The organism is Pseudoalteromonas sp. S3260 (assembly GCF_005886925.1).
Lineage (GTDB): Bacteria > Pseudomonadota > Gammaproteobacteria > Enterobacterales > Alteromonadaceae > Pseudoalteromonas > Pseudoalteromonas tetraodonis.
In genome coordinates, this window is sequence record NZ_PNCV01000038.1 from 1 (window position 1) to 57,671 (window position 57,671).

At 41.2% G+C, this 57,671-nt stretch carries 56 protein-coding genes, 1 pseudogene and 1 riboswitch (1 of these 58 running past the window's edge); of the genes and pseudogenes, 26 read left to right on the plus strand and 31 right to left on the minus strand.

Features of this window, described 5'->3' with window-relative positions:
- Positions 1-128 precede the first annotated feature (128 nt).
- The 6 genes from CWC14_RS07345 to CWC14_RS07370 form a co-directional block, all read right to left on the minus strand.
- Positions 129-1,361: a cysteine desulfurase-like protein gene (locus CWC14_RS07345; RefSeq protein ID WP_138562127.1), complete on the minus strand. Its 1,233-nt coding sequence runs from the start codon at positions 1,359-1,361 to the stop codon at positions 129-131.
- A gap of 10 nt (positions 1,362-1,371) precedes the next feature.
- Entirely contained in the window at positions 1,372-2,004 is a 633-nt protein-coding gene (locus CWC14_RS07350) for a 2OG-Fe dioxygenase family protein (RefSeq protein ID WP_036980968.1), read from the minus strand.
- A 202-nt stretch (positions 2,005-2,206) separates the two neighbouring features.
- Positions 2,207-4,804, minus strand: a complete 2,598-nt coding sequence (acnB, locus tag CWC14_RS07355; protein ID WP_069440233.1) for a bifunctional aconitate hydratase 2/2-methylisocitrate dehydratase — start codon at positions 4,802-4,804, stop codon at positions 2,207-2,209.
- 255 nt (positions 4,805-5,059) lie between these two features.
- The gene (locus tag CWC14_RS07360) at positions 5,060-6,118 is read right to left on the minus strand and encodes an OmpA family protein (RefSeq protein WP_069440232.1); all 1,059 of its coding nucleotides are present in this window, start codon (positions 6,116-6,118) and stop codon (positions 5,060-5,062) included.
- Between the two features lie 354 nt (positions 6,119-6,472).
- Positions 6,473-7,882: a protein adenylyltransferase SelO gene (locus tag CWC14_RS07365; protein WP_069440231.1), complete on the minus strand. Its 1,410-nt coding sequence runs from the start codon at positions 7,880-7,882 to the stop codon at positions 6,473-6,475.
- A gap of 8 nt (positions 7,883-7,890) precedes the next feature.
- Positions 7,891-8,589 carry a DNA-3-methyladenine glycosylase I gene (locus tag CWC14_RS07370; RefSeq protein WP_069440230.1) on the minus strand — a complete coding sequence of 233 codons (699 nt, stop codon included), beginning with the start codon at positions 8,587-8,589 and terminating at the stop codon, positions 7,891-7,893.
- A gap of 187 nt (positions 8,590-8,776) precedes the next feature.
- Positions 8,777-8,956, plus strand: a riboswitch (Lysine riboswitch).
- Between the two features lie 127 nt (positions 8,957-9,083).
- On the opposite strand from CWC14_RS07370, the gene dapA reads away from it, so the two are divergent.
- The 5 genes from dapA (at position 9,084) to CWC14_RS07395 (ending at position 14,384) form a co-directional block, all read left to right on the plus strand.
- Positions 9,084-9,968, plus strand: coding sequence for a 4-hydroxy-tetrahydrodipicolinate synthase (gene dapA, locus CWC14_RS07375; protein ID WP_138562129.1), 885 nt, complete (start codon positions 9,084-9,086; stop codon positions 9,966-9,968).
- A gap of 15 nt (positions 9,969-9,983) precedes the next feature.
- Positions 9,984-10,724 carry a 2,3,4,5-tetrahydropyridine-2,6-dicarboxylate N-succinyltransferase gene (locus CWC14_RS07380; RefSeq protein WP_109875684.1) on the plus strand — a complete coding sequence of 247 codons (741 nt, stop codon included), beginning with the start codon at positions 9,984-9,986 and terminating at the stop codon, positions 10,722-10,724.
- Positions 10,724-11,929, plus strand: a complete 1,206-nt coding sequence (locus CWC14_RS07385; RefSeq protein WP_138562131.1) for a PLP-dependent decarboxylase — start codon at positions 10,724-10,726, stop codon at positions 11,927-11,929. Before CWC14_RS07380 ends, CWC14_RS07385 begins: the two co-directional genes overlap by 1 nt.
- 5 nt (positions 11,930-11,934) lie before the next feature.
- Positions 11,935-13,056: a succinylglutamate desuccinylase/aspartoacylase family protein gene (locus CWC14_RS07390; protein ID WP_138562133.1), complete on the plus strand. Its 1,122-nt coding sequence runs from the start codon at positions 11,935-11,937 to the stop codon at positions 13,054-13,056.
- A 287-nt stretch (positions 13,057-13,343) separates the two neighbouring features.
- On the plus strand, positions 13,344-14,384 hold the full coding sequence (locus CWC14_RS07395; protein ID WP_138562135.1) for a phospholipase A: 1,041 nt from the start codon (positions 13,344-13,346) through the stop codon (positions 14,382-14,384).
- Positions 14,385-14,423: 39 nt separating this feature from the next.
- On the opposite strand, the gene CWC14_RS07400 is transcribed toward CWC14_RS07395, so the two are convergent.
- Positions 14,424-15,320, minus strand: a complete 897-nt coding sequence (locus CWC14_RS07400) for a bifunctional GNAT family N-acetyltransferase/hotdog fold thioesterase (protein ID WP_138562137.1) — start codon at positions 15,318-15,320, stop codon at positions 14,424-14,426.
- Positions 15,321-15,442: 122 nt separating this feature from the next.
- Here CWC14_RS07400 and CWC14_RS07405 point away from each other — a divergent pair, with 122 nt between their 5' ends.
- Positions 15,443-16,189, plus strand: a complete 747-nt coding sequence (locus tag CWC14_RS07405; protein WP_138562139.1) for a spermidine synthase — start codon at positions 15,443-15,445, stop codon at positions 16,187-16,189.
- Here CWC14_RS07405 and dtd read toward each other — a convergent pair.
- Positions 16,186-16,623 carry a D-aminoacyl-tRNA deacylase gene (dtd, locus tag CWC14_RS07410; RefSeq protein ID WP_138562141.1) on the minus strand — a complete coding sequence of 146 codons (438 nt, stop codon included), beginning with the start codon at positions 16,621-16,623 and terminating at the stop codon, positions 16,186-16,188. The genes CWC14_RS07405 and dtd overlap by 4 nt on opposite strands.
- Positions 16,624-17,505 (minus strand): virulence factor BrkB family protein, encoded by an 882-nt coding sequence (locus CWC14_RS07415; protein WP_138562143.1) that lies wholly within the window; start codon positions 17,503-17,505, stop codon positions 16,624-16,626. It lies immediately after the preceding gene.
- Positions 17,506-17,591: 86 nt separating this feature from the next.
- Here CWC14_RS07415 and CWC14_RS07420 point away from each other — a divergent pair, with 86 nt between their 5' ends.
- The 4 genes from CWC14_RS07420 to CWC14_RS07435 all read left to right on the plus strand — a co-directional run bounded on the left by CWC14_RS07420 (position 17,592) and on the right by CWC14_RS07435 (position 20,779).
- Positions 17,592-18,248 carry a DUF2959 domain-containing protein gene (locus tag CWC14_RS07420; RefSeq protein ID WP_109875678.1) on the plus strand — a complete coding sequence of 219 codons (657 nt, stop codon included), beginning with the start codon at positions 17,592-17,594 and terminating at the stop codon, positions 18,246-18,248.
- Between the two features lie 133 nt (positions 18,249-18,381).
- The gene (locus CWC14_RS07425) at positions 18,382-19,473 is read left to right on the plus strand and encodes an MBL fold metallo-hydrolase (protein ID WP_069440223.1); all 1,092 of its coding nucleotides are present in this window, start codon (positions 18,382-18,384) and stop codon (positions 19,471-19,473) included.
- 191 nt (positions 19,474-19,664) lie between these two features.
- Positions 19,665-19,973: a BLUF domain-containing protein gene (locus tag CWC14_RS07430; RefSeq protein WP_249928720.1), complete on the plus strand. Its 309-nt coding sequence runs from the start codon at positions 19,665-19,667 to the stop codon at positions 19,971-19,973.
- A gap of 77 nt (positions 19,974-20,050) precedes the next feature.
- On the plus strand, positions 20,051-20,779 hold the full coding sequence (locus tag CWC14_RS07435) for a CBM9 family sugar-binding protein (protein ID WP_076922686.1): 729 nt from the start codon (positions 20,051-20,053) through the stop codon (positions 20,777-20,779).
- Between the two features lie 389 nt (positions 20,780-21,168).
- Here the strand turns inward: CWC14_RS07435 and typA are convergent, their stop codons facing one another.
- Positions 21,169-22,992, minus strand: coding sequence for a translational GTPase TypA (gene typA / locus CWC14_RS07440; protein WP_076922687.1), 1,824 nt, complete (start codon positions 22,990-22,992; stop codon positions 21,169-21,171).
- A 507-nt stretch (positions 22,993-23,499) separates the two neighbouring features.
- On the opposite strand from typA, the gene glnA reads away from it, so the two are divergent.
- From glnA to CWC14_RS07465, 5 genes are all read left to right on the plus strand, one after another.
- Positions 23,500-24,906 carry a glutamate--ammonia ligase gene (gene glnA, locus CWC14_RS07445; protein WP_138562145.1) on the plus strand — a complete coding sequence of 469 codons (1,407 nt, stop codon included), beginning with the start codon at positions 23,500-23,502 and terminating at the stop codon, positions 24,904-24,906.
- A 114-nt stretch (positions 24,907-25,020) separates the two neighbouring features.
- Positions 25,021-25,542 (plus strand): DUF4124 domain-containing protein, encoded by a 522-nt coding sequence (locus CWC14_RS07450; protein ID WP_138562147.1) that lies wholly within the window; start codon positions 25,021-25,023, stop codon positions 25,540-25,542.
- 81 nt (positions 25,543-25,623) lie between these two features.
- Positions 25,624-26,694 carry a nitrogen regulation protein NR(II) gene (glnL, locus tag CWC14_RS07455; RefSeq protein WP_138562149.1) on the plus strand — a complete coding sequence of 357 codons (1,071 nt, stop codon included), beginning with the start codon at positions 25,624-25,626 and terminating at the stop codon, positions 26,692-26,694.
- A 15-nt stretch (positions 26,695-26,709) separates the two neighbouring features.
- On the plus strand, positions 26,710-28,095 hold the full coding sequence (gene ntrC, locus CWC14_RS07460) for a nitrogen regulation protein NR(I) (protein WP_010391999.1): 1,386 nt from the start codon (positions 26,710-26,712) through the stop codon (positions 28,093-28,095).
- A 31-nt stretch (positions 28,096-28,126) separates the two neighbouring features.
- Entirely contained in the window at positions 28,127-28,585 is a 459-nt protein-coding gene (locus CWC14_RS07465) for a Crp/Fnr family transcriptional regulator (protein WP_013463792.1), read from the plus strand.
- Between the two features lies 1 nt (position 28,586).
- Here the strand turns inward: CWC14_RS07465 and CWC14_RS07470 are convergent, their stop codons facing one another.
- Both CWC14_RS07470 and CWC14_RS07475 read right to left on the minus strand, forming a co-directional pair.
- On the minus strand, positions 28,587-29,252 hold the full coding sequence (locus CWC14_RS07470) for a hypothetical protein (RefSeq protein ID WP_138562151.1): 666 nt from the start codon (positions 29,250-29,252) through the stop codon (positions 28,587-28,589).
- Positions 29,253-29,309: 57 nt separating this feature from the next.
- On the minus strand, positions 29,310-29,588 hold the full coding sequence (locus CWC14_RS07475) for a hypothetical protein (protein ID WP_013463790.1): 279 nt from the start codon (positions 29,586-29,588) through the stop codon (positions 29,310-29,312).
- A 243-nt stretch (positions 29,589-29,831) separates the two neighbouring features.
- On the opposite strand from CWC14_RS07475, the gene CWC14_RS07480 reads away from it, so the two are divergent.
- From CWC14_RS07480 to CWC14_RS07495, 4 genes are all read left to right on the plus strand, one after another.
- Positions 29,832-30,215: an RNA-binding S4 domain-containing protein gene (locus CWC14_RS07480; RefSeq protein WP_138562177.1), complete on the plus strand. Its 384-nt coding sequence runs from the start codon at positions 29,832-29,834 to the stop codon at positions 30,213-30,215.
- A gap of 96 nt (positions 30,216-30,311) precedes the next feature.
- On the plus strand, positions 30,312-30,740 hold the full coding sequence (locus CWC14_RS07485) for a hypothetical protein (RefSeq protein ID WP_138562153.1): 429 nt from the start codon (positions 30,312-30,314) through the stop codon (positions 30,738-30,740).
- 200 nt (positions 30,741-30,940) lie between these two features.
- Complete coding sequence (gene acnA, locus CWC14_RS07490) at positions 30,941-33,685, plus strand: aconitate hydratase AcnA (protein ID WP_033102717.1); 2,745 nt, start codon at positions 30,941-30,943, stop codon at positions 33,683-33,685.
- Positions 33,686-33,844: 159 nt separating this feature from the next.
- Positions 33,845-34,081: a hypothetical protein gene (locus CWC14_RS07495; protein WP_076922863.1), complete on the plus strand. Its 237-nt coding sequence runs from the start codon at positions 33,845-33,847 to the stop codon at positions 34,079-34,081.
- A gap of 10 nt (positions 34,082-34,091) precedes the next feature.
- Here the strand turns inward: CWC14_RS07495 and CWC14_RS07500 are convergent, their stop codons facing one another.
- The 4 genes from CWC14_RS07500 to CWC14_RS07515 form a co-directional block, all read right to left on the minus strand.
- Positions 34,092-34,622 (minus strand): DUF4124 domain-containing protein, encoded by a 531-nt coding sequence (locus CWC14_RS07500; protein ID WP_138562155.1) that lies wholly within the window; start codon positions 34,620-34,622, stop codon positions 34,092-34,094.
- 136 nt (positions 34,623-34,758) lie between these two features.
- Positions 34,759-35,499, minus strand: coding sequence for a phosphoadenylyl-sulfate reductase (locus CWC14_RS07505; protein ID WP_138562157.1), 741 nt, complete (start codon positions 35,497-35,499; stop codon positions 34,759-34,761).
- 42 nt (positions 35,500-35,541) lie between these two features.
- The gene (gene cysI, locus CWC14_RS07510) at positions 35,542-37,239 is read right to left on the minus strand and encodes an assimilatory sulfite reductase (NADPH) hemoprotein subunit (protein WP_138562159.1); all 1,698 of its coding nucleotides are present in this window, start codon (positions 37,237-37,239) and stop codon (positions 35,542-35,544) included.
- Between the two features lie 62 nt (positions 37,240-37,301).
- Positions 37,302-39,116: an assimilatory sulfite reductase (NADPH) flavoprotein subunit gene (locus CWC14_RS07515; protein ID WP_076922860.1), complete on the minus strand. Its 1,815-nt coding sequence runs from the start codon at positions 39,114-39,116 to the stop codon at positions 37,302-37,304.
- 298 nt (positions 39,117-39,414) lie between these two features.
- Here CWC14_RS07515 and CWC14_RS07520 point away from each other — a divergent pair.
- Positions 39,415-41,029 (plus strand): annotated as a pseudogene (locus tag CWC14_RS07520) (endonuclease).
- Positions 41,030-41,269: 240 nt separating this feature from the next.
- Here the strand turns inward: CWC14_RS07520 and rpsQ are convergent.
- The 11 genes from rpsQ to rpsJ are packed head-to-tail and all read right to left on the minus strand — an operon-like array spanning position 41,270 to position 46,236.
- A complete protein-coding gene (gene rpsQ / locus CWC14_RS07525; protein WP_008108356.1) occupies positions 41,270-41,527 on the minus strand; it encodes a 30S ribosomal protein S17 in 258 nt (85 codons plus the stop codon).
- Positions 41,527-41,718 carry a 50S ribosomal protein L29 gene (gene rpmC / locus CWC14_RS07530; RefSeq protein WP_008108355.1) on the minus strand — a complete coding sequence of 64 codons (192 nt, stop codon included), beginning with the start codon at positions 41,716-41,718 and terminating at the stop codon, positions 41,527-41,529. The genes rpsQ and rpmC overlap by 1 nt, the downstream gene beginning before the upstream one ends.
- The gene (gene rplP / locus CWC14_RS07535) at positions 41,718-42,131 is read right to left on the minus strand and encodes a 50S ribosomal protein L16 (RefSeq protein ID WP_008108352.1); all 414 of its coding nucleotides are present in this window, start codon (positions 42,129-42,131) and stop codon (positions 41,718-41,720) included. Before rplP ends, rpmC begins: the two co-directional genes overlap by 1 nt.
- Positions 42,132-42,143: 12 nt before the next feature.
- Positions 42,144-42,845, minus strand: coding sequence for a 30S ribosomal protein S3 (gene rpsC / locus CWC14_RS07540; RefSeq protein ID WP_008108350.1), 702 nt, complete (start codon positions 42,843-42,845; stop codon positions 42,144-42,146).
- A gap of 12 nt (positions 42,846-42,857) precedes the next feature.
- Complete coding sequence (rplV, locus tag CWC14_RS07545) at positions 42,858-43,190, minus strand: 50S ribosomal protein L22 (RefSeq protein ID WP_004588690.1); 333 nt, start codon at positions 43,188-43,190, stop codon at positions 42,858-42,860.
- 13 nt (positions 43,191-43,203) lie between these two features.
- A complete protein-coding gene (rpsS, locus tag CWC14_RS07550; protein ID WP_004588689.1) occupies positions 43,204-43,482 on the minus strand; it encodes a 30S ribosomal protein S19 in 279 nt (92 codons plus the stop codon).
- A gap of 15 nt (positions 43,483-43,497) precedes the next feature.
- Positions 43,498-44,322, minus strand: a complete 825-nt coding sequence (gene rplB / locus CWC14_RS07555) for a 50S ribosomal protein L2 (RefSeq protein ID WP_007376192.1) — start codon at positions 44,320-44,322, stop codon at positions 43,498-43,500.
- Positions 44,323-44,339: 17 nt separating this feature from the next.
- On the minus strand, positions 44,340-44,642 hold the full coding sequence (rplW, locus tag CWC14_RS07560) for a 50S ribosomal protein L23 (RefSeq protein WP_006791359.1): 303 nt from the start codon (positions 44,640-44,642) through the stop codon (positions 44,340-44,342).
- Positions 44,639-45,244: a 50S ribosomal protein L4 gene (gene rplD, locus CWC14_RS07565; protein ID WP_008108340.1), complete on the minus strand. Its 606-nt coding sequence runs from the start codon at positions 45,242-45,244 to the stop codon at positions 44,639-44,641. Before rplD ends, rplW begins: the two co-directional genes overlap by 4 nt.
- A 17-nt stretch (positions 45,245-45,261) precedes the next feature.
- On the minus strand, positions 45,262-45,897 hold the full coding sequence (gene rplC / locus CWC14_RS07570; protein ID WP_008108338.1) for a 50S ribosomal protein L3: 636 nt from the start codon (positions 45,895-45,897) through the stop codon (positions 45,262-45,264).
- A 27-nt stretch (positions 45,898-45,924) separates the two neighbouring features.
- Entirely contained in the window at positions 45,925-46,236 is a 312-nt protein-coding gene (gene rpsJ / locus CWC14_RS07575; protein ID WP_002957900.1) for a 30S ribosomal protein S10, read from the minus strand.
- Positions 46,237-46,663: 427 nt separating this feature from the next.
- Between rpsJ and plsB the strand changes: the two genes are divergently transcribed.
- The gene (plsB, locus tag CWC14_RS07580; RefSeq protein WP_138562161.1) at positions 46,664-49,102 is read left to right on the plus strand and encodes a glycerol-3-phosphate 1-O-acyltransferase PlsB; all 2,439 of its coding nucleotides are present in this window, start codon (positions 46,664-46,666) and stop codon (positions 49,100-49,102) included.
- A gap of 52 nt (positions 49,103-49,154) precedes the next feature.
- Here the strand turns inward: plsB and tesB are convergent, their stop codons facing one another.
- Complete coding sequence (tesB, locus tag CWC14_RS07585; RefSeq protein ID WP_013463778.1) at positions 49,155-50,012, minus strand: acyl-CoA thioesterase II; 858 nt, start codon at positions 50,010-50,012, stop codon at positions 49,155-49,157.
- 83 nt (positions 50,013-50,095) lie between these two features.
- Between tesB and CWC14_RS07590 the strand changes: the two genes are divergently transcribed.
- Positions 50,096-50,551 carry an EVE domain-containing protein gene (locus tag CWC14_RS07590; protein ID WP_138562163.1) on the plus strand — a complete coding sequence of 152 codons (456 nt, stop codon included), beginning with the start codon at positions 50,096-50,098 and terminating at the stop codon, positions 50,549-50,551.
- A gap of 126 nt (positions 50,552-50,677) precedes the next feature.
- Positions 50,678-51,709, plus strand: coding sequence for a cytosolic protein (locus CWC14_RS07595; RefSeq protein WP_076922857.1), 1,032 nt, complete (start codon positions 50,678-50,680; stop codon positions 51,707-51,709).
- Between the two features lie 21 nt (positions 51,710-51,730).
- Here CWC14_RS07595 and CWC14_RS07600 read toward each other — a convergent pair whose 3' ends face one another.
- Both CWC14_RS07600 and CWC14_RS07605 read right to left on the minus strand, forming a co-directional pair.
- Positions 51,731-51,922: a hypothetical protein gene (locus CWC14_RS07600; protein WP_013463775.1), complete on the minus strand. Its 192-nt coding sequence runs from the start codon at positions 51,920-51,922 to the stop codon at positions 51,731-51,733.
- On the minus strand, positions 51,922-52,989 hold the full coding sequence (locus CWC14_RS07605) for a potassium channel family protein (RefSeq protein ID WP_013463774.1): 1,068 nt from the start codon (positions 52,987-52,989) through the stop codon (positions 51,922-51,924). The genes CWC14_RS07600 and CWC14_RS07605 overlap by 1 nt, the downstream gene beginning before the upstream one ends.
- Before the next feature lie 165 nt (positions 52,990-53,154).
- On the opposite strand from CWC14_RS07605, the gene CWC14_RS07610 reads away from it, so the two are divergent.
- Both CWC14_RS07610 and CWC14_RS07615 read left to right on the plus strand, forming a co-directional pair.
- On the plus strand, positions 53,155-54,102 hold the full coding sequence (locus tag CWC14_RS07610) for a chemotaxis protein CheV (RefSeq protein ID WP_138562165.1): 948 nt from the start codon (positions 53,155-53,157) through the stop codon (positions 54,100-54,102).
- A gap of 169 nt (positions 54,103-54,271) precedes the next feature.
- Positions 54,272-55,582, plus strand: coding sequence for a short-chain fatty acid transporter (locus CWC14_RS07615; RefSeq protein ID WP_138562167.1), 1,311 nt, complete (start codon positions 54,272-54,274; stop codon positions 55,580-55,582).
- 39 nt (positions 55,583-55,621) lie between these two features.
- On the opposite strand, the gene CWC14_RS07620 is transcribed toward CWC14_RS07615, so the two are convergent.
- Positions 55,622-56,638 carry a metalloprotease gene (locus CWC14_RS07620; protein WP_138562169.1) on the minus strand — a complete coding sequence of 339 codons (1,017 nt, stop codon included), beginning with the start codon at positions 56,636-56,638 and terminating at the stop codon, positions 55,622-55,624.
- A 183-nt stretch (positions 56,639-56,821) separates the two neighbouring features.
- Between CWC14_RS07620 and CWC14_RS07625 the strand changes: the two genes are divergently transcribed.
- Positions 56,822-57,671: the 5' portion of an EAL domain-containing response regulator gene (locus CWC14_RS07625; protein WP_138562171.1), read on the plus strand. The gene runs 365 nt beyond the window's last position; 850 of the gene's 1,215 nt are visible here — the first part of the coding sequence; the start codon lies at positions 56,822-56,824; its stop codon lies off the right edge, out of view.

Consider the following 57,671-nt stretch of genomic DNA (forward strand, 5'->3'; position numbering starts at 1 on the left):
GCGGTCAGCGGTCAGCGGTCAAAAATTAACTAACTGCTGACTACTGTCAAGTATTTGCACTTTAATAAACAATAATTAAAGTGCAGATTTGCATTAAACTGAAAGCTGACGGCCTATAGCTGACAGCTTCAAATCAGCTCATCAAACAAATTAAAGAGCGTGTCCATCTCTTCGATGGTGTTGTAGTGCATACAACCAATGCGAACTACGCCGCCCTTATCAAGCACACCCAGTTGTTTGCATAAACCTTGGGCGTAAAAATTACCATCCCATACACATACATGGTGTTTACCCAAAAATTCAGACACTTGGCGAGGCTCTAACCCTTCAAAGGTCAGTGCGAACGTAGGGGTACGCTCACTCAAACGCTCTAAATCGTCTATACCAAACAACTTAATTTTTGGGTAGTTAACTAAACGCGTTAAAAAGTATTCACTCAATGCCATTTCATGTTGTTTTGTTTTAGCAAACGCAACACGTAATTTTTCTCGGCGTGAGTGACTGTCATCAAGTTTGCTAATCGCCGCTATGTAATCAACCGCCGCAATAAAGCCTGCAAGTGCCTCAAAACTTTGCGTGCCGGTTTCCCAACGACCTGGTGCAACATCTTTTGCTGGCTCTACTTTATAAGGTGTAAACCCTTCTAAGTGCTCAGTTTTACCATAAACCATGCCTAAGTGCGGGCCAAAAAACTTATATGCAGAACAAGCTAAAAAGTCGCAACCTAACGCTTGTACATCAATCAGTTCATGTGGCGCATAATGCACCGCATCAACATACACCAACGCATCCACATTATGAGCAAGCTCTATAATACGTTTAATGTCGTTAATAGATCCCGTGGTGTTTGAGGCATACGTAACGGCAACTAATTTAGTATTACTGTTTAATAGGCTTTCAAAATGCGCCATATCTAAGCTGCAATCAGCCTCGTTAATTAAAGCGGTTTGAACCTTAGCGCCTTTATCTTCTGCGGCTTGCTGCCATGACGACACATTTGAAAAATGATCAGCATTGGTCACAATAATCTCATCACCGGCTTGCCAATCGCGTGAAATAGCACGGCTAAAGCTAAAGGTCAGGCTAGTCATGTTAGGGCCAAACACAATATTTTGTGCACTGGGCGCATTTAACAAATCAGCCGCGGCTTGACGCGCATTCGCCATCAGCTCAACCGTTTTATCACTTGAAAAAAACGCACCGCCTAAGTTTGAGTTGTAGTACCCTAAATAAGCAGTCATTGCATTTAATACAGACTGCGGCACTTGAGAGCCGCCTGGGCCATCTAAAAATATTGGTGACTTACCATCAACGGTTTGCATTAAAGCAGGAAATTGCGCGCGCAATTGCATTAAATTCATTTTATTTCTCTTAAGCAGTTAGTACAAAGCAATCCAGGTAACCTGGTTTGTTAGCATCAATTTTGTTCATTGGCGTGGCGTTATGCCATACCTGACGGTCATTAATTAGTGCAAACATACCGTCTTTAATTTCCATTTTAAAACACGGTTCAGCTTGCTTGTTTTCGTATACTAGCAGTTCGCCGCCCTCAAGGTTTTCGTGTGAAACACCACATACACAAACATGCTCAAACCCATCTTGATGCACACCTTCTGGGGCTGCAGGCGTATCGCTATCAATGGCAAGCATTCTAAATTGATGTATTTCAATATCACGGTCTTCATCAATGCCGGTAAGCTCACAAAACTCACTTACAATGCTTTTCATACCTTGAGACTCAAGTAAGCTCTGCTCTAAGTTTTCATAAGTACGCTCAACATTACCCTGAAAGGTATTAATAGAATCGTCTTGAACAAACGCTTTGGCAGCTTGAAGTTTTAGCTCACCATTTTGAAATTTAATTACCGAGTAACGACGCTTACGAAATTCACCATCTGCATACGGATTTGCAGGTAGGTTATCAAAAGAAGGCTTAACCAAATCAATATTTGCTTGGTTAATAAAACGAAGTTGCAGAAGGTTCTGGTTGTTTAATGTAGTCATAAAATCCTGCTTATAATAATGATAATATTGCCGAGGATTTTAATGCATGTAGAGAGGATTTTTTGCTTTATTAACCATATCAATGACGACCTTTAACGAAAATTAATACAATCATGCAGCAAATGAAGCATTAACTATCTAATATTTTATTTGGACAATAAAAAACCCGCCAAAGCGGGTTTTTTTAAACACACTCTATAAATTATACAGCTTGCTGAATAATTACGTTGTCTGCCTTTTTAGTGTACTGAGGCATACGGTGAAAGTTCAAGTAACGGTAGGTATCTGCTGCCGTTGCATTGATCTTCGCTGCGTATTCTTGGTACTCAGTAGGTGTAGGTAATTTGCCTAAAATTGCTGCTACTGCTGCCAGCTCTGCTGATGCTAAGAATACGTTTGCCCCTGTACCTAAACGGTTAGGGAAGTTACGTGTAGAAGTAGACACAACCGTTGCTTTGTCCGCAACACGTGCTTGGTTACCCATACACAGAGAACACCCTGGCGTTTCAATACGTGCACCAACACGACCAAAAATACCGTAGTAACCTTCGTCTGTAAGTTGGTCTTTATCCATTTTCGTTGGTGGAGCAACCCAAAGCTGTGTTGGGATACGCCCTTTAAAGCCATCGAGTAATTTACCTGCAGCACGGAAGTGACCAATATTAGTCATACAAGAACCGATAAATACTTCATCTATTTTTTCGCCTGTCACATCAGAAAGTAGGCGTGCATCATCAGGATCATTTGGCGCACACAGTACTGGCTCTTTAATCTCAGCAAGGTCGATTTCAAGTACGTGTTTGTACTCTGCGTCTTTATCCGCTTCCATTAGTTCTGGGTTTGCTAACCAGTCTTGCATTGCAGTAACACGACGTTCAATCGTACGTACATCGCCGTAACCTTCAGAAATCATCCACTTAAGCATAACAATATTAGACTCAAGGTATTCGCTGATAGACTCTTTAGAAAGCTTAACAGTACAGCCAGCAGCTGAACGCTCTGCAGATGCATCGGATAGCTCAAACGCTTGCTCAACCGTTAAGTGCTCAACCCCTTCAATTTCTAGTATGCGACCAGAGAATTCGTTGATTTTACCTTTCTTCTCAACCGTTAATAGGCCTTCTTTAATACCGAAGTAAGGGATAGCATGTACAAGGTCACGTAAAGTGATACCCGGTTGCATTTCACCTTTAAAACGAACCAAAATTGATTCAGGCATATCTAGTGGCATTACACCCGTTGCAGCTGCGAACGCTACCGCCCCCGAACCTGCTGGGAATGAAATACCTAATGGGAAACGTGTATGTGAATCACCACCCGTACCTACGGTATCTGGTAATAACATACGGTTTAACCATGAGTGAATTACACCGTCACCAGGGCGAAGCGATACACCGCCACGATTCATAATAAAATCAGGAAGCGTATGGTGCGTGTTTACATCGATTGGCTTAGGGTAAGCGGATGTATGACAAAAAGACTGCATTGTTAAATCTGCAGAGAAACCTAAACAGGCTAAGTCTTTAAGCTCATCACGCGTCATAGGACCTGTTGTATCTTGCGAGCCAACCGTGGTCATTTTAGGTTCACAGTATTGGCCTGGGCGAATACCGGCAACGTTACATGCTTTACCAACCATTTTTTGCGCAAGCGTAAAGCCTTTGTCTGATACTTCAGTCACTGCTGGTACTTTAAATACGTCAGTTGCGCCTAAACCTAATGATGTACGTGCTTTGTCTGTAAGACCACGACCAATGATCAATGGAATACGACCACCAGCACGAACTTCGTCTAAAATTACCTCTGATTTAAGTTCAAATGTAGAGATCACATCATCAGTACCATGACGTTTCACAACACCTTCATAAGGGTAGATGTCGATTTGGTCACCCATGTTGAATTCATCAACATTTAATTCGATTGGTAACGCACCCGAGTCTTCCATTGTATTGAAAAAAATAGGCGCAATCTTGTTACCTAAACATACACCACCCACGCGCTTGTTTGGTACGAATGGGATATCATCCCCCATAAACCAAAGCACAGAGTTTGTTGCAGACTTACGCGAAGAGCCTGTACCAACAACGTCACCTACGTAAGCAAGTGGTAAGCCTTTAGTTTTTAATTCTTCAAGCTGAGTGATTGGACCTACTTCACCGTCTTTGTCAGGGTTAATACCATCACGCTCATTTTTAAGCATGGCTAATGCATGAAGCGGAATATCAGGACGTGACCATGCATCTGGTGCTGGTGATAAATCATCGGTGTTTGTCTCGCCAGTGACTTTAAATACCGTAACAGAGATTTTTTCAGCAACGGCTGGCTTATTGATAAACCATTCTGCCGCAGCCCAAGACTCTATAATTTGCTTGGCGTATGCATTACCTGCTTTTGCTTTTTCTTCTACATCGTAGAACGCATCAAACATTAATAATGTGTTCGAAAGGCCTTTTACTACAATTGGCGCTAACGCTTCGTCATCAAGTAGTTCAACCATTGGCGCAATATTGTAGCCACCGAGCATAGTACCTAGTAACTCAGCTGCTTTTTCTTTAGAAATCAACGGAGAAACAGCTTCACCTTTAGCAACAGCCGCTAAAAATCCTGCTTTAATGTAGGCTGCATCATCAACACCTGGTGGTACGCGGTTGATCAGTAGTTCTAGGATGAACTCTTCTTCACCTGCCGGTGGCGTTTTAATTAGCTCAATAAGATCAGCCGTCTGCTGAGCATCTAATGGCGCTGGTACGATACCTAACGCGGCACGTTCTTCTACGTGTTTTCGATATTCTTGTAGCACAGTATTGCCCTCTTGGTGACGTTAAAGTATTCGGTGGTGTTTACTAAACACACCATAACCCAATACTTATAGTATTCTATCTGCCGATTATAAAGCTTTTATGCATAGATTAAAATCCATCCACTTAGGCAGCTAGTTATACCGATTATTAATAATATGAATAGTGAACAAAGTAAAACCAACTCCCATGAATACCTATTAAGCAGCCATAAAAAAACCCAGCCTAAGCTGGGTTTTTACTCAATAATAAGACTATTAACGTAATACTTTTACACGTTTAATAGATTTTACGTGTGCTTCAACGCGGCGGTTTTCAGCATGCGCTTTTGCCGTATTCGCTTCATTTTTAAGGCGTTCTTCACCTAAACCTACCGTTGTAATGCGATCTTCTGCAATACCATCAGCAATTAGCTTTTTAGCTACTGCATCAGCACGTTTTTTAGATAACCATTTATTGTAAGACGCTTTACCTACTGCAGACGTATGACCTTCAAGAAGCACTGTTGTATCTGGGTACTCTTTTAAGAAAGTCGCTACTTCGTCAATATCATTTAAGTACTGCTGCGAAACTGAAGAATCATTGTTAGGGAATGTTACTAACAAGCTTACTGTTACTTCAGTATCTTCATAAAGTGTACAACCATCGCTACCAACAGCATCTGTCATAGGTGTATTGGCACATTTATCATCTACATCAGGGATGCTGTCTTTGTCTGTATCAGCAAGTGCTACCGGCACAGGAACAATTTCTGGCTCTGGTGCAGGCTCAACCGGTGTTACTGGCGCCGATTTTTGACCAAAGAAGTAGTTTATACCTAATTTAGCGCCAACATCTGTGTAGCCTTTATCTAAACCTTGGTAAACACTGGTTTCAGCATTAACAAAAAAGTTGTCTGTAACAAAGTGTCGGTAACCTACACCTGCGTTTAAAAACGTGTTGTCATCAACAACATCAATATCTTTCAGACCAAATAAACCGTAGAAAGGACCGCCACCAAAGTGGTAAAGTGCATCGATACCATAACGTTCGCCGTCAATATCGTTGCGGTTGTTCAATACTTTGTCGTGAGCATTAAAGTCTAGGTCTGCGTACTCTAAACGCGCACTCCAGTAATCATTAAAGCGGTAGCCTAATTCAGCACCCCAGCCTGTTGACTCATTAACGTCAAGGCCAGCTTGCTCACGCATGTTTTTCCACGAAGCATCGTAATAATCGCCGAATGCACCGATGTAAAAGCCTTCTTGCTCGGCTGCGAAAGTAGATGCGCTAGTTGCAGCTAACGCAATAGCCATTGTAAGTGATTTTAATTTCATTGTTTTCTTCCCATTTTAACAACTAAAAATATAGCTAAGCATTGCTAGCTCTTCTAATAAAAATATAGCTAAGCATTGCTAGCTCTTCTAACTTACTTATATAGTAACTGAGTCTTTGTTAATCAATGCTTAACGCAAATATATTTTTTCAATATCTAGGATAATAAAACTAGCTCATAAAAAATGTCGATGAACACAGGCTAGCTCAAAAAGCAAACAATCGCTTTAAACCCCACACGATCACTGGCCTTTATGGAGTTATGGTATCACTCGTTCATAGTTTACTCTATGAATGAACATTGCAGGAGTAAAAAATGACCTTTTATATTCATTTTAAGATGCAACAAACAATACTTAAGTACCACAAAAAGTACGATAATTCTTATCATCTTCAGGCGGCTGTTGAAACTCTGTAGCTTGCATATTGCTTGTGTAAGGGCTCGACATCACTTTGCTAAAACGACTGAGTAGCTCACTATCCCCATGCATAGTGTACTGAGTAATAATATCTTCAATAATATGATTACGGGGAATCACACTTGGATTTGCCTGTCGCATTATATTATAACTATGCTCGTTAGTGCGTGTTTGCCATTGCTGTGCCCACGATACGAGTGCTGATGGTATTTGCGCTTGTCCAGTTAACGATTCAGTTAACGCATTAAAAGTATTGGTATAATCAAGCTGGTGTTGTTTTAATAACCCTAGTAACTCTCCCACCAACTTATTATCTTTATCATCCGCGACTGTTAACCCTAACTTTTGCGCCCACATAGCGCTAAATTGTTGGTTAAATTGCGTTGAAAAGCCCTCAATTAAAGGCGTCATCATTGCCACCGCTTGCTCGTCATCGTCACTGATCAGCGCTATTAGACTCTCTGCTAAGCGGGCACAGTTCCAACTTGCCATGTTTGGCTGATTACCAAACGCATAACGCCCTTGTTTATCAATAGAACTAAACACGGTATCAAAATCAAACTGGTTCATCATGGCACATGGGCCGTAATCTATGGTTTCACCACTAATTAAGGTGTTATCGGTGTTCATAACACCATGAATAAACCCCACCCTCATCCAACTTACGACTAATTTGACTTGGTTGGCGATCACTGCAGCTAAAAAATCTAAATAACGCTGAGCGCCAGTGCTGTTAATCTCGGGATAGTGTCTTTGAATGGCTAAGTCGGCTAAGTTTTTTAGGCTAGTAACGTCACCTTGAGTGGCTAAATATTGAAACGAGCCCACCCGAATATGACTACTCGCGAGTCGCGTTACAATAGCGCCAGGTTGAGGCGGGTTACGATAAACAGTTTCACCACTACCAACCACGGCTAAACAACGCGTAGTAGGAATGCCAAGCGCATGCATTGCTTCGCTCATTACATACTCACGAATAGCAGGACCTAATGCACAGCGCCCATCTCCACCACGCGAGAATGGCGTAGCGCCAGCGCCTTTTAATTGCAAATCCCAAAGCTGGTTTTTATCATCACTGATCGCGCCAAGTAAATGCGCTCGGCCGTCTCCTAAGCGTGGAGAAAAATGACCAAACTGATGACCCGAATACCCTAATGCAACTGCAGAAACTGCTTGAGGTTCATTTCCACTGAATATATTTGCTCGAGAATCAGCATTTACTTGTATATTAAATTGTTCGGCTAAGGGCTCATTCCATAACAATAACTGTGGTGCTGTCACCTTGGCTGGATGATCGCTAATAGCAAACCCCTCACCAATATCGGTATACCTTGGCACTAATTTCATGTTTAATCCTATTGTTTTTGGCTGATACCTACGCGATTGTCGCCTACACCATAAGCGACAATTAAGCTTAGCTCTTGCATGCTTAAGCCGCTTTGCTGCTGCAGTTCATTAAAGAATGCCTGCGCCGCACTTAGTGACTTTTTAGTTTGTAATCCGCCATCTATAATTCTATGGGCACGCAAATAGCTTTCTACATCTCTTGAAAGTAAAAAAGTATCTTTCCCCAAGGCACGCAGTGCATAAGGACCAGTATTACCACCCAGCCTTGCACCATGTTTTTTTAAATACGCCCACAAACCAATAATATCTTCACTTGGCCAGTTAGCAATAAACTGACTAAAACTGCCGTGCTGCTCTGCAACTTCATGGATCATATACGCATTATCAGTAATGGTTTTTACTTTTTTATAATTGCGCACAATTCGTTCGTCACTGGCTTTTTGTTCTAACATGTCTGGTGGCATCATCAATAGCTTTTCAACACTAAAGTCCCAAAAAACCTCTCTAAATCCGGCCCACTTACTGTTGATCACCGACCAATAAAAGCCACTTTGAAAAACCTTCCGAGTAAATTCTTCTAGCCAATCATCATCACTTAATGTGACGAGTTGCTTTGTTGATAAAGGTTTTGCGAGTAACAATTTAAGCATTTTTTCAGAGCCCTTTCGCTCCACTGCACGCTTATAAATATCGCTAAATTTTTCCATCTACTTAATACCTTACTTCGACCATGAAACTAGTTTACGAGAAAAGCAGCCAATACGTAACCGTTGCTATTATCGATGAACTATTCTGTATTTAGTCACTTGACACCTAGACGGCTAAAGTGGTTTAATCGCCACACTTACCCTATTACATTGTATTTGCTGATTGATTTTTCAATAGCAAGTGCAAAGGGCTGGAAGAGGTGCGTTATTCAGGTAGCGTATGTTAGGAGCGCAAACTCCATTGAGCATACGTGAGGGGAATTAACGCCGAGAGGTAACACTTTTTTGTGAAAGATTACTTCGGGCGACTAGGTTGAATCCTAGCGACTGTCACCAATAACATATTTGGTGGAGAGCTTCTGGTCTTAGTATAATAAGGCCGTGCGCCCTATTATTTAAGCCCATTCGCTCTTCGAATTATAAATACATTCAAAGAGTCAGGCACCCTAAATACCCGCCAATAACTCGACGAATGCCCTATAAGTTCGTGAGAGATGATCAACAACTTCAATATTAACAATTTCCATTTATGGACTGCGCTGATCACCCCATTTGATCAAAATGGCCTAGTTGATTACGCAACCTTAGACACCTTGGTGGCCGAACAAGAAGCCGCTAACAACGGCATTTTATTACTTGGTAGCACTGGCGAAGGGTTAGCCCTGACCCTAAAAGAGCAGCAAGCCATCGTAGAGCATGTCTGCCAATTAAAACCGAGTGTCCCCCTTATGGTTGCGGTAGGCGGTAGTAACTTAAAGCAACAGCTTGAATGGGTTAATTACTGCAACCAGCTGCCTATCCATGGTTTTTTACTCGGCTCGCCTTTGTATGCCAAACCCGGTGCAGTGGGGCAAACGCATTGGTTTGAAAGCCTGCTCAATGCCAGTTCTCATCCTTGTATGCTTTATAACGTACCAGGACGTAGTGCGGTTAGCATTCCCATTACAACCATTGAAAACCTCAAACAACATAAAAATTTATGGGCACTCAAAGAAGCCAGTGGCTGTATTTCTCAATTTGAAGCCTATCGACAAGCAGCACCTGAACTAGCCATTTTTAGTGGTGACGATGCCCTCATGCCTTATTTTGCCCAAGCAGGTGCAAAAGGTTTAGTGTCGGTTGCAGCCAATGCATGGCCAGTGCAAACCCATGAGTTTGTAAAGCGCAGTTTAAGCGGCCAACACCCTAATCTTTTTGTCCAGTGGTCTAGCGCCATCAATAGCTTATTTTCAGTAGCAAACCCTATCCCAGTCAAAGTGTTAATGCATTTACAAGGGCGTATTAGCAGTCCGCATTTACGTCCACCTTTAACACACCTTGAGCTGACACACACAGATGACATTTCATCGGCAAACAACACCATTTTATCTTGGCATTAAATACAGGTTTTTATAATGAGCTGGTTAGAACTATTAAATAATTTAGAAACGGGCGCAGTTCGCGCAGCAACACAAGACGAAAACGGCCAATGGCACGCTAACGTAGAAGTAAAGCAAGGCATTTTAGAGGCATTTAAAAACGGCACTAACATGGAGTTTCCTGGTGGCTTTGTAGATAAACATAATCTAGCGCCGCAATGCTTTGAAGCCACAGCAGGCGTTCGCATGGTGCCAGGTGGTTCAAGTGTGCGCCGTGGTGCACATGTTGCCAAAGGCACTATTATTATGCCACCTGCGTACGTAAATATTGGCGCCTTTATTGACGAGGGGACTATGGTAGATAGCCACGCATTGGTTGGCTCATGTGCGCAAGTGGGTAAAAATGTTCATTTGAGCGCCGCGGTACAATTAGGCGGGGTACTTGAGCCCATTGGCGCAAGCCCTGTGGTCATAGAAGACGATGCATTCATTGGTGCAGGCTGTGTGATTGTTGAAGGCGTGGTAGTTAAAAAAGGCGCGGTACTTGCTCCAGGTGTTCGCTTATCTGCAACCATCCCTGTTTATGACTGCGTTAATGAGCGTCAGCTTGATAAAGGCGAAGCAATCCCTGAATACGCGATTGTGATCCCGGGTTCTCGCCCTGCGTCAAACGACTGGGCCCGTGCTCAAGGCTTGAGTATGTCGTGTGCCTTAATTGTTAAATACCGGGACGAGCAAAGTGACGCGTCATTATTGCTTGAAGAGGTTTTACGTTAATGACCTTTTTGAGCACGCCCGTTAAAAGCGCTATTGATAAGCTAGCAAGCCAACTTGATACGCCCTTTTTTGTTTATGATCTTGATTCATTGAACACACATTTAACGCGTTTAGTAGCACAAACCGAGGTAAAACTTTGGTATGCGGTTAAAGCGAACCCGTTATCTAGCGTGATCCAACGCTTAGATAGCGCTGGTTTTAACTTTGATGTCGCCAGTAAAGGCGAGCTTGAGCAAGTACTTGCCCAAGGAATTAACAGCGAGCGCGTGCTCAACACGGGCCCTGCTAAAAGCCCAAAACAAATTAAACATTTTATTGCACGTGGCGTACGCACCTTTGTGGCAGAAAGTCTTAATCAGGTGCGTTGGTTAAACGAACAAGCGACTGCCCAGCAGTGTCAGTTACAGGTTTTGCTGCGTGTTCAATTACGCTGGCCCGAGGGTGATAAAAACCCACTAGGTGGCGACAGCCTTACCCCATTTGGGCTTGGCTACGATGAATGGCAATCGCTAAATACTAAAGACTACACAGCATTGAGCTTTGATGGCCTACATATTTTTCAGTGGGGTAACATGCTCAGCAGCGACAAACTTGCAGATCTGTGGTCGCAAATGATTGCACCACTTACAGTCCTTGCTAATAACTTAAATATAAACCTGAATATTTTAGATTTAGGTGGTGGTTTAGGTATTCCTTACACCCTTAATGACCCGACTTTAAGCTGGGATGCATTAATAGCAGCCCTTGCAAAGATTAAACGCGATGCGGATGTTAAAGAGCTGTGGATGGAACTAGGTCGCTATGCTGTAGGCGAATGCGGCCACTACGCCACACCGGTGGTTGAGCGCAAATTAAACTACGGCCAACAGCAGGTAATTATGAGCGGCGGTATTAATCACTTATTGCGCCCTGCGGTTACTAATCAAGACTTTCCTGCGCGTTTATTACGTGATTCAAACGCAGCAAACCAAGCAATGAGCCTATACGGACCTTTATGTACAGCGCTGGATTGCTTAGGGGAGCACCAATTACCGAGCGATTTAAATGAACATGACTGGCTGGTGTTTAGTCAATGCGGTGCTTATGGTTTTACCGAAAGTATGCCGTACTTTTTGTGCCATGAACTGGCCGGTGAATATGTTATACACCATGGCGAAATCAACTGTATTCGCCAAGCAGAAGATGCAAGCCACTACTTGAGGTAATAAAAATGAATAACACCACAGCTATAAGCCAGGAAAATATTGTAGTTGGTGAAGTGGCAAATGGCCTACCACTGACCATTCCTGTCTATCGTTTAAAGGGCGATGGCACAGGCCCAGGTGTGTATATACAAGCTAATATGCATGGCGCCGAAGTACAAGGTAACGCGGTTATTTATCAGCTACTTGAACAGCTAAAAAACCTTAATTTAAAAGGTGATATTACCTTAGTTCCCTACGCTAACCCCATTGGCTGTAATCAAAAATCGGGCGAATTTACGCTTGGCCGATTCGACCCTATTACGGGGACTAATTGGAATCGTATGTATCACTGTAATAATCAACTTGCATCACAGTTTGCAAAGCAATACTACGACGCTGACGATACCGCTCTAAGAACAGCGTTTAAAACCGCGTTAATTAATGATGTTGAGCAGCAACTTAATGGCCCAGACTATCGTTTAACAACGGGTAAACGCATAGCGCTAAACTTACAAAGACTAGCGCATCAAGCTGATATTGTTTTAGATTTACACACTGGCCCTATTTCTAGTCAGCACTTATATTGTCCTGAATATGCCACAGAAAGTGCCCGTTACTTTAATATTCCCCATGTGCTAGTGATCCCTAATGACTTTGATGGCGCAATGGATGAAGCGAGCTTTTGTCCATGGTGGCAACTTAGCGAGCAACTTGCTCAGCAAGGCCGAAATTTTAACGTACAAGTTGAAGCCTTTACGGTAGAGCTGGGAAGCCAAGAAAAAATAGATTTAAGCGCAGCCCTGGATGACGCAAACAGCATTTTGAGTTACCTAAATCATAAGCAAGTGTTTATCGATGCACCGTATCAGCCAAAAGTAATGAAGCGCTACGGCTGTAATTTAAATGATTACCTTGCTTACTATGCACCTATGGGTGGCATGGTTGAATATATTGCGCCACTGGGCGGCCATATTAAAGCCGGTGAACCCATTGCTAAAGTACTGCGAATGGAGCGCTATTTAAGTGAACAACCTTTGCAAACACTAACGCTTGATTGCGATGCAATTGCTATTTTGCATTTTGCCTCAGCAAGTGTGAACCAAGGTACCGAGCTCTACAAATTCTTTACCAACGTATTTGAGCTCTAAGCTCATCCCTTCTCATTGCGTGAGAGCAATATCAGCTAAATGAGGTGATATTGCATTGAACAAGCGGCCTAGGCCGCTTTTTCTTTGTATTTATGATCAAAAAGCGCCACAATCACGTAAGTTCAGTAACAATTCACTACTATTGAGTTACAATCAGCGTTGAGTACATATACTACATAATTTTTTTCAACTATTTTATAGTTTAGAAAATAACTACATTACCGATTTAATAAACGAATTAAAAAACATGAAGCAATTCTTTATTCGGTTTTATCAAAGGAATAATAATGACTTGGCACTATGGGATTCTATTAACTGCTTTATTATCAAGCACCGCATTCGCGCAACCTGAGGCAACCAAAAAAACCAATGAGCAAGACAATGATCTTGAGCTGGTAAAACAATGTATTTTGAATGAGGCGATTGGCGGTTCAGGCGAGATGACTCTAGCGAAATTGCGCAATAAATGCTCAGCACTCGAAGAGAGCAAGCAAATTACCGCGCTTGATAAACGTAAAGCCCGTGAGGAAGTCAGTAAAAAAAACCGCAATGTGATCACCCCGCATAAACGCAATTACATTTTGCCACTGTCTTATGTATCTAATCCAAACGCCCGTCCATCTAACAACTTTGATGAAATTAGCGACAAACCTGAAAGTGAGCGATTAGATAACACTGAAGCAAAATTTCAACTGTCAATCAAAGTACCGCTTTATGATAATTTTTCTGATGACGATCAAGCCGTGTATTTTGGCTTTACCATGACGTCATTTTGGCAGCTTTATAACCGCGACATCTCATCTCCATTTCGTGAGACAAACTATGAGCCGGAAATATTTTGGGTAAACTATTTAGACCCTGAAAATGTACCTTGGGGCGATGAAATGGCTATTACGATTGGTGCATCACATCAGTCAAATGGTCGCAGTCAACCAAACTCACGTTCATGGAATCGCATTTATGCTAATTTTATTTGGGAAAATGATGGTTTCGTCTTCAGCTTTAAGCCTTGGTATCGTATTCCTGAAAGTGAAAAAGACGATATATTAGATGCAAAAGGTGATGATAACCCTGACATTTACAAATATATGGGCTACTTCGAATTTTCTGGCGCATACAGGTATAAAGATAATGAATTTAGTTTTATGAGTCGTAATAATCTAAATTCAGATAATCGCGGCGCAATTCAACTTGACTGGTCCTTCCCTCTTTGGGGCCGACTTCGTGGCTATGCACAATACTTTAATGGCTACGGCGAGAGTTTGATTGACTATAATAATCACGTAGAGCGTATTGGTGTGGGTATATTGTTAACCGACTTACTCTAATCAAATTAAGGCCAAGCAATATGCTTGGCCTACTACTTTTTACGATTTAATAATTTTAAACGCACCTTCAAATTCAGCGACAAGTGTTTCGCCATCATAAATCTCTACAGGCACTAAATAACCAGCTTTGCCTTCACTCTCAAGCTCGCTCAACTTACCTTTACAACCACTTAAATCAACACTGCCACGCGGATCATTATTAAGCGGCTTTAAATACCTAATGCTGGCATCAGCGAGTACGATATTACCTTCAAGCCCAACCTCTTTAAGCGCTAAATAGGTTGCGCCCCAGCCTGTTAATGTTGCCAAGCTATAAATTGAGCCCGCAAACATTGTGTTATGTAAGTTTAAGTTAGCATCTAAATCAGCACGAGTAGTAAATTGCCAATCGGTATAGCTTTCAACTTTAATTCCCATTGCATCGCTAATGGGAATAGATTCACGCCACGTGTTTTGCAGTACTTGAGTCCAATTAGGATGACGGAACCAGCCAGGCTCAGACGGTTTTTGTTTAATCATTTTAAAGTGCTGTACATCATCGTAAGCTAAATGTGCTTTTTCTTTTAGCTCATAGCCATGGCGCTTATAAAACTCTAATGCGCGCTCACGGGCAAATAACACTAGCTCATCAGCATCTTGCGTCCAGGCTATTTTTTCTAGCTCGTGCAATAAACGACTACCAATATGTTGATTACGGTTACCCTCTGCAACCGCCATATAACGTACTTGAGCTTGTTGCTGATTATTAAAGTGCAAACGAGCCACACCCAATACTTCACCCGCTTTATTTTTAATGAAGCGATGCTCAGCCTCTTGCTCTAAATCGTCTTGCTCAGAGCCCCGAGGTTCGCCCCATGGGGCACGTAAAACCTGCCAGCGTAATTGGTAATAGGCTTGCCAGTCTTCACTACTTTGTGGGGTGCTCACTTGAAACATACATACTCCATAAATTAAAAATGTAAAATATTACGCTGTGCATTTTGTGAAAAACACCATACTCGATCTGGATAAAACTGCAAATAAGACTTTGGTGCTGAGAAAACAGCTGTAAAAAATTAATGACAAAAGCCGTTGCGATTTACCTCTGCTGGTTTATGCTCAATAGCATGAATAAATATATCCATTGCAGTAGTGGCCTGATCAGCCAACATTTTATTGAGCATAGTTCATCGCTAGGCCAGTTACTTTATTGGCATAATCAGCATGGTGAGCACATACAAGTAAGAGAGTATCAACAACTTCGCTGGCTACTCATTAATAACACGTTGCAGTCTGTTATTTTAAAAGCAAAACCACATGCATTACTGTTTCCACACCTTGCTTATTTAGCAACGGCTTGGCAACAGCTACCTGCGCCTAAAAAAGTACTCGAACTGGGGTTAGGTGGCGGTGCCATTCGTAATTACTTATTAGAACAGTATCCTCAAGTGCAGGTTACTTCAGTAGAGAAAAGCCCCCATATTATTGACTGTTATCAACAATTTTTTGCCCCCAGTGAACAACAACAGATTCATTGCGAGGATGCGCAAACAATTTTAAAATCAGCAGAGCATATGGACTGGGTCATTTTAGATTTATTTAGTGAATTAGACGCCCCTAGATTCTTATTTGATTTATGTTTTTATCAAACAATTTATGATGCGCTTGCTCAGCGGGGCATCTTATTTATTAACTTTTTATCGCAACATAGCTCCCAACTTACACAGCTACAACTTGTGCTTAAGCGCGTGTTTGGGGAAGCAGTTAGTATTAAAAAGATCACCGGATTTGTGAATCATATTGTGATTGTAAAAAAAGCACGTTAAGCGGTTAAATTAAAGGTAACCGGCCCATCGTTACATAAACTCACCTGCATATCGGCTGCAAATTCACCGGTCGCGACCTTAATACCGAGTAATTTAGCCTGCTCTACAAAGTAATTATATAGCGCTTGCGCTTGGTCTGGTGTAGCTGCCGATGAAAAGCTAGGCCGCATGCCTTTTTTTGTATTGGCTGCGAGCGTAAATTGCGATACGACTAACAGTTCGCCTTGTATGTCTTTAAGGCTGAGATTCATTTTATCGTTTTCGTCATTAAAAATACGGTAATTGGTGACTTTGTGTAATAGTTTATCAGCGCTGCTTTCATCATCTTCTTTTTCCACCCCCAGCAATAATACAATGCCTTGTTTAATTTCACCAACAATCTGTTTTTCTATTGCTACGTTGGCGTGTGTTACCCGTTGAATTAGTCCTTGCATTTATTCACTATCCTCTGCTCGTTGCTCTTTTTTATTGTAATGTTGCATGTTAATACACACAGTAAATTCAGCACCTAGTAGCACTACTACCCACGACAAGTATACCCATACAAACAAAATAGGAATGGTTGCTACCGCACCATAAATCACTTCGTATGATGGAAAATGGCTAATGTACAAAGCAAAGCCTTTTTTGGTTAACTCAAATAACATTGCAGCAAACAGTGCACCTGGAATAGCAGCCCTAAATGAAACCCGCGTATTCGGCACTAAGGTATACAGCATGATAAAACCAGCCATAGAAATAGCATAAGGGAGTAGTTTTAATAAAAAACCACTAAACCCAGGGATCCCCTGATCAGCAAACGACACTAACGACACAATATAAGAGGTGACACCAATACTCGCACCCAGTAGTACAGGTCCCAAGCTCAGTACCATCCAATACACAGCAAAGGATATCATCATTGGGCGTTTTTTCTTTACTCGCCAAATACGGTTTAGCGTGGCATCTACATTACGAATAAGTAGCAAAGCAATGGCTGCCAAAAAGCCAATACCTACCGCCGTCATTTGATTAGCATTACCAGCAAACGAGCTAATATGTTCTTTAATAACATCGGAAGAAGTCGGCACAAAGTTAGTAAATAAAAAACTTTCAATGGCTAAACGGGTCGATTCAAACCCAGGAAAAGCAGAGAAGATTGCCACACCCACCGCTATCAGCGGAACCAATGACAACAAGGTAACGTATGCTAAATACCCTGCATTAATGGTTATTTGATCGTCTATACAGCGATTGAAATATTGCATCCACCAGCCTGGTTGCTGTTTTAGAAACATCTTAACTTGCTGTTTATAATGGGAGAGCTTATCATTCATACAATTAACTTTGTTAGTGGGCTTTTGATTATAATAACAATCAAGGCCATAATTTACAGCATTAACACTCGTAAATAGGAATTCAGATGAAAAAACAAACATTATTAGGGACAGCCATACTCTCGTTAATGCTGATGCTTTCAGGTTGTCAGTCGGCTTATTATTCGGCAATGGAAAAAGTAGGTGTTCATAAACGTGACATTCTTATTGATCGCGTTGAAGAAACGAAAGACTCACAACAAGAGTCGCAAGAAGAATTTCAATCAGCACTCGAGCGCCTAACTACCTTAATTAATTTCGATGGCGGTGAGTTGCAAGATGCTTACAATCAACTTAATGACGATTACGAGTCGAGCTTAGCGGCGGCAAACGAAGTATCAAATAACATAAATAAAGTAGAAGATGTTGCCGATGCGTTGTTTGATGAGTGGAGCGATGAGCTAGAGCAATACAAAAGCGCCTCACTTAAGCGTCAAAGCAGTAAAAAACTAGCTGCAACTCAGCGCCAGTTTAGCCAATTACTTCGCTCAATGCGCAGCGCTGAGAGCAAAATGGAGCCAGTATTATCGTCTTTACAAGATAACGTGCTTTACTTAAAACATAACTTAAACGCACAAGCGGTAGCCGCTATAAAAGGCGAGTTTACTAACTTAAAGCGTGATATTCAGTTACTCATGAATGACATGAATAAGTCGATTGAAGACTCAAATAAATTTATTGAGCAAATGAATACCACAGGCTAATTACTATAAACTCGTTTACTAAGCCTACTAAATTGTAGGCTTTTTTATTGTTACTTTTTGTTACCTTTAAGCTCTTCGATAATCCGCTATTGTTGTTATACTTTTACAAAATAATAATAATTAGAACAGTAAAATGAAGTTCAAAGCCATTACCCTAATACTTGCATGCACAATGCTAAGCGCCTGCCAAACAGCTAACCATGTTGAAGTTATTGCAGGGGAGCAAACCATTACCCCGCTACATCAAAATGGCGAGCGAGAAGGACGGTTTCATAATCTCTACCCGGGTAAAAAAACTTACCCGACTACCTGTAAAAGCAACTGCTACCCAACTAGCCCTAAATTACAATGCGAAAAAGACAGCGAAAACTGCCAATTTATTGGTGAGCAACAGCCTATGAATTTAAATACAGGCTTTAGCTTACGCTGGCTGGGGCATGCTGGGTTTATGATCCGCACGCCTAACGGACAGCAAGTGTTACTTGATCCTGTAAAAGAGCAGTTTGACTCACCTGTAGATTTAGCATTTAGACTAGCCTCTGGGTTTTACCGACAGCCCGGCGATTGGCTCACAGATAGTGAACTGAAAAACTTAGACGCTGTGATGTACTCGCATATTCATTACGATCACTTTAATAAAGCAGATATAGAAGAGATCGGTAATAAACCCCGCTACTTAACACCACTAGGCATGGCCGACAACTTCCCTACAGGCGGGTTTAATATTAGTGAAATGGCGTGGTATGCAAAAACAAATATTGGCGATTTAGCTATCCATGCCTTGCCTGCTCATCACTTTAGCAGCCGTGTATTAGTACCCTTTATTTATGAAGACAACGATAAAGACCTATGGAATGGCTGGCTACTTGAACAAAATGGCAGCACCTTATTTTTTGCAGGCGACACTGGCTACTCAAAACATTTCAGCGATATACAGCAAAAATACGGTGATATTGATGTGTGCTTAATGCCGATAGCGTCTTACTATAGCGAAGATAACCCTAAATGGTATCGTTACGTTCATACAACCCCAGAAGACGCTCTAACAGCAGCACAAGAGCTAAACTGTAAAATAATGATACCTTGGGGATACGGTAACTCATCATGGAAAATGGGCGATCGCACGAGTCATTCAGCTTTACTGCGTTTATTGTATATGCACAAAAAGATGGACTCGAAAATACCCCTGCATATTTTAAATGAAGGTGAGAGTATTAAACTTTAATCAGTCATTTACAAAATTAGTAATAACTTCTCTGCTGAACTATGTTTAATTAACTAAACAGTGAGGAGGTTTTATGTTTCTTGTGCGACTCATTTACGCCAGCAAAATTAGTAGTGGTTTTGGGCCTAAAGATATAGAAAAATATTTTACAAAGCGCTCGAACCTATAATGTAAAAACAAACGTTACCGGCATGTTATGTTTTAGTAATGAGTACTTTTTACAGTGCCTGGAAGGCTCTAGAACGGCTGTAAATAATACCTACCAACAAATATTAAACGATAAACGTCACCACAATGTAATTATGCTCAACTATACCCAAATTCCTGAAAGAGAGTTTGAAACATGGTCAATGGGCTATGTACCGCAATCTAAGCTAACCGAATCACTGAATCTCAAGTTTTCAGGCTCCATTGATTTTAATCCTTTTAAAATGTCTGGAGAAAGTGCGCATTTATTAATGCTGGCATTAAAAGACAGCATAGCAGGCACAATCAGTTAGTATAAAAATAGACTACGAGATTGTTTTTGATTGCTATTTAAGCCAAGCTAAATCATCCTTAATTGATGAGATGATTAATGAAAAAAACACTACTCGCTTTTAGCTTACTTTTTACCCAGCCACTCATGGCTATTGACGTTAGTCATACACCAACAGCTATCACTATTGATGGGGTTTCTGAAAGTGCATGGGACAAAGCCACTTGGCATAATATGCCATACTTAATGGACGGCACCCTACCAGACTCAGACAAGGATTTTAAAGGTCGCTACAAATTACTGTGGGATGAAGATTATCTATACTTGCAAGCCGATATTGCTGATGATGTACTAATTGATACGCACCCAGATCCAACGGTGAAATATTGGGATGATGATGCCCTCGAAGTTTTTATTGATAGTGACGCATCTGGCGGTAATCACCAATTTAACCATACAGCATTTGCTTATCATATTGGCCTTGATAACCAAGCTGCCGATTATGGGCCTGATAAAAAAGCGCATTTATATACCGACCACTTAGTTAGTAACTGGAAACGCAATACCACTGCGCCCTATAACATCACGTGGGAAGTGGCGATAAAACTCTACCCAAACGATTTCCAACAAGGCGCAAAAAATACACCGCTTAAATTAACTGAAAAACACGTTATTGGTTTTATGCTCGCCTACTGCGATAACGATGGTAGCGAAGTACGTGAACACTTTATGGGCTCACATGAAGTACAGCCTGTTAACGGCAGTCGCAACCTTGGCTATATAGATGCTGATGTGTTTGGAAAAATCACTTTACTACCAATAAAGTGATGTAAGTTAGCGTTTAGGTTGGGTTGAGCGAAGCGAAACCCAACGAAAACACACCCTACCAACAAAAACAGCTGCTTTTCATTATCGTCTGCTTTAAGCCCTTCCTCTTTTACTTTTCATTCCCTTCTCTTTGTGCAAACATTTTTAAGTGAATTACTCACAAAGAGGATAAGAGGCGCAGCGCTTTTAGAGGAAAAACACTATGTTGCATGGTTTATAAAGTCTAGCGGCTTTCACTTAATAGCCATATTAATACCAAGCGATTCAATGGCACTGTTCTAATCTGACAGCTGACGAATTAAAGATAATAGCGCTTGTTTTCACCCACAAAAAAGCCGCTGTATTTTGCAATACAGCGGCTTTTAAAATCATGATTCTAAATTAATAGATTATGACTTAGGAGCACGACCCGCACGTTTACGCTCACTTTCAGTTAAGTGACGCTTACGGATACGAATGTTCTCAGGTGTAACTTCAACTAGCTCATCATCATCGATAAACTCAAGCGCTTGCTCAAGTGTATAATCTAGAGGTGGAACTAGAGATTGTGCTTCATCTGTACCAGATGCACGAACGTTTGTAAGTTGCTTACCTTTAAGTGCGTTAACTGTAAGGTCGTTATCACGGCTATGAATACCGATAACCATACCTTCGTATACTTCAACACCGTGACCGATGAATAAACGGCCGCGCTCTTGTAAGTTAAATAATGCGTTAGTTAGTGCTTTACCTGTTGCATTTGCAATCATTACACCGTTCTTACGAACACCTAGCTCGCCACCTTTGTGCGGACCGTAGTGATCGAACGTATGGTAAAGTAAACCAGAACCCGATGTTAACGTCATGAACTCAGTTTGGAAACCGATTAAACCACGGCTTGGGATCATAAAGTCCAAACGCATACGGCCTTTACCATCTGGGGCCATATCAGTAAGCTCACCCTTACGAAGACCAATTTGTTCCATGATAGAACCCTGGTGCTCTTCTTGACAGTCAATTGTTAGTGTTTCATACGGTTCTTCTAATACGCCATCAACAGTACGTAAGATAACTTCTGGACGAGATACCGCTAATTCGTAACCTTCACGACGCATGTTCTCGATTAAGATACCTAGGTGTAATTCACCACGACCCGATACACGGAAGCTATCTGGGTTATCTGTATCTGCAACACGAAGTGCTACGTTGTGTACTAATTCTTTGTCTAAACGCTCACGAATATTACGTGATGTTACAAACTTACCTTCTTTACCACAGAAAGGAGAGTTGTTTACAGAGAACGTCATTGTTACTGTTGGCTCATCAACACTTAGTGGTGGCAATGCTTCAACGTTGTTTGGACAACAAAGCGTATCTGAAATCTTAAGCTCGCCTAAACCTGTTACTGTTACGATGTTACCAGCGTAAGCTTTATCAGTTTCAATACGTTCAAGGCCTAAGTAGCTTTGTACTGAACCAATCTTACCGTTACGAGTTGTGCCGTCTGCACTGATAACCGTAACTTGTTGGTTAGGTGCAACAGAACCACGTTTAATACGACCAATACCAATTACACCCTTATAAGAGTTGTAATCAAGCTGTGAAATCTGCATTTGGAAGTCACCTTCAGGATCTGCATCCGGTGGTGATACTTCGTCAACGATCATCTTGAACATAGGTTCCATGTTATCTGATGCTTCGTCTAAATCTAATGTAGCCCAACCATTGATTGCTGATGCGTAGATTACTTTAAAATCTAACTGCTCATCAGTTGCGCCTAGGTTGTCGAATAAATCAAAGATTTGATCCATAACCCAATCAGGGCGAGCACCTGGCTTATCAATTTTATTGATAACAACGATTGGCTTTAAGCCTTGCGCGAATGCCTTTTGCGTTACGAAACGCGTTTGTGGCATTGGGCCTTCTTGAGCGTCAACAAGTAGTAGTACTGAGTCAGCCATCGAAAGTACGCGTTCAACTTCACCACCGAAGTCGGCGTGTCCAGGAGTATCTACGATATTGATATGGTAATCATTCCAAGATATAGCGGTGTTTTTCGCTAAAATAGTAATACCACGTTCTTTTTCAATGTCGTTTGAATCCATCACGCGCTCTTCATTACCGCCGCGTGTTTCTAATGTACCTGATTGCTCAAGTAGTTTATCAACCAGTGTTGTTTTACCGTGGTCAACGTGGGCGATAATTGCTATATTTCTTAACTTTTCGATACTCATATGTTCACTCAGAGAAATTGATCTCATTGATCCTGCAGGGGCTATACGTTCTCACCTGCGCTTTCACGAGATGTCCCAGCATAGGATTTAAAAGGGCGCATATTATCCCCTATAAATGCAATGGATGAAAGTTTATCCAAAATAAAATTTCAAACTTTCGCAATAAAATAATTAACCCTTTGTTTTAAAATAATTAATTTTGATGATTAATTTTTATAAATTTTTCTCAAAAGGTGGTTTTGAGTTAATTTAAAGCGACTTTACTGCGTATTTTGCATTTTCTTTGTGTTAGTCTAAGGTGATTAATTTGCAAGCAATTATGACTCTGTAAATGTTGCACCTTTTTGGAATTATTACGCACCAAAATAGTGCTTAACCTATCTCACCTTTATATTTTTTATATATTTTTACATAAAAAACAATAGATTATAATAGTGGCATAAAATAAGCTTGTTAGTATTTAAAGTATCTAAGCAGCAATAATAAAACCCAATAGTTGGAGGACACATGTCACAATCGGTTTTAGATTTTATTAAAGAAAATGACGTTAAGTTCATTGATTTACGCTTTACTGACACAAAAGGTAAAGAACAACATGTTTCTATTCCTCATCATCAAATTGATGAAGACTTTTTTGAAGATGGAAAAATGTTCGACGGTTCTTCAATTGCGGGCTGGAAAGGCATCAATGAGTCAGACATGGTGCTATTACCCGATGCAGATTCAATTAAACTTGACCCTTTCACAGAAGAAACAACGCTAATCGTTCGTTGTGATGTGGTTGAGCCTTCTACACTACAAGGTTATGAACGAGACCCACGTTCAGTTGCCAAGCGCGCTGAAGAGTACATGCGCTCTACGGGTATTGCTGACACGGTTTTATTTGGTCCAGAGCCAGAGTTTTTCGTATTTGACGATGTTAAATATAAATCTGACATGTCAGGTTCGATGTATAAAATTGATTCTAAGCAAGCAGCTTGGAACTCTGATAAAGAATATGCAGATGGCAACACAGGCCACCGTCCAGGTGTTAAAGGCGGTTACTTCCCGGTTGCACCTGTGGATGATTTTCAAGATTGGCGTTCGGCTACGTGCCTAGTTTTAGAAGAAATGGGCCAAGTTGTTGAAGCCCATCACCATGAAGTGGCAACTGCTGGTCAAAATGAAATCGCAACGCGCTTTAACACTATGGTTTTAAAAGCAGATGAAATTCAAGAAATGAAATATGTTATTCATAACATGGCTCATTTATACGGAAAAACAGCAACCTTTATGCCTAAGCCTGTTGTTGGTGATAACGGTTCTGGTATGCACTGTCACCAATCTTTAGCTAAAGACGGCGTAAACTTATTCGCAGGTGATAAATACGGCGGCCTTTCTGAAGACGCACTTTACTATATTGGCGGGATTATCAAACATGCTAAAGCGATCAACGCATTTGCTAACGCATCAACTAACTCGTACAAGCGCTTAGTACCTGGTTTTGAAGCACCGGTCATGCTTGCTTACTCTGCACGTAACCGCTCTGCGTCAATCCGTATCCCTGTGGTTCCATCTGCAAAAGGTCGTCGTATTGAAGTACGCTTCCCAGATCCAACCGCTAATCCATACCTTGCATTCTCTGCAATGCTTATGGCTGGCCTTGACGGAATTAAAAATAAAATTCACCCTGGCGATGCTATGGATAAGGATTTATACGACTTACCAGCTGAAGAAGCAGCAGAAATTCCAACAGTGGCAGCCTCATTAGATGAAGCACTAGCGGCATTAGATGCAGACCGTGAGTTCTTAAACCAAGGTGGCGTATTCACTAATGACCTAATTGATGCTTACATTGCACTTAAGTCAAAAGAAGTTGAAAAACTTAACATGACAACTCACCCAGTTGAGTTTGAAATGTACTACAGCTGTTAATTTATTAACCGATAAATAATGTGTGTTTTAAGCCCGCTCTGCGGGCTTTTTTTATGGTAAATTTAACGGTTCTACACTAAAGTGAAATAAGTTTAAACAATGCAGGTTAGCAGGATGATAGGTAAGGTTTTGTTGCTATTAATAGCTTTAATGATAAGCCTTAATAGCCATGCAAATAATAAAAAAATTTACGCATGGAAAGACAAAAACGGTGTACTGGTTTTTTCAGATACCCCTCAACCTGGTGCTAAAGAGGTTAAACTCACTAGCCAACACTTAAACATGCCTGCAACTAATACTGACATACTTGATACTTCACCAACTAAAACAGCGGTAAAGTTTAAAATTAGTATTACTTCGCCAGAGCCCAACCAAACTATAAGAGAAAACACCGGCTCTGTGTATGTTTCAACTCAGATTGCGCCTCGGTTTGAAGCTGGATTTACCATTGGTTTATTTTTAAATGGCGTTGCCATTGGTGAACCTAGTGACACCACTACGCTGGCGTTAAGAGATGTAGAGCGCGGGCAACACACACTACAAGTTAAACTTTATAATAAACAAAACCAAGTAATTGCAACTAGCGCTGAGAGTGTATTTTTTATGCATCGCAAAGGCCTTAATATAGGTCGGTAATTGCAGTTAAGTACGTACAATTAGCGTATATTTTACTAAAAACCTTGCCTACCTCCCCAGGCGCACTAAAATGGTGCAATAATGATAAACAAAACACATTTTAGCCCAGAGCTACTAAATATAATTTGGCAAAACCAAACCACCGCCCTAATGTTACTTGATGAAAGCTTTACGCTCATTTACGCCAACACCAGTGCCAGTGAATTACTTGGTTTAGGCGAAAAGCGCTTACTAGGACAAGCGTTCGATGATTTATTTAATTACCACTCTATCGACTTAAAACGTATTGCACAGTATTCGTTGGTTGATGGTGTAGACTGCCACCAGCATAGAGCTGACGTGGTGTTTATCGATTCTCGCCATGCAAAATTAGCGGTGAGTACTCGGCGAATAAAACATAACGACACCTATTATATTTTATTTGAATGTCGACAAACCGATGACGAAATAAAGCACGACCAAGTCTCAAATCAAATGCATCAATACCAAGCCGCACGTAACTTAATTCGCGGTTTAGCTCATGAAATTAAAAACCCGCTGGGTGGAATTCGCGGGGCGGCGCAATTATTGCAGTATGAGGGTGATCAACAAGAAAGAGATCAATGTGCAGAACTGATAATTGAACAAGCCGATCGGTTGCGTGAATTAGTTGATAGACTCCTTGGGCCTAACCAACTACCGCAAAAATCGTATGGCAATATACATCAAACATTAGAGTCGGTTGTTAAACTCAGTACCTTAGATAACAACCGCGATATTCGGTTAGTTAAAGACTACGACCCGAGTATTCCTGATGTTTATATCGATCAGAGCAAAGTTCAACAAGTGGTGCTTAATATTGTGCGTAATGCGCAACAGGCATTGGTAGATGGTGGCGAAATAAAAATAAAAACACGGATTAATTACCAGCATCGTCGTCCGGGAAAAGCCCCTAAAAAGGCATTGCTTATTCAAGTAATGGATAACGGCCCAGGCATTGATGCTAATTTACGCGACACCTTATTTTACCCTATGACCACTAATAAAGAAGGTGGCTCGGGACTTGGATTATCTATAGCGCAAACCTTGATTGATCAACATGATGGCTATATCGAATGCGATAGTTGGCCAGGACATACTGAATTTAATATTTATCTGCCATTTACAGATTAATACTTTGGAGTTTTCATGAAAACAGCTTGGCTTGTAGATGATGATGCCTCAATTCGCTTTGTACTAGAAAAAGCACTGACTCGCGCAGGGTTTGAAGTAGAGAGCTTTGCAGATGCACAAAACGTACTTAACGCGCTAAAATTTAGTCAACCCAGTGTGTTAATTTCAGATGTAAGAATGCCGGGGATGGACGGGATGGCGTTACTTGAGCTAATAGCTGAGCAAACCCCTGGCCTACCCGTTATTATTATGACTGCACACTCTGATTTAGACTCAGCGGTAAATGCTTTTCAAAAAGGTGCGTTTGAGTACTTAGCTAAACCGTTTGATTTAAATGAAGCCGTTGCGCTAGTGGAAAGCGCCTATCGTGCTAATTCGACCAAAAAAACCAAACGAAAAAGCGCGCCACCCAAAAGCGCTCATATTATTGGCGAAGCCCCTGCTATGCAGGAAGTGTTTCGTGCTATAGGCAAACTCTCAGCATCCAGTATGAGCGTACTCATCAATGGTGAATCAGGTACCGGTAAAGAGTTGGTTGCCAGCGCCTTGCACAATCACAGCCCGCGTAAAGAAAACCAATTTATTGCTCTTAATATGGCCGCTATTCCTAAAGAGTTAGTTGAGTCTGAATTATTTGGCCATGAAAAAGGCGCTTTTACGGGGGCCGATAGCGTGCGTAAAGGGCGCTTTGAACAAGCCAATGGTGGTACCTTATTTTTGGATGAAATAGGTGATATGCCACTTGATGTACAAACCCGCTTGTTACGCGTATTAGCCGATGGCGAGTTTTACCGCGTTGGCGGCCATCAAAGTATAAAAGTGGATGTGCGCATCATTGCTGCCACTCACCAAAATTTAGAAGAGCTGGTAAAACAAGGTAAGTTTAGAGATGACTTATTTCATCGTTTAAACGTGGTTCGCTTACGCTTGCCGGCTCTACGCGAGCGCCCCGAAGACATAGAACGCTTAGCGCTACACTTTTTACATAAAAGTGCAAAAGACCTGCAAGTAGATAGTAAAGTACTTAGCCCTAAAGCGATTAAACAACTGTGTTTATTTAATTGGCCAGGAAATGTTCGCCAGCTTGAAAACACCTGTCGATGGTTAACCGTAATGGCACCTGGGGAGCTGATTGGTGAGCAAGATTTACCCCCTGAAATTATTGATAATGCCGCCGCAACTCAAGAAGGCGATTGGCTAGATTCATTTCAGCAATGGCTTAATCAAGAGTTTAAACAAGGTAAAGAAAATATTTGGCCGGATATTCAAGCCCAGCTGGAAACCCGCTTAATAAAAACAGCACTCGCTAATTGTTCAGGCCATAAGCAAGAAGCCGCGGTAAAAATTGGTTGGGGTCGCAATACGTTGACCCGTAAATTAAAAGAGCGCAATATTAGCTGATATTTTATAAGGCTAGCGCCCTAGGTTATTGATGAAGTTAATTGAAAACATCCCTTTGTTTAAGCAAATGGAAATTATAAATCGCTTAGAATTCTTTAAAGAGTTCACGCTTAATGAACGTCAAATTCTTTTAGAGTCGTTTGGATTATTATACTTAGTAAGTAAAAATCAGTTTTTATTTAAAGAGTTTGATAATGACAAGCGACTTTTTATTGTCCTCAGTGGCTCTTTGATGGTGTTTAAGCATAGTCACCTACTGGAACTGGGTAGTATAGAGCCTGGTGAATTTATTGGTGAAGGCGCGTTTATTAATAACCGAGAGCGCAGCATTAATGCACGCGCCAAAGAAAATGCCATCGTACTGGCTATTACTGCCGATGCCCTTACCCGCCTACCTAATGTTATACGCGAAAAAATTAAAGACCGTATTATTGAAGGAATGAGCCTGCGCATAGCTAAACTAAGCGAACATATAGAAACCCACGGTTAAATCAGTCCATATAAACAATTTGTAGTGAGCAATCAAGCCAACCTGGGGTGTTAACGCTTGCGGTATATGTGTAGGTATCTGACGGCTTGGCGCCAAAGGGGGTATTTACAAGCGGCTGCGAATGACTGTATGTTTGCGAATAGTCTTTAAAATAAACAACAACATAACCATATAAATATTCCCAGTTTAGCCTCACGATTGCGCCACTTGGTAATGTAAACTCAACAGCTTCATTTGCAAATTTGACTGCTAAATCATTGTATTTATCTTCGCTGCAATGAGTTGTTCTCAGCTGTTTAGGCATAACAAAATTTCTATTGGCATCAGCATTTTTTAAATAAAAGCCTATATTGCCATCACCATAAAAATGATTTGAACGACTTGTATAATTAACTTGTGGCGCGTACCCTAGCTCTTGCATTATAGCTGCAAGTTGCTTCGTCTCTTTGGGGTAAATTTTATCGCTTGAGAGTAGTAATGTGGCCTCACCAAAATCTGATGGGATTGCTAGTTCTACATATTCATAGGGAAGAGTTTGTGCATTTAGTGCAGCATCTAGCTGGTTGCGCTGTTCACCTTGCAAGTTTTCAATAAAAACATAAACAGTAGGTCGCTGGCACGCAGCTAATAAAAACACCAATACACATATTAAAATTCCATTTTTCATTATCACCCCCCAACCGATTACAAGTGTAGTCTATAAGGGGTGATTTAAAATGGCAATTTAATTTATTTGGTTATTTAACCATGCATCAACACTCTGGCGATTATAAAGTACTTCATTAAATAAACGATGTCGTTCAAATACCAGCTCGCTTTGTTTGGTTTTAAGCCCGCTGACTAACTGACTATGGGTGTCATTAAACTTGGAGATAACTGAAAAACCACGTTCAGTGTCTTCTTGTACCTGCTGAGCCAAATGCTTTCTAACATCATCAGCAGTTAACATATCTGAATTGTCTAAGCCCATTAGCTCTTTTTTCATCGCTAATCTTATGCCCATGTTTTACTCCACTGTTTATATTCAATCTCTTTTTACGACAGATATTGGCAATAAGCGCGCCAATGTGTAATTTTTTCACGCGAAGTGTAGTCTTGAATTACTTCAGTTTTTTTAAAGACAAATGAAAGAGGTAAAAAGTTTCATAAAAAATGCATAATCATCGCATCTAACAAACGCACTTTGGTGCAAAATAACCAGCTAGCCTTTATACTACAGCTAATGCCACCCCCACAGAGAAACATGATGAACGAAGAATATATAGAAATTGAATTAGAAGAAGAGCCTATAGAGCTTTGTAAATTATTAAAAGTATTAGATCTAGTTGAAGGTGGTGGCCAAGCAAAAAATCTAATTAGCGGTGGCTATGTCGGTGTTAACCATGAAATTTGTACAATTAAACGGAAAAAATTATACAGTGGCGATGTTCTTACATTTGATGGCGAGTTGTTCCAACTGACGCTAAGTGAAGATGCCACTCCTGCAGTGCGTCCTGTTATTGATGAAACAGTTACAGCAGAAAAAGCCGCGCCCGTAGCAACAACAGAGCCGGCTAAAAATAAGCGCAAACGTACTAAAAAACCTAAAGTGGATGAAAAAACGGGTCGTCGTCCTATTTCGTTTGGCTAACATTCGCTTACGTCATATGTGTTATTAAAAGCCAGTTTGCATCACTGGCTTTTTTATTCTTTAATAGAATATCAATAATAAAAAATCGATGCTTACATGTCAGAAAACACTGCAAACCGCTGGATAAAACCCGTACTCATCACCGCCCTGTTATGGAATATATTAGGTGTTTTTGCATTTATCATGCAGCTATTATTAACACCCGAAATGGTAAGCAAACTCCCACAAGAACAACAACTTGCTTATAACAGCCAACCTCTATGGGCTACTTTAGCGTTTGCTATTGCAGTATTTGGCGGCGCATTAGGGTGCGTACTTTTATTATTCAAAAAGTCACTAGCCGCATTAACATTAATAATCTCTTTTGCAGCGGTTTTAGCTCAGCAATACTATAATTTTATAATTATTAATAGCATCAGCTTGTTTGGCATTAGCGCTATTTTTATGCCTATTGCAGTGACCTTAATTGCGATTGCATTGGTGTATTTAAGTTTCCACTTAAAACAACAGGACTACTTTAAATAACACTTTTTTGAGTTTAGTTTTGTGGTCAATTATTACTCAGAGCACCCCTTGAATTTTAACTTTTGGCCTTCATCTCTATTTATATAACAGTCAAAAAAATTACACTGCATGGTATTTTTTTATCATGGTACACAGTTTGCAAACTACTACAGAGGTCACTTTTTCAAGAATATCAATCTAATTTATTGAAGGGACAAATAATGAAAAATAGTTTCGACACCCAACAACAGCTTACTATCAATGGCGAGCAATACCATATTAACTCGCTCATGGGACTTGGCGATAAAGCCAAACGCCTGCCTTTTTCGTTAAAAATATTACTAGAAAATTTATTGCGTAATGAAGATGGTGTGAATATTAAAGAGCAAGATATTCAGGCACTACTAGATTGGGATCCAAAGGCTAAGCCCTCGGCCGAAGTAGCCTTCACCCCTGCCCGCGTAGTAATGCAAGATTTTACCGGTGTCCCTGCTATTGTTGACTTAGCCGCCATGCGTGATGCGATGGAAAAGCTTGGTGGCGATCCTGCAAAAATAAATCCGCTTTCTCCGGCTGAACTGGTGATCGATCACTCAGTACAAGTGGATGGTTACGGTAAAGATGGCTCATTCGACTTAAATTCAAAACTAGAATATGAACGTAATAAAGAGCGCTACGAGTTTTTACGTTGGGGTCAAACCGCATTTGATAATTTAAAAGTGGTGCCACCAGCCACAGGTATTGTCCATCAAGTAAATTTAGAATACTTAGCACGTGTAGTGTTCAATGATACAAAAAACGGTAAATCGTTAGCCTATCCAGATACACTGGTTGGTACTGATTCTCACACAACCATGATCAACGGCCTAGGCGTACTCGGTTGGGGTGTAGGCGGTATTGAAGCCGAAGCCGCCATGCTTGGCCAACCTATTAGCCTACTTATTCCTCAGGTCGTTGGCGTTAAATTAAATGGCCGCTTACCTGAGGGCACTACAGCAACCGATTTAGTACTTACTGTTACTGAAATGCTGCGTAACCACGGTGTGGTAGGTAAGTTTGTTGAGTTTTATGGTGACGGGCTTGCCGACTTACCACTGGCCGACAGAGCGACTATTGCCAACATGGCACCGGAATATGGCGCAACCTGTGGTATTTTCCCTATTGATGATGAAACGATTAATTACTTACGCTTAACTAATCGTGATGAAAAGCAGCTTAAACTGATTGAAGATTACGCAAAACATCAAGGTTTATGGCGTAATGATGGCGATGAAGCACATTATACCGATAAGCTAGAACTAACTTTAGATGATGTAGTACCAAGTCTTGCTGGCCCGAAACGTCCACAAGACAGAATCACACTGGATAAAGCCGGTGATGTTATTGGTCAACACTTAAAAGACTTCCAAGACGAACGTATGGCACGTCGAGATAAAAGCGATGAAGAGCAAGCGCGTATTGAAAGTGAAGGCCCTACTACCAATCCTGACGAACCCACTGATGAAGCGCAGTTTATGGGCGCAGCAAAAGTTAACTTTAATGGCCAAGAGTTTGAATTAAACGATGGCGCCTGCGTCATTGCTGCAATCACAAGCTGTACTAATACCTCTAATCCAAGCGTAATTTTAGCGGCAGGATTAGTGGCTCAAAAAGCACGTCAATTAGGTATTAATGTAAAACCTTGGGTTAAAACGTCTTTAGCACCAGGTTCGCAGGTGGTTACCGATTACCTTGAAAAAGCAGGGTTAATGGATGATCTTGATGCGCTTGGTTTTAACTTAGTTGGTTATGGCTGTACCACCTGTATTGGTAACTCCGGCCCATTAGCGGATGAAATTTCAGAAGCTATTCAAAAACATAAACTAATTGTAAGCTCTATTTTGTCGGGTAACCGTAACTTTGAAGGGCGTATTCACCAAGACGTTAAAATGAACTTCCTCGCGTCGCCACCACTTGTAGTAGCTTATGCTATAGCAGGTAGAACCGATATTGATGTATACAACGAACCACTTGCGCAAGATAAGCATGGTAACGATATATACCTTAAAAATATTTGGCCAAGCGTTAAAGAAGTGAGTGAGCTTGTAAAAAATACGGTAACTAAAGAAATGTTCGAAAAAAGCTACGCCAATGTTTACGATGGTGACAGTCGCTGGCAAAAAATTCAAATACCTGATGGTAAGCTTTACGATTGGGATGCTGCCTCGACTTATATCAAAAAAGCGCCATTCTTTGATGGTATGAGTGTTGAACCACCGGGGATCCCAAAAATAGAAGGTGCGCGCTGTCTAGCTAAACTAGGCGATTCAGTGACTACCGATCATATTTCACCAGCAGGTGCGATTAAAGCGGAGGCACCCGCAGGACTTTACCTGCAAGAAAATGGGGTAGAAAAAGCACAGTTTAATTCTTATGGTTCTCGCCGTGGTAATCACGAAGTAATGATGCGTGGTACGTTTGCTAATGTGCGCCTTAAAAACTTACTAGCCCCTGGTACTGAGGGCGGTGTCACTCGCACTCAACCTGACGATAAGCTAGAGAGTATTTATGATGCGGCAATGGCATATCAAGAGAGTGGAACACCGTTAGTGGTTCTAGCAGGTAAAGAATATGGTACCGGCTCCTCACGAGATTGGGCTGCAAAAGGCTCATTACTACTCGGTATTAAAGCTGTGATAGCACAAAGCTATGAGCGTATTCACCGCTCGAACCTGATTGGTATGGGCGTATTACCTTTACAATTTAAAGAGGGTGAAAGCCATGAATCATTGGGCTTAACGGGGCAAGAACAATTTGATATTCAAGGTTTATACGACAAAACCGACGAAGTCAGTGTCATTGCCACTAACAGTGAAGGTAAACAAGTTAGTTTTAGTGCCGATGTGCGTATTGATACCCCTAAAGAGTGGGATTACTACAAACATGGCGGGATTTTACAGTACGTATTACGCAATATGCTCGACTAACTAGCCATTAAACAGTAGTAGCTTAAAAGCCCAGCTCAGCAATGAGCTGGGCTTTTTTACATTCGCTATAGAAGTAAATATTGATACACCCTTGCGCTAAATCAATGTTGCTCTATCAAGATACCATACACTAAGAAGACACGCTGCGCAGAGGTCGCCATGTCTTCAATAGTAATGATAAGACTACTTAAAACATCTATTTTGCTTGGGTTATGCCTGATTGTGACAGGCCATGTATTAATTGTATCGAGCTACTTTACCAGCGAGTACGGTATTAAAGGCATTATTACTGCAGCAGCGTGCATTGCAATTGGTGTGTTTTTATCACTGCCAACTAAAATTTATTTAACCATATTATTAATGGAAGCAGAAAAGCGCTACTTGAAATCGCAGTAACCCCCTAGGGCTAAAAGCCGCTGAAACTTTCGACTTCTTTACTGCGTTGCTCAATTCTCTTTTTGGCTTTTTCAGCATCTTCAAACAACTTATTGATTGACTCACTGTTGTATATTTCAGGCGCTCGCTGAGGAAAAGGTTTTGCAGCAGATTTAGCACTGCCACTTAATATAGCCGTATCTTCGGCTACCACAACATTCATATCTGCGGGATCAAGATGCACTTCAATACTCTTGCCATTTTTATTTGGCACATCGGAGAAATGCCACTGCCCTTGCTCATCTTGCCACTTATAAATTTTACTTTGAGAGTCAGATGCTAACGGTGACGATGTGATTTTATCTCCTACTTTTTTAAGCTCAAGTGTGAGCTGTTCGAATGTATCAGATGAAAGCGCTACCACTTTATCTTTAATAGAAAAAGATTCATTTTTAATCAATGAGCTGGTGAGCCAAGGTTGCCCATTTGGCTTTTTAAGATAAAACAAAGAGATAAGAGCAATGACCATTACTGATATTGCTAAGTAAGTAAAGTATTTCATAGCGTTCCTGCTGTAAATTTAATCCTTTATTATCATTAATATAATAAAAAAACAGCAGTCAGGCAATTATTTTCCACAAAATAAAAACGCAGCTTTAGCTGCGTTTTTAAATTTATAGCTTTGAATAATAAGGTAATTAAATTCCATCACCATCAATATGCAAGCCACACTCACGGTTCAGCCCAAAAAAGCGGGTTTCTTCTTCGCTCATTCCTGGCTCTAATTTACGCGTAGTATGTACATCACCCATAGACACATAACCTTGCTCCCATAATGGGTGGTATGGCAGATCATGTTTAGTGAGGTATTGGTACACATCACGATTATTCCACTCAATAATAGGGTACACTTTTACTGTACCCCGGCTTATTTCTAGTACTTGTTTTTCAGCACGGCTCGACGATTGATCTCGACGCAAGCCACTAAACCAAGTGCTCGCGTTAAGCTCTTTTAAAGCACGCGTCATTGGCTCTACTTTATTGAGCTGGTTGTATTGCTTAATACCTTCTTCACCAAGCTCCCATAGTTTTCCAAATTTAGCCTCTTGCCATGCAGGGCTCAGCTGCGCTTTATACACTTTTAGGTTAAGTGATAACTGCGAAGTCATTTGCTCTATAAACTGATAGGTTTCTGGAAATAAGTAGCCTGTATCGGTTAATACCACAGGTATATCTGGGCGCTGTGCAGTCATTAAATGCAACATAACTGCAGCCTGAATACCAAAGCTCGATGATAAAAACGCAGTGTTAGGCAAATTTTCAAGTGCCCATGCAACGCGCTGCTCTGCGCTCATGTCAGCCAGCAAACCGTTCGCATCAGCTAACATAGCCTGTTGGCTTTGCTTATCTAGCTGTAATATGTTTTTAAATTCACTCATGGTCAATTTTAAACCTCACCAGCGCGGTGCGCTGCTTTTAAATTATGCGTAAAAATCGGTAACAGATACTTTTACTTCTGCAACAATACCCTTGCGAATAACAAAATCACCAAAGCATTCGCCTTCATTGCGCTCACTAACCCATTGCCCAATCAGCTTATCAAATGCCTCTAGGTAAACTTCTTCGCCCACATTTTCAAGATAAAGCTTAGGGATACGCGTACCCTCCGTATTCCCGCCAAGGTAAACGTTGTACTTACCTGGGCCTTTACCTACTAATCCAGCTTCAGCTAGCATGGCACGACCACAGCCGTTAGGGCAACCAACCACACGCATAATAATGCTGTCATTAGGTACTCCATGCTTGGCCAATAAGCCTTCTATTTTTTCAATTAAACTCGGTAAGTAACGCTCGGCTTCAGCCATAGCTAAAGGACAAGTCGGCAGTGATACACACGCCATTGAGTTTTTACGTTGCTCAGTGTCTTTGTCATCAATCAAACCGTGTTCACGCGCTATTTTTTCAATGATTGCTTTTTGATCTGCAGGTACACCGGCAATAATTAAGTTTTGATTGGCGGTCATGCGAAAATCACCTTGATGAATTTCTGCAATCTTACGACACCCTGTTTTCAGTGGCTTATTGGGGTAATCTAAAATACGACCACTTTGAATAAAGAGCGTTAAGTGATGTTTACCGTCAATGCCTTCAACCCAACCAATACGATCCCCTCGATGAGTAAACTCATAAGGGCGGCTTGGCGCAAAGCTCACGCCTGCACGTTTTTCAACTTCTGCTTTAAATACATCAGACCCAACACGGTCAAGTGTGTATTTAGTTTTTGCGTTTTTGCGATTTGAGCGGTTGCCCCAATCACGTTGCACAGACACTACGTGCTCCGCAATTTTTAAGGTATCTTCAAGGGCAATAAAACCAAAATCATCGGCTTTTCGTGGATACGTTGCAGTATCGCCATGGGTCATGGCAAGGCCACCCCCTACTAACACGTTAAAACCAACGAGATTGCCATCCTCAGCAATCGCCACAAAGTTTAAGTCGTTAGCATGTACGTCCACCTCATTATTAGGTGGTATCGTCACTGTGGTTTTAAACTTGCGCGGTAAATACGTTGAACCTAAAATAGGCTCTTCTGTGGTTTCAGATTTTTCACCATTGAGCCAAATCTCTGCATACGCTTTGGTTTTAGGTAATAAGTGTTCAGAAATCTTTGCCGCCCACTCATACGCCTCCTGGTGTAACTCAGACTCAACAGGGTTAGTGGTACAAAGTACATTTCGGTTCACGTCACCGGCAGTTGCAATAGAATCAATACCCACGCTATTAAGTAATTGGTGCATACCTTTAATTTCAGGTTTTAATACACCATGAAACTGAAATGTTTGGCGCGTAGTTAAACGAATACTGCCATAGCTGGTTTTCTCCCCAGCAAACTTATCAATTGCTAACCATTGCTCGGGCTTAATAATGCCGCCAGGCATACGCGCACGCAGCATGACATTATGTAGTGGTTCTAGCTTTTGCTTAGCACGCTCAGGACGAATATCGCGGTCATCTTGCTGGTACATGCCATGAAAACGAATTAACTGGAAATTATCGGCAGTAAAACCACCGGTAATTTCATCTTTTAAATCTTGCGCTATAGTGCCGCGTAAAAAGTTACTTTCTCTTTTTAAACGTTCGTTATCAGAAAGCTTTACGGTTTTATCTTGTTCGCTCATTTTAAATCCTAAATTTGTTACAGTGACGGCTGTTAGCTTTTAATAAAATAAACAACGTGCACTTAGTACACGTCTTTCTGATAGCGATTTGCGCTACGCAAATCTTTTAAGTATTGATCGGCTTCTTCATTACTTTTGTCGGTATTTTCTGTGATGATATCAATTAAGGCATTGTGTACATCTTTAGCCATACGGTTTGCATCGCCACACACATAAAAATGAGCACCCGCTTCTAACCAATCAAACACTTCTTTTGAGTTTTTACGTAACTTATCTTGCACGTAAACTTTTTCTGCTTGGTCACGGCTAAACGCCACATCTACTTTACTCAATAAGCCTGATTTTAAGTAACCTTGAATTTCTACTTGGTATAAAAAATCTTGGGTAAAGTGTGGGTTACCAAAAAACAGCCAGTTTTTACCCGTAGCCTCTCGCGCATCACGTTCTTGTAAAAAAGCACGGAACGGTGCAATACCTGTACCTGGCCCTACCATGATGATCGGTGTGTCATCATTTACTGGTAAGCGGAAGTTGTCGTTATGTTCACTAAATACTTTTACTTTACAGCCTTCTTGCGCACGGCGTGCTAAATAGCCTGAACAGCCACCTAAATGCTCTGTGCCAAACGCTTCAAACTCAACCAATGCAATAGTTAAATGCACTTCGTCCTCAACCTCGCTTTGGCTAGAAGCAATTGAATATAAGCGCGCTTGCAGTTTACGTAGGCAATCAACCAGTGTTTGCGCCTCTAATTTAGCTGGGTTTTGTGCAACCACATCAAAAATTTGGCGAGGCTCAATATATTCGCGCATTGCGGCTTTATCTTCTACTAGTTTAAGCAGCTCAGGCGTGCCTGTAGCCGTGGCATATTTTTCGACAAAACCAGGGTACGATTGTGTCAGCTCTAGTTTTTCAATTAAGGCATCACGCACGCTAAGTTCTTCATCGCCAAGTTTAACGCGGCTAGTTGGATCAATTTGCGTTTGCGCTAGTAGCTCATCTACACGGGCTTCATCATTTAAAAAGTAAATGCCTAACGAGTCACCCGGCGTATAGGTAATGTCAGAGCCTTCAAGTGAAATTTCAACATGGCGTACATCTTTGGTTGAGTCACGACCGGTAATTTTTTGCACTAAGCTTAGCTCTGCCGCAAACGGGTTTTGCTTAGTGTATTGGCTAGCCGCTGTCGTGGGCGTGCCAAATGGCATTGATACAACTTGGCCGCCTGTGGCATCTTGCTGGGCTTTTAAGTCTGGTTCAAACGCATTTAACGCGCCCTCAATCCAAGTGGCGGCTTCATCATCGTAATCAACGTCTAGGTCGGCACGTTGATAAATAACCTCTGCACCGAGTTTAGTTAAACGTTCTTCAAAGTCTTTAGCGGTTTGACAGAAAAATTCATAGCTAGAATCACCTAAACCTAATACCGCGACTTTAACGCCATCAAGCTTTGGCGCTTTTTTGGTAATTAAAAATTCGTACAGTGTTTCGGCATCTTCAGGTGGCTCACCTTCACCATAAGTTGATACAACAACGGTTAAAAACTTTTCTTTTTTCAATGCGGTTGGCTTGTAATCTGACATGCTAACCAGCTTTGCAGCTAACCCACGAGATTCAGCTTGCTCTTTAAGCTTAGTCGCCACCGCTTTAGCGTTACCTGTTTGTGAACCATACAAAATAGTAAGTACTGCTGCCTCAGAGGTTGCTGGTGTACCTGCAATTGGCGCACCTAGCGCTGCTGAATTAGCATTAGCAGCCAAATAGCCGCTAACCCACGCTTGCTGAATTGGATTAAGCTCAGCCACTAAACCTTGTAGCTTTTGTACTTGCTCTTGCGAAAGCGGACTTGCTAGCGCATTGAGTTGACCTAACAACATGAATTTTTCCTCATAACCCTGAACGTTAAACACAATGCTTGTTCACATTGTTTAAAATGAGTGCCACCTCATTCAGAAGGTTCTGTTGAGGTTAATTGAGTATGCAGGATAGCCGTCTAAGCATAGATAAAAAAAGAATAGAATCTGCTTTGATATTCCATTTAGTTATTAATCTAGTTAAAAACCAGTGAAATTAACCTAAAGGGTTTTTATTGCCTTTTATGAAATTCTAATCTAACAATTTTGTAACCTTTATGATCTAATGTATATTGCTTAAAACTATAAAATAGGAACACCTATATTACACGGCATATATAAAAACAAATTACTTTTGAGCGCGTTGTTATTGAGCTCTTTGCCTGCGATGGCTAATGTGGTTAATGGCAACTTTGAACAATGGACAGGCAACACCCCACAAGCATGGACGGTGATTGATAGCGGTATTAACGTATCTGCCAACAGCGCAGTCGTGAGTACAGGCTTACAAGCAGCAGCGATTAGCGTAAATACTGGCACACAAAGTAACACTGAATTTTTTACAGCAAGTCGCGGTGGAAATGGGTGAAACTTATGAATTTTCAGTGGATGTGTTTCATACCGAAGGTCATCTTAAGGCCCGTTTGTTCATAGATGGTTATCAAGGCTACTCAAACCCTGCTTTAACAAACCAGTGGCAAACCATAACTTACAGCTATACCGCTGATAGTAGTAAAACGATTGATGTCGGTTTACGCTTTTACGATACAAGCGGCTTTGATGGTAGTGAGTTAGTTTATGTTGATAACTTCTTACCTAATAATGATAGCGGCGGCGGTTCTCCAAGCTGCGCAGATAACAGCCTTACTTTTAACCTAACCACAGATAACTACGGCGAAGAAACCAGCTGGCAAATAACACACAACCAAGTCGGTATAGTTGCAAGCGGCAGTGATTATGCCGCAAATACTCAATACACCGAACAATTATGCGTAGTCGATGGTGAGTATACATTTACTATTAATGACAGCTATGGCGATGGTATTTGCTGTTCATATGGCAGTGGTAGCTACGCCTTGAATAATGAAAGCACATTGCTCGCCAGTGGAGCTAGTTTTCAAACAACCGAGGCTACCGCTTTCTCATTAGGTGCTACTCAGCCAACACCGACGCCAACCGGCTACTATGTGACAACCCAAGGCTTGTCTGGTTACACGCTAAAAACTGAGCTTTATAACATTATTAATAATCATAATGCTCAAGGGTATTCTGCTATTTGGAATTTTTACGACGCATCGGCGCGTGATAAATACTTTGAAAATGATAACAGTATTTTAGATATGTACAGCGAGAAGCCTAATGGCTCTGATAGCTACACATACACAGCCGTTAGCGATCAATGTGGCACCTACAGTGGTGAGGCAGATTGCTACAACCGAGAGCATTCGTTCCCTAAAAGTTGGTTTGGTGGAAAAGTTGAACCGATGAACTCTGATGTTCATCATATTTACGCCACTGACGGCTATGTAAATTCAAAACGAAGCAACTTCCCGTTCGGTGAAGTAGCAAGCGCTTCGTTTACCTCAACCAACGGCAGTCAATTAGGCTCTGCAAGTAATGCGATTAATTACAACGGTACCGTGTTTGAACCTATTGATGAATTTAAAGGTGACTTTGCTCGTGCTTATTTTTACATGGCAACCCGCTATCAAAACGTCATTGGTGCTTGGCAAAATAACACCGCAGCAAGTAATGACGTGCTTAATGGCACCAGTACCCAAGTATTTGAAAGCTGGGTTGTGGCCATGCTGTTAAAGTGGCATAACAACGACCCTGTTAGCCAAATGGAATTAGATCGCAACCAAGCAGCGTTTGAATTTCAGGCAAATCGTAACCCGTATATCGATCTTCCTGAATTTGTAGAGATGATTTGGTAAAAGGCTTCGGGCTTCGGGCTTCGCAGAAAAGCATATGCCTTTGCACTTGCAAAGGCTTTTCTTACGCCTATTTTATAATAATATTTTATTGCACTTAGGTTCGTAACACTCAACCCAAACTACGGCGCTATAATTTACTTCTGCCAGCTAAAGGCTGAAAGCTTACCGCTAAAAACTGCTCTAAACGTAAAAAGCCCCAGCTAATGCCGGGGCTTTTCATAAAACAGACTTAATTAAAAATTAAGCTTGTTTTGGACGTTCAACAACATCTACCAAAGTCCAAGATTTGTTCTTAGAGATTGGAGCGCATTCACGGATAGTGACAGTGTCACCCGCTTTTGCAGTGTTATTTTCGTCATGTACGTGTAACTTAGTCGTACGTTTGATGAATTTCCCATAGATTGGGTGCTTCACGTAACGTGCGATAGCAACAGTGAAAGATTTTTCCATCTTGTCGCTGATTACACGGCCTTGAAGAGTACGAATTTTATCGCTCATTATTGACCTGCCTTCTGGTTAATAATTGTTTTTACACGCGCGATATCGCGACGTACTGTTCTTAGCGTGTGTGTCTGAGCTAGCTGACCAGTGCTTGCTTGCATGCGCAGGTTAAACTGCTCACGAAGAAGACCTAGAAGTTCAGCATTAAGCTCTTCTACGCTTTTATCTTTTAGTTCGTTTGCTTTCATCACATTACCGTCCGAGTTACGAAAGTTGTTTTGAATGGCAGCTTACGAGCAGCAAGGTTAAACGCTTCACGAGCAAGCTCTTCTGAAACACCTTCCATTTCGTAAAGTACTTTACCAGGCTGAATTTCAGCAACCCAATATTCAACAGAACCTTTACCTTTACCCATACGAACTTCAAGAGGCTTTTCTGTGATCGGCTTGTCAGGGAAGACACGGATCCAGATTTTACCTTGACGTTTCACGTGACGTGTCATAGCACGACGAGCTGCTTCGATTTGACGAGCAGTCATGCGGCCACGACCAGTAGCTTTCAAACCGAAAGTACCGAAGCTTACTTTGTTACCGTTTTGCGCTAGACCACGGTTGCGGCCTTTATGCATTTTACGGAATTTTGTACGTTTTGGCTGTAACATTACTCGCTACCTCTACTTAGCACTTTTTTTGGCTTTCTTTGGTGCGCGTTTAGCTGGCTTCTCTTGCTCTTGTACTAGTGGTAAACCACCAATAACTTCGCCTTTGAAGATCCAAACTTTAACACCAATGATACCGTAAGTGGTTAAGGCTTCAGAAGTTGCGTAGTCGATATCAGCACGAAGAGTATGTAGAGGTACACGACCTTCACGATACCATTCTGAACGTGCGATTTCTGCGCCGCCAAGACGACCGCTAACTTCAACTTTAATCCCTTTAGAACCGATGCGCATTGCATTTTGTACCGAACGCTTCATAGCGCGACGGAACATAACACGACGCTCTAGTTGAGAGGCAATGCCGTCTGCTACTAGTTGTGCATCTAGTTCTGGTTTACGTACTTCAGAAATATTAATCTGAGCAGGTACACCAGCGATTTTAGTTACCGCTTGACGTAATTTTTCTACGTCTTCGCCTTTTTTACCGATAACAACACCCGGACGAGCCGTGTGAATAGTTACTCGGATAGATTTTGCTGGACGCTCAATAACGATTTTAGACACAGAAGCCGCTTTTAATTCCTTAGTAAGGAATGTACGTACTTTGTGATCGCCAAAAAGCTGTGCAGAGAAATCTTTTGAATTCGCGTACCAGGTAGAAACCCAAGGTTTAGATATACCTAGGCGAATACCAGTAGGATGAACTTTTTGTCCCATTACTTATATCTCCTAGCTATCTGAAACCACAACAGTGATGTGGCTTGTACGCTTAAGGATGCGGTCTGCGCGTCCTTTAGCACGTGGCATAATACGTTTCATTGTTGGACCATCGTCCACAAAAATCGTTGTTACACGTAGCTCATCAATGTCAGCACCTTCGTTATGCTCTGCGTTAGCAATAGCAGACTCAAGTACTTTCTTAACTAATACAGCCGCTTTTTTCGGGCTGTACGCCAGGATTTCTAGTGCGCGATCGACAGGTAACCCGCGGATCTGATCTGCAACTAGACGTGCTTTTTGCGCCGAACCAGAGGCGAATTTATGTTTAGCTAATGCTTGCATTTATCTTCCCCTCTTAACGTTTCTTCGCTTTCTTATCCGCAGCATGGCCACGGTAAGTGCGAGTTGGTGCAAATTCACCTAGTTTGTGACCGATCATTTCGTCAGAAACGAAAACTGGTACATGCTGGCGACCATTATGGACAGCAATGGTCAATCCGATCATGTTAGGTATGATCATTGAACGACGGCTCCAAGTTTTAATTGGCTTCTTTTCACCGCTTTCCAAAGCTTTCTCTACCTTCTTCAGCAAGTGTAGGTCTATAAAAGGACCCTTCTTGAGAGAGCGTGGCATGGCTATTCCTCAATATTACTTAGTACGACGACGTACTATAAATTTATCCGTACGCTTGTTCTTACGCGTCTTAGCACCTTTAGTCGGCTTACCCCATGGAGACACAGGATGACGACCACCAGATGTACGACCTTCACCACCACCGTGTGGGTGATCAACCGGGTTCATGGCAACACCACGAACTGTCGGACGAATACCACGCCAGCGATTTGCACCTGCTTTACCAAGTGAACGAAGCATATGCTCAGCATTGCCTACTTCACCTAGCGTAGCACGACAATCAGATTCAACTTTACGAACTTCGCCTGAACGAAGACGTAATGTTACATATTGACCATCACGAGCAAGGATTTGAACGTATGCACCAGCAGAACGTGCGATTTGAGCACCTTTACCTGGTTTTAATTCTACGTTGTGAACAGTCGAACCTACAGGCATATTACGCATTGGTAATGCATTACCAGGTTTGATTGGTGCATCAACACCAGACTGGATTGCATCGCCAGCTTTTAAGCCTTTAGGTGCGATAATGTAACGACGCTCACCGTCTGCATATAATACAAGAGCGATGTTTGCGCTACGATTTGGATCATATTCTAAACGCTCAACAGTGGCTGGAATGCCATCTTTAGTACGTTTAAAATCGATTAAACGGTAATGCTGCTTATGACCACCACCGATATGACGAACCGTAATACGACCATTGTTATTACGACCACCTGATTTAGAGTTTTTCTCTAATAGTGGAGCGTAAGGTTTACCCTTATGTAAATCTGGGTTAACCACTTTAACTAGGTGACGACGACCCGCAGAAGTTGGCTTACACTTTTGAAGTGCCATAATTCTAACTCCCCTTATTACTCGGCGCCGCCGACAAAGTCCAGCTCGCTACCTTCTTTAAGAGTAACGTAAGCTTTCTTCCAGTCGCTACGACGACCGAAACGCATGCCAGTACGTTTTGTTTTACCCTTAACGTTAAGTGTGCGAACACCAGTTACTTCTACTTCAAAAAGCTTCTCAACTGCCGCTTTAATTTCAGCTTTAGTTGCATCATTTACTACTTTGAAAACAATTGTGTTGTTTTCTTCAGCAGCAATTGTGCTTTTTTCAGAGATGTGTGGAGCAAGGATCACTTTTAAAAGACGTTCTTCACGGATCATGCTAGCGCCTCCTCAAGTTGCTTAACAGCAGCTGCTGTAATTAGTACCTTATCGAAAGCAATTAAGCTTACAGGATCGATACCAGCTACATCACGTGTGTCAACCTTGTACAGGTTACGTGCCGATAAGAAAAGATTTTCATCTACTTCTTCAGTCACGATAAGAACATCTTTAAGCTCAAGTTCTTTAAGCTTAGCAACTAGTTCTTTAGTTTTTGGTGCTTCAAGACCAAAACTTTCAACAACGATTAAACGCTCTTGACGAACTAATTCAGATAAGATGCTTTTGATCGCACCGCGGTACATTTTACGGTTTACTTTTTGGCTGTGGTCTTGTGGTTTAGCTGCGAAGCTAACGCCACCTGAACGCCAAATTGGACTACGGATTGTACCAGCACGTGCACGGCCAGTACCTTTTTGAGCCCATGGTTTTTTACCACCACCGCTTACTTCAGAACGTGTCTTCTGAGCACGAGTACCTTGACGAGCACCTGCTGCGTATGCAACAACTACTTGGTGTACTAATGCTTCGTTAAACTCACGTCCAAAAGTAGCTTCAGAAACTTCAAGAGCGCCAGAAGCGTCTTTAATTGCTAATTCCATCACTAAATCTCCAGGACTTATGCTTTAACAGCTGGTTTAACGATAACGTCACCGCCGATAGCGCCAGGTACTGCACCTTTAACTAAAAGCAGGTTACGCTCAGCGTCAACGCGAACTAGTTCAAGGTTCTGAGTTGTTACTTGCTCATTACCCATTTGACCGGCCATTTTCTTACCTTTAAACACCTTACCAGGTGATTGGTTTTGACCGATTGAACCAGGAGCACGGTGAGATAGAGAGTTACCATGTGTAGCGTCTTGCATGCTGAAATTCCAGCGCTTAACACCACCTTGGAAACCTTTACCTTTAGAAGTACCGGTTACGTCAACTTTGTTGATTTCGTTGAATAATTCAACAGTAAGCTCAGCGCCTACTTCAAAATCGCCTTCACCACCATTTAGGCGGAATTCCCACAGACCGCGACCCGCTTCAACACCAGCTTTAGCGAAGTGACCCGCTGTTGCTTTGTTTACACGGCTTGCTTTTTTAGTGCCTGCGGTTACTTGAAGCGCGTTATAACCGTCTGTTGCGTCAGATTTGATCTGAGCAATGCGGTTAGGAGTCGCTTCAATAACTGTCACAGGGATAGATACACCATCTTCAGTGAAGATACGTGTCATACCCACTTTACGACCGACTAGACCTAATGCCATTTTCCTAAAACCTCTCTAATCTTCCGATTAACCCAGGCTGATTTGAACATCAACACCAGCAGCAAGGTCTAAACGCATAAGTGCGTCTACAGTCTTGTCAGTTGGTTCTACGATGTCGATCAGACGTTTATGGGTGCGGATCTCGTACTGATCACGCGCGTCTTTGTTAACGTGCGGTGATGTAAGTACAGTAAAACGTTCAAAGCGTGTAGGTAGTGGAATTGGACCACGTACTTGTGCGCCAGTGCGTTTCGCAGTTTCCACGATTTCCGCCGTTGATTGGTCAATCAAACGGTGGTCAAAAGCTTTTAGGCGAATACGAATGCGTTGATTTGACATTCTTAAACCTCAATATAAAGAGCATTTAAAGAGCATAAAAAAACGACCGAAACAATCTTAATAATTAAGATGCCGGTTGTTTGATTATATCTACGTTGAGTTCCAAATCGGAACTCCTGTTTATTAGCTTGAAATCCAAGCTTAATTTATTCTTTCTTGTTCCCGAGGGAATTTTGAAAGCCTGCGTATTATAATGATACTGGTGATAAATGCAACAACTATTTAGACATTATTACTTTGTTATTGTCGTTTAAAAAATAGCTAAGTTTATTAATAGTGAACGCAATAGAGGTGATGATGTCTTTATAATGTCATAGCTTGTCGATTAATCTGCAGGGGATTTTTTAGATATTATGTTATCCTATGCGCTAATTTTGCTGTTATATACCCATATTGGTTTGGGTAACTACTCTCTTATGGTGAGTCAATGCGTATTTTAAATTATGGTTTAAATCTTATCTCTGGTGGTATTAGCCGCTTGTTTGTTAAAAGCAAAGTACTGCCTGAAAAACCTTTAGAGCAATTTGAGTTAAACCCTAAAAACCCGACCTTTTATATAGTGCGTTTAAACTCACGCTTTGATTTAGCGGCACTGGCACGTGTTTGTAAACGAAATGGTTTACCAGACCCAACAGAGCAGCAAGTATTAGGTGACGAGGCGTTAGATCGATTTATCGGCATTAAAAACCCTCCCCCGCTATTTGGTGATAAAGAAAAACCTACTAATGCATTAGCGCAAGGCAAACACATTGTTGAGCATTTATTAAATAGTGGCCAAAAAAATGTCCAGGTTGTGCCTGTGACTATTTTATGGGGCAGAGCGCCGGGTAAAGAAAAGCCAGGATTAAGCACTTTACTTTCGCACTCACTTACGCCCAGCTGGTTTAGAAAAATCTTTGTGGTACTTTTTTCAGGAAGAGATAACTTTATTCGATTTAGCCAGCCACTCGACCTATCTTTATTGGTTAATGAAAAAGCCGACGTTAATGAATTGCCTCATAAGCTGTTGCGTGTAGCTCGAGTTCACTTTAAGCGTCAAAAGCTGGCTGCTACAGGGCCTAAAATACCATCTCGTGATCAGTTATTTAGCTCACTGCTGGCATCACCAACAATAAAAAAAGCAATTCAAACCGAGGCCACTGAAAAAAACATCAGCCAGGCCCAAGCGCGACAAAACGCCTTGAAGTTGCTGGATGAAATTGCCGCTAATTATAGTGATGCCACCATCCGCGTTGCGGATCGTATATTAACGTGGCTTTGGAATAAGCTTTATAATGGCATTGATATAAAGTACACCGAGCAAATTCATGACCTAACCAATAAAGGCCATGAAATAATCTACATGCCTTGTCATCGAAGTCATATGGATTACTTACTGCTAACCTACTCTATTTATCATCAAGGCCTTGTACCACCGCATATTGCAGCTGGGATCAACCTCAACTTTTTCCCTGCAGGTGGCATATTCCGCCGCAGTGGTGCATTTTTTATTCGTCGCTCATTTGCTGGTAACAAACTCTATTCAGCGGTATTTAAAGAGTACTTGAGCCAGTTATTTATAAAAGGTTATTCGGTTAAGTTTTATACCGAAGGTGGCCGCAGCAGAACGGGACGTTTACTACCCCCTAAAACCGGCATGCTCGCAATGACAATGCAAGCCATGTTACGCGGTATAGACAGACCTATATCTATTGTGCCGGTATATATTGGTTACGAGCACGTCATGGAAATCAATACCTATTTAAAAGAGCTGGCTGGGAACGATAAAAAAGGCGAGTCGATATTAGGTATTTTTAAAGCGATTAAAAATTTAAAAAACTATGGTCGTGGTTATTTAAACTTTGGCGACCCTATTTCTATCAATCAGTATTTAAATGATAACCAGCCTGACTGGCGTGAATCAATTCATGCAACCGATGTGCAAAAACCACAATGGTTAGGGCCGCAGGTGGCTAATCTTGCTGATCAGGTTATGGTTAAAATTAACAATGCCGCCGCACTTAACTCAGTTAACTTACTGGCGATGATACTGCTGGTAAACGATAAGCAGGCATTGAGTAAGCCAAAGCTGTTAGCTCAGCTTGAGTTTTACTTACGATTGCAACGTGAAGCCAGCTATAGCAGTAAAATAACCGCACCAGATGAAACACCAGAGCAGCTACTTGAACATGCCTTAAAGCTTAATAAGTTTGATGTGATCAGTGATGAGTTTGGCGAAATAATTGCGATAAACGATAAAGAAAAAACCTTATTCAACTATTACCGTAATAACATTTTACATATTTTTGCGGTGCCTAGTTTAGTGGCGCTGCATTTATTTAAGCAGCATCAAAGTACCGTTACTCGCTGCCATCAATTGGTAAAATCTTTTTATCCATTGTTTGCTAAAGAGTGGTACTTGCAAGAGTTAGATGAGAGCTACGTTACTCGTATTTTAACTAACTTTAGCGATCAAGGCTTAATTGAGCTTGATGGTGATAACATTAAAGTGACTCAAAATAACGATAGCTTTGCCAAACTCGAAATGCTCGGTCGTGCATTAAGCTTTACTCTGCAACGTTATGCGATTGTGATTGGCTTTATTCAAACCAGCCAAGGGATTGAAAAAGCAGAGCTTGAACGTGAAAGCTATGTGCTGGCGCAGCGCTTGGGTACGTTACATGGCATTAAAACGCCGGAGTTTTTTGATAAGAAGGTACTCAGTAGCTTTATTTCAAACCTACACGAACAAAAGCTGATTAGTGAATCAGACAGTGGCTTACAAGGCAGCTCAGCGTTGTGCGAGACTTACAAGCAACTACAAACGCTATTACCGGCACGCATTTGGCAGTCAATAACAGATATTGTGCACGCTCAATGCAAGTAAAATAAAGCCATACCCACTATATTGAAGGTATTCAATATAGTGGGTATTAGGATTAGCGCTGGCGCATTACCCCTTCTTGAATAGTAGAGGCTACCAAGTTTCCTTGGCGGTCAAAAAACTGCCCACGTACCAGCCCTCTTCCTGAGCTCGCGCTTGGGCTATCAATAGTATACAAAATCCAATCATCCATTCTAAACGGACGATGAAACCACATAGCATGGTCAATCGTCGCCACTTGCATATTCGGCTGCATAAACGATACGCCATGTGGTTGTAATGCGGTTGGTAAAAATTCAAAGTCGGACGCATACGCTAATAAATAGTTATGAATACGTTGATCGTCAGGCATATCGCCATTGGCTTTAAACCAAATATGTTTTACTGGTTCAATGGCTTCTGGTTTAAAGGGGTTATGAAAATTCACTGGGCGCATTTCAATCGGCATTTCACGAATAAATTTATTACGGATTGCTTCAGGAATATGCTGTGCATTTTCTTGATAAAACTCTAATGAAGAACGTAGCTCTTCAGGAGCTGGAACATCAGGCATGGTTGCTTGATGCGATAACCCTTGTTCATCACCTTGAAACGACGCCGTCATGTAAAAAATAGGCTTACCGTACTGAATCGCGCTAACACGACGCGTACTAAAACTTTTACCATCGCGAATCGTTTCAACGTCATACACTATCGGCTTTGCAGCGTCGCCTGGACGTAAAAAATAAGAATGTAAGGAATGAACAATACGCCCCGCAGGCAGTGTTTCTTTAGCTGCTGAAAGCGCTTGCCCCATAACTTGACCGCCAAACACCGCTCTAAAACCTAAATCTTGGCTTTGTCCTCGATATAAACCTTGTTCAATTTCTTCAAGTGACAACAACGATAATAAATCATCTAATACTTGGCTCATTATTTCTTCCTCAATCCCCTAATTCATAAATGATACTATACAATAGTTAAAAAATACTAACTCACTGATTGAGGAAATTTAATATGGCATTTTGGCTTTTTAAAACCGAACCCGACGCCTTTTCAATTGATGACTTAAAGCAAGCGCCAGAGCAAACAACGCTATGGGAAGGTGTACGCAACTACCAAGCGCGTAATTTTATTCGCGATGACGTTAAACAAGGTGATTTAGTGATGATTTATCATTCTAGCTGCAAGCAAGTTGGCGTTGCAGGACTTGGTGTGGTAACTAAGGCTGCTTACCCTGACCCTACTCAATTTGATTTAAGTAGCGATTATTATGATGCCAAAGCAACCGTTGAGACCCCCCGTTGGTTTGTGGTGGAAGTAACCTACCACTCTCATCTCAGTAGCATAGTGAGCTTGCAAGCAATTAAGGCAAATGAGTCAGTGACAGACATTGCTCTTAAAAAAGGGGGACGTTTATCGGTCATGCCAGTGACCGAAAATGACTGGAATGAAATTTTGAACATGGCTTAATAGTCGCAAAGGTAACATACATTTTGCCATTAAAAAGGCACTCCACCAGCGCAGCATAGCTTGGCTCAATTTCTCTTATGCCCTCATATTTGCTATGATCTGCGGCTTGTGCGCACTGGAGGAAAAATGAAATTACTATACTGGTTAGATGAATGGTTAACTCTCAGCGATGATGAGAGGCAAGCAAAACTACCAACCTCTGGTGGAGATTTACTCGGTGATGTGTATGTAAAATATCACTTTGTTGATCTCAACAAACCCCTACTTTTTACTTTTTCTCCTGCGGGCACCGATATACAAGAACGCGATCTAAATGAAGACTTTGCCCCTTGGGGCTATCATTTAGCGCAAAAGCAAGATGTTAATATTATTGCGTTTCAGCATTTGGGTAAAAGCAATTGGTTTCGTAACCGCAATTTAATCTTTTTTATTGAGCAGCTATCAACTTTACTCTCTCCTTTTAAAACTAAGTTAGGCTATGGGCTCAGTCGTGGCGGCTTTGCTGTGGGTGCATTTGCTAAGTTACTCAAACTCGATAAAGTACTGCTTTTCCATCCTGTTAGCACTAAAAACAAACTTATCGCCCCTTGGGATGACCGCTCAAGTACCGACATTGCCCAGCAATATGACTGGCAAGGTGACTACCATGATTTAGATTTAGGGGATGCACAGGGCTACATTATTTACGACCCAACCAATCGCATTGACCGCCAACATGCTAAACGCTATAAGCAGCTCACTCACTTACGCGTGTTTGGGATGGGGCACGGCACCCATGCCACCTATTTAAATAAGTTTGGGTTTTATAAACAAGTGGCTGTTGATTTTATTGCTAATCAACAAATCGACATTGCACAATTTAGGCTACAAACAAAAACACTGCGTTTAAAAGAGGATTATTATAAAAAACTTAATAAATCCAATGCTAATTCGCCGCATCGTCAAGCGTTATTAAGTACCGCTCACACTATTTTAATCGACGAAAAAGCAGCGCACGTGCAAGAGCACCAAGAAAAAATTGATATTCAACCTTTAATAGACGTAGCCATTAAGCATCAAGATGAAAATCCAAATGATGCCATTAAACTATTAGAAGTGGCTCAACAGCTAGCGCCAGACGACCCGCTGGTTGAGCATAAGCTGAGACAATTAGAATAAGTAACAAAAGGTACTCATTCTTTACTTTTTCTTGGCGTGCCCTTGCTTGGGCACAATCGAAAAGTAAAGAATCAGCGCTATCCACGAAAAGAAGATAGCGCCTACTAGCCAGCCATTTTTTTCATGGCCTTGGCTACGCTTACTGTTAAGAATTATCATAATAGGGAAAATGTAAGCACATAAAACGATAATTAAAAACGCAATTTCAGTCATTATTTTTCCAAGCTAGGCCAGTCAACTTCATTACTCAATACTCGCTCTTGCGCAATGTAATGCAAAATATCTCCGGCGTTTACTGCATAATCTAAAGGCGGATTTAAATCCATATTTTTTGCACTTAAATTATGAGCCACACCTAACAATATTGCATCATGATCGTACTTAAAGTGATGAAATAATTTACCAAACTCCATAGTTTTTACATTACTAGGGATTTGTAAACTAAACTGCGTATCACCATGCAAGGTTGATAATAATTCCTCTTGAACTCGACTTGAACCTGGGTCTTGCATTGAGCGCACCAAAATCTCTGCTGACTTAGTGCTACTACACTCTACATTGTGGCAATGCTCTAATAACATTTCCACTTTCGTTTCATCAAAAAAGTGTGCACTTATGTGACAATCTTCTTTGACTAAACGGCTAATACGCAATGCAGTGGTAAATGTTTGGTCGTCATCTTGGCCATCAATAATCACTTTATCGGCGTGGCGAATGGCAACGCGTTCTAATTCATCCAAATCGGTGAAACTGGTTAGGCGAGCAAAATCAACATTCTCATTACTTAAAAACGGATGCTCTATTTGTTCAGTAACCGCTAATAAAATACGGCGATCTGTCCGCTTAGTATCAGCCAAAATGTAGTCGATCATTTTTTTGGTACGAGCATTATGCCAACCAAAAATAATAATATGATTGCTACTGTGAGCAAAGTTTTTATCACCAGTCATAGCGCGCCTAATTAAGTAAGTTACTGTTTGTCCTGTTTTACCTAACAAGACACCAAATAAAGCCAAACCAAAGGGTATTTGTATTAATGCGACAATCCATCGACCTAAGTCAGTTGATGGACTTAAATCCCCATACCCTACCGTTGAAGTGGTTACCGTGTAGTAGTAAAAAAAGGTCCCTGGCGAAAGCAGTGCCTGCTCATTTGCCACTAACAATAAGCACCAAGTAAGCAGCATATGTAAGGATGTTGCTATTACAACAGACTGCCAACTTACCTGATCAATATGGCTGCGCAACAGCACAACAATACGTTTAAAAATATGATGCATAATTTTTTGTTAATCGATTGATTATTTAAATCATTTAGTAACACGATACTGCACATGATAACACTTAAGCAACGTTTTACTGTAATCGAAATATTCACGGTTCGTTATGAATAAAAATAAGAGTAAACTATAGTTATTAAGTTATGAGGAAAGAATGGATCTATTATGTCAGGTGTTTTAGCGTCAGTTGATCAACGTACTCAGCTTGTAGGTGAGAATCGTTTAGAATTGCTACTTTTTTATTTACATAGTCGCCATTTATTCGCACTCAATGTATTTAAAATTAAAGAAGTGGTAAAGCTTCCCCGTTTAAGCAAAATACCGCATTCTCACCCTAAGGTAACCGGTGTAGCCAACATACGCGGTGAATCTATCCCAGTGATTGACCTTCGCCAAGCCATTTCTATGGCTAAAAAAGAATATGGTGAAGATTGTAACCTGGTCATAACTGAATATAACCGTACCACCCAAGGTTTTTTAATTGGTAAAGTTGATCAAATCATGAACATGACCTGGTCTGATATTATGCCACCACCCAGCTCAGTGGGTAAAAATCATTACATTACTGCACTTACTAAAGTACAGCGCGACGACGTGGAGCACTTGGTAGAAATTATAGATGTAGAAAAAGTACTGGCTGAAATAGTTGAGTACGAGGTTAATATTTCAGATGGGGTGTTAGACCAAACTATAGTTAACGAATTCTCTGGGCGAAAAATACTACATGCTGATGACTCGCCAACAGCACGCAAGCAAGTTAGCGATACGCTATCGCAGCTTGGTATCGAAATCGTTCCTGCCAGTAATGGCTTGGAAGCACTCAATATGCTTAAAAGTTGGGCCGATGAAGGCCGCGATGTTGAAAAAGAATTACTTATGGTGATTACTGATGCCGAAATGCCTTCAATGGATGGTTATCGATTAACCTATGAAATACGTAACGACAACCGCTTAAAAAACTTACATGTGGTACTTAATACCTCACTAAGTGGCAGCTTTAACCAAGCCATGGTGGAAAAGGTCGGCTGTGATGCATTTTTATCAAAATTTCAGCCTGACTTACTGGTGCAAGAAGTACAAAATCGTTTAAAACATGTGTTAGGCAACGCTTAATTATAAAACTAGCAAATATCTGCCAGGGTAAATATTTGCTAGTAACATTCTCCTCATCAGCAACCTTTAAAAAATCTCCCTTACTGAGTGGTTATTCAAAGCGGTGTTTGCTAATCCTAAGATTTCATGATTAATTAATAAATAAGTTTTCACTAACTCGTTATTAATTATGCTTAATAAAGTTGCCAGTCCATTTACCAAGCTCGTCGAGCGCTACTTACCCGACCCATTTATATTTGTTATTTTGCTCACCATTATTACTTTAGTCATTGCGAATTTAGCGACCCCTGCAACCACACTTGAGGTAATAACATCATGGGGTAGCGGGTTTTGGAACTTACTGAGCTTTGCCATGCAAATGCTGTTGGTATTAGTAACAGGCTACATGCTTGCCAGTACCTCTTTAATAAGTATGTTACTAACAAAATTAGCAACGCTTGCTAATACGGCCCCAAAAGCCATTATTTTAGTGACATTTATTTCGCTTTTAGCAAGCTGGCTAAATTGGGGGTTTGGCTTAGTAATTGGGGCTTTATTTGCTAAAGCGATTGCTAAGCAGACTCGAGTGGATTATCGGCTGTTAGTGGCAAGTGCCTATTCAGGCTTTGTAGTATGGCACGGCGGATTGGCAGGCTCCGTACCACTCACCATTGCCAGCCAAGGGCATTTTTCACAGGCGACTATGGGTATTATTGGCACACAGCAAACCTTATTCGCAGGCTTTAACATTGCGATTCTGATTGGCTTATTTATTATTATGCCGCTGGTTAACCGCTACATGCTACCGAGTGAAAAAGACAGTGTTTATATTGACCCATCACTGCTTAAGAATACTTTGGCCGATAAAGTAACAATAACACGCCCTGCGCAACATTTAGAGCAAAGCAAACTGCTTGGCATGGGCATTGGCTTACTCGGACTTGCCTACTTAGGTTATTACTTTTTTATCGCAGGTGGCGGCTTAAACCTCAATAGTGTAATTGCCCTGTTTTTGTTTATGGCAATCACTCTGCATCAAACACCCCATAATGTGCTTAATAGCTTGCAACAAGCGATTCCGAGTGGCGCGGGAATTGTAATTCAGTTCCCTTTTTATGCTGGCATTATGGCGGTCATGGTAGATACTGGACTGGCGCAACAAATATCACAGGGCTTTATAGCCATAGCGGATGCCGATAGCTTGCCATTTTACAGTTTTATAAGTGCAGGACTCGTTAATATGTTTGTACCCTCAGGTGGCGGACAATGGGCAGTACAAGCGCCTATTGTTATCCCTGCAGCACAAGAGCTTGGTGCAGATATGGCAAGGGTTGCTATGGCTGTAGCATGGGGAGATGCTTGGACTAATCTAATTCAACCCTTTTGGGCATTACCGGTATTAGCCATTGCAGGGTTAAAAGCTAAAGATATTATGGGTTTTTGCGTGGTACAGCTGATTATTACTGGGGTGTTTATATCCTTGATGTTGAGCTTTTATTAATCTAATCGGGCTGTAACTTATATTACAGCCCACGCTTACTTAGCTTGATAAAATCTTCATCGGTAAACTTAATATCGCGTTTTCAGAATCTGCAAAATGCATCATCACTGCTACATGGCCTACAACTACCAGCGCATACATTACTGCTGAAAAGCCTTGTCCATATTTATCTAATGGCAGTAAATGTGAGTAATGCCGGCCGCGCCATTCAAACACAATTTCTAGCGCCCCAACAAACAAAAAGAACACTAATAACATTAAACCAAAGGTGTAACTTAGCCATAAACCAAATAGCACACCTAGTAAGCACACACTTAAACCAACCCAAGAGCGCATTGAAAAGCTAATGCTTTTTAGTACATGCCCGCCATCAAGCGGTAAAATAGGCAGTAAATTGAATAAATTAAGCAGTGCACTAAGCACCGCAACACCTGCAAATATTTCCATTTCCGTAGCGTAATAAAGCACTACACCAAGTACAGAAGTAAACAAACCAAAGGCAGGCCCCATTAGTGATATAATCACATCTTGCCAGCGCGTAGTTATTTTATCGTCGCTAACGGCTAACCCGCCTACAAAAGGAATTAAATAAATGCCTTTGGTTTTAATGCCAAAATACTTCATAGCTCGTACGTGGCCATATTCGTGTACCACCAGGCAAGCAATCAGCATTAACGCAAATTCAATGGTAAACAGCCAAGCATAACCGGCCACCGATGCGCTCGCTAGGGCCACTTTAACCACCTTAGCACTTTTAAATAACTTAAAACCTAGCGCCGCAAGCCCCAAAAAGCCTTTTTTAGATTCGCCTTGCGCCGCCACAGGCAAAGCTAACTGAGTGGCAAACTGATTATCTACAAATAGCGCAATACTCTGTTGGTTAACGTCACTGCTATCAATACCAATTAGCTGCTCATCAAGCATAAACTCAACATAGTTTTCACGTGGATTTTCAAATGCTATCACTTGCTGATCATGAAATATTTTTACAACTTGCTGATCTGCTATCATCAGCGTAAACGGTTGCTCTGCCAGAGAAAGATCGACTTTTATCATTATTCTAACCATTATAAATTATGCCGCTAGTATACCTTTCCACCAAAAAAACACGAGTGAGCTAGCATCATTTTATTAGCGATAATTTAAGGTAAAAATACCTGAAATACTGACAAAAACAATTCAAGCGACTATTTTTAAAACAGAAGGATATAAATTACGACCGTTAAGTTAAGGACAACAATGCACACAAAATTACCAAACATACTCGTTGTCGATGACTCAAAAGCCATTTTGATTGTCATGAAAGCTATTTTTAATGAGCTCGAAATGCCAGAAGTCACTACTTGCTTAAGCGCAGTTACAGCATTAGAGAAAGTAAAGCCTGATATAAACTTTTATGACGCCATATTTACTGATCTGAATATGCCAGAAATGGATGGTATGGAGTTAATTCGTAATTTAGGTGAAATAGGCTATTGCGGTGCGATTGTTATTATTTCTGAAATGGACCCTAAAATAATCAGCCTAGCCGCTGACTTAGCCAAGCAGCACAATGCGCATTTAGTTGGTAACCTTACCAAGCCTGTGCAATTAAATCAGGTAAATACGTTACTTGCCAAAATAGCGCAGTTAAACAGCCATACGCTTGTAAAAGAGCGCCCAATTACTAAAGCTAAGCTTATTAGCGCATTAAAAAATAATGAAATAACACCGTATTACCAACCTAAAATAAATATAAACAATAACCAAATACAAAGTGTTGAAGTGCTGGCTCGCATTGTATCAAGTAAAGACGAACGAGTTATTTTACCAAGCCGTTTTATCAGCCTGGCTGAGCAATGCGATTTAATCAATGACATTACGTTTACGCTATTTGAAAAAGCCTGTGGTGACATCAAGCAACTAAAAGAGCAGCTGGGTACAAATTTGAAATTGTCATTTAACTTATCGCCGTGTCAGTTAGATGATTTAAACAGCCCCAATAAGTTATTACAGCTTCTACAAAAACATGATGTTTTACCTAGTGATGTGGTGCTTGAAATAACCGAGCAGCATGCCCTTTCAAGCTACACTCAACTCGAAACCTTAA

Bases quoted from the DNA above. Each gene is read 5' to 3' on its own strand.
- CWC14_RS07345 (WP_138562127.1), bottom strand. From the start codon at position 1,361: ATGAATTTAATGCAATTGCGCGCGCAATTTCCTGCTTTAATGCAAACC.
- CWC14_RS07350 (WP_036980968.1), bottom strand. From the start codon at position 2,004: ATGACTACATTAAACAACCAGAACCTTCTGCAACTTCGTTTTATTAAC.
- CWC14_RS07360 (WP_069440232.1), bottom strand. From the start codon at position 6,118: ATGAAATTAAAATCACTTACAATGGCTATTGCGTTAGCTGCAACTAGC.
- CWC14_RS07365 (WP_069440231.1), bottom strand. From the start codon at position 7,882: ATGAAATTAGTGCCAAGGTATACCGATATTGGTGAGGGGTTTGCTATT.
- CWC14_RS07370 (WP_069440230.1), bottom strand. From the start codon at position 8,589: ATGGAAAAATTTAGCGATATTTATAAGCGTGCAGTGGAGCGAAAGGGC.
- dapA (WP_138562129.1), top strand. From the start codon at position 9,084: ATGATCAACAACTTCAATATTAACAATTTCCATTTATGGACTGCGCTG.
- CWC14_RS07380 (WP_109875684.1), top strand. From the start codon at position 9,984: ATGAGCTGGTTAGAACTATTAAATAATTTAGAAACGGGCGCAGTTCGC.
- CWC14_RS07385 (WP_138562131.1), top strand. From the start codon at position 10,724: ATGACCTTTTTGAGCACGCCCGTTAAAAGCGCTATTGATAAGCTAGCA.
- CWC14_RS07390 (WP_138562133.1), top strand. From the start codon at position 11,935: ATGAATAACACCACAGCTATAAGCCAGGAAAATATTGTAGTTGGTGAA.
- CWC14_RS07395 (WP_138562135.1), top strand. From the start codon at position 13,344: ATGACTTGGCACTATGGGATTCTATTAACTGCTTTATTATCAAGCACC.
- CWC14_RS07400 (WP_138562137.1), bottom strand. From the start codon at position 15,320: ATGTTTCAAGTGAGCACCCCACAAAGTAGTGAAGACTGGCAAGCCTAT.
- CWC14_RS07405 (WP_138562139.1), top strand. From the start codon at position 15,443: ATGACAAAAGCCGTTGCGATTTACCTCTGCTGGTTTATGCTCAATAGC.
- dtd (WP_138562141.1), bottom strand. From the start codon at position 16,623: ATGCAAGGACTAATTCAACGGGTAACACACGCCAACGTAGCAATAGAA.
- CWC14_RS07415 (WP_138562143.1), bottom strand. From the start codon at position 17,505: ATGAATGATAAGCTCTCCCATTATAAACAGCAAGTTAAGATGTTTCTA.
- CWC14_RS07420 (WP_109875678.1), top strand. From the start codon at position 17,592: ATGAAAAAACAAACATTATTAGGGACAGCCATACTCTCGTTAATGCTG.
- CWC14_RS07425 (WP_069440223.1), top strand. From the start codon at position 18,382: ATGAAGTTCAAAGCCATTACCCTAATACTTGCATGCACAATGCTAAGC.
- CWC14_RS07430 (WP_249928720.1), top strand. From the start codon at position 19,665: ATGTTATGTTTTAGTAATGAGTACTTTTTACAGTGCCTGGAAGGCTCT.
- CWC14_RS07435 (WP_076922686.1), top strand. From the start codon at position 20,051: ATGAAAAAAACACTACTCGCTTTTAGCTTACTTTTTACCCAGCCACTC.
- typA (WP_076922687.1), bottom strand. From the start codon at position 22,992: ATGAGTATCGAAAAGTTAAGAAATATAGCAATTATCGCCCACGTTGAC.
- glnA (WP_138562145.1), top strand. From the start codon at position 23,500: ATGTCACAATCGGTTTTAGATTTTATTAAAGAAAATGACGTTAAGTTC.
- CWC14_RS07450 (WP_138562147.1), top strand. From the start codon at position 25,021: ATGATAGGTAAGGTTTTGTTGCTATTAATAGCTTTAATGATAAGCCTT.
- glnL (WP_138562149.1), top strand. From the start codon at position 25,624: ATGATAAACAAAACACATTTTAGCCCAGAGCTACTAAATATAATTTGG.
- ntrC (WP_010391999.1), top strand. From the start codon at position 26,710: ATGAAAACAGCTTGGCTTGTAGATGATGATGCCTCAATTCGCTTTGTA.
- CWC14_RS07465 (WP_013463792.1), top strand. From the start codon at position 28,127: ATGAAGTTAATTGAAAACATCCCTTTGTTTAAGCAAATGGAAATTATA.
- CWC14_RS07470 (WP_138562151.1), bottom strand. From the start codon at position 29,252: ATGAAAAATGGAATTTTAATATGTGTATTGGTGTTTTTATTAGCTGCG.
- CWC14_RS07475 (WP_013463790.1), bottom strand. From the start codon at position 29,588: ATGGGCATAAGATTAGCGATGAAAAAAGAGCTAATGGGCTTAGACAAT.
- CWC14_RS07480 (WP_138562177.1), top strand. From the start codon at position 29,832: ATGAACGAAGAATATATAGAAATTGAATTAGAAGAAGAGCCTATAGAG.
- CWC14_RS07485 (WP_138562153.1), top strand. From the start codon at position 30,312: ATGTCAGAAAACACTGCAAACCGCTGGATAAAACCCGTACTCATCACC.
- acnA (WP_033102717.1), top strand. From the start codon at position 30,941: ATGAAAAATAGTTTCGACACCCAACAACAGCTTACTATCAATGGCGAG.
- CWC14_RS07495 (WP_076922863.1), top strand. From the start codon at position 33,845: ATGTCTTCAATAGTAATGATAAGACTACTTAAAACATCTATTTTGCTT.
- CWC14_RS07500 (WP_138562155.1), bottom strand. From the start codon at position 34,622: ATGAAATACTTTACTTACTTAGCAATATCAGTAATGGTCATTGCTCTT.
- CWC14_RS07505 (WP_138562157.1), bottom strand. From the start codon at position 35,499: ATGAGTGAATTTAAAAACATATTACAGCTAGATAAGCAAAGCCAACAG.
- cysI (WP_138562159.1), bottom strand. From the start codon at position 37,239: ATGAGCGAACAAGATAAAACCGTAAAGCTTTCTGATAACGAACGTTTA.
- CWC14_RS07515 (WP_076922860.1), bottom strand. From the start codon at position 39,116: ATGTTGTTAGGTCAACTCAATGCGCTAGCAAGTCCGCTTTCGCAAGAG.
- rpsQ (WP_008108356.1), bottom strand. From the start codon at position 41,527: ATGAGCGATAAAATTCGTACTCTTCAAGGCCGTGTAATCAGCGACAAG.
- rpmC (WP_008108355.1), bottom strand. From the start codon at position 41,718: ATGAAAGCAAACGAACTAAAAGATAAAAGCGTAGAAGAGCTTAATGCT.
- rplP (WP_008108352.1), bottom strand. From the start codon at position 42,131: ATGTTACAGCCAAAACGTACAAAATTCCGTAAAATGCATAAAGGCCGC.
- rpsC (WP_008108350.1), bottom strand. From the start codon at position 42,845: ATGGGACAAAAAGTTCATCCTACTGGTATTCGCCTAGGTATATCTAAA.
- rplV (WP_004588690.1), bottom strand. From the start codon at position 43,190: ATGCAAGCATTAGCTAAACATAAATTCGCCTCTGGTTCGGCGCAAAAA.
- rpsS (WP_004588689.1), bottom strand. From the start codon at position 43,482: ATGCCACGCTCTCTCAAGAAGGGTCCTTTTATAGACCTACACTTGCTG.
- rplB (WP_007376192.1), bottom strand. From the start codon at position 44,322: ATGGCACTTCAAAAGTGTAAGCCAACTTCTGCGGGTCGTCGTCACCTA.
- rplW (WP_006791359.1), bottom strand. From the start codon at position 44,642: ATGATCCGTGAAGAACGTCTTTTAAAAGTGATCCTTGCTCCACACATC.
- rplD (WP_008108340.1), bottom strand. From the start codon at position 45,244: ATGGAATTAGCAATTAAAGACGCTTCTGGCGCTCTTGAAGTTTCTGAA.
- rplC (WP_008108338.1), bottom strand. From the start codon at position 45,897: ATGGCATTAGGTCTAGTCGGTCGTAAAGTGGGTATGACACGTATCTTC.
- rpsJ (WP_002957900.1), bottom strand. From the start codon at position 46,236: ATGTCAAATCAACGCATTCGTATTCGCCTAAAAGCTTTTGACCACCGT.
- plsB (WP_138562161.1), top strand. From the start codon at position 46,664: ATGCGTATTTTAAATTATGGTTTAAATCTTATCTCTGGTGGTATTAGC.
- tesB (WP_013463778.1), bottom strand. From the start codon at position 50,012: ATGAGCCAAGTATTAGATGATTTATTATCGTTGTTGTCACTTGAAGAA.
- CWC14_RS07590 (WP_138562163.1), top strand. From the start codon at position 50,096: ATGGCATTTTGGCTTTTTAAAACCGAACCCGACGCCTTTTCAATTGAT.
- CWC14_RS07595 (WP_076922857.1), top strand. From the start codon at position 50,678: ATGAAATTACTATACTGGTTAGATGAATGGTTAACTCTCAGCGATGAT.
- CWC14_RS07600 (WP_013463775.1), bottom strand. From the start codon at position 51,922: ATGACTGAAATTGCGTTTTTAATTATCGTTTTATGTGCTTACATTTTC.
- CWC14_RS07605 (WP_013463774.1), bottom strand. From the start codon at position 52,989: ATGCATCATATTTTTAAACGTATTGTTGTGCTGTTGCGCAGCCATATT.
- CWC14_RS07610 (WP_138562165.1), top strand. From the start codon at position 53,155: ATGTCAGGTGTTTTAGCGTCAGTTGATCAACGTACTCAGCTTGTAGGT.
- CWC14_RS07615 (WP_138562167.1), top strand. From the start codon at position 54,272: ATGCTTAATAAAGTTGCCAGTCCATTTACCAAGCTCGTCGAGCGCTAC.
- CWC14_RS07620 (WP_138562169.1), bottom strand. From the start codon at position 56,638: ATGATAAAAGTCGATCTTTCTCTGGCAGAGCAACCGTTTACGCTGATG.